Annotated in this window: 47 protein-coding genes and 1 pseudogene (1 of these 48 running past the window's edge); 24 read left to right on the top strand and 24 right to left on the bottom strand. The window is 66.9% G+C overall.

The features are described from left to right. Positions 1–865, top strand: partial view of a bifunctional diguanylate cyclase/phosphodiesterase gene (locus tag RTQ83_RS18580; RefSeq protein WP_312517693.1) — the 3' portion only. The gene continues 827 nt to the left of window position 1, outside the view; 865 of the gene's 1692 nt are visible here — the last part of the coding sequence; its start codon lies beyond the left edge, outside the window; its stop codon occupies positions 863–865. A 51-nt stretch (positions 866–916) separates the two neighbouring features. Then, positions 917–3571 carry an EAL domain-containing protein gene (locus RTQ83_RS18575; protein ID WP_312517690.1) on the top strand — a complete coding sequence of 885 codons (2655 nt, stop codon included), beginning with the start codon at positions 917–919 and terminating at the stop codon, positions 3569–3571. A 35-nt stretch (positions 3572–3606) separates the two neighbouring features. Here the strand turns inward: RTQ83_RS18575 and RTQ83_RS18570 are convergent, their stop codons facing one another. Next, on the bottom strand, positions 3607–4518 hold the full coding sequence (locus RTQ83_RS18570) for a LysR family transcriptional regulator (RefSeq protein ID WP_312517687.1): 912 nt from the start codon (positions 4516–4518) through the stop codon (positions 3607–3609). A 107-nt stretch (positions 4519–4625) separates the two neighbouring features. Between RTQ83_RS18570 and RTQ83_RS18565 the strand changes: the two genes are divergently transcribed. From RTQ83_RS18565 to RTQ83_RS18555, 3 genes are all read left to right on the top strand, one after another. Beyond that, the gene (locus RTQ83_RS18565; protein WP_312517684.1) at positions 4626–5834 is read left to right on the top strand and encodes an MFS transporter; all 1209 of its coding nucleotides are present in this window, start codon (positions 4626–4628) and stop codon (positions 5832–5834) included. Between the two features lie 213 nt (positions 5835–6047). After that, positions 6048–6587 (top strand): ankyrin repeat domain-containing protein, encoded by a 540-nt coding sequence (locus RTQ83_RS18560; protein ID WP_312517681.1) that lies wholly within the window; start codon positions 6048–6050, stop codon positions 6585–6587. A 191-nt stretch (positions 6588–6778) separates the two neighbouring features. Continuing rightward, positions 6779–8671, top strand: a complete 1893-nt coding sequence (locus RTQ83_RS18555) for a sensor domain-containing phosphodiesterase (protein WP_312517679.1) — start codon at positions 6779–6781, stop codon at positions 8669–8671. Positions 8672–8685: 14 nt separating this feature from the next. Here RTQ83_RS18555 and RTQ83_RS18550 read toward each other — a convergent pair whose 3' ends face one another. The 4 genes from RTQ83_RS18550 to RTQ83_RS18535 all read right to left on the bottom strand — a co-directional run bounded on the left by RTQ83_RS18550 (position 8686) and on the right by RTQ83_RS18535 (position 10865). Next, entirely contained in the window at positions 8686–9249 is a 564-nt protein-coding gene (locus tag RTQ83_RS18550) for a PEP-CTERM sorting domain-containing protein (RefSeq protein WP_312517676.1), read from the bottom strand. A gap of 195 nt (positions 9250–9444) precedes the next feature. Further along, complete coding sequence (locus tag RTQ83_RS18545) at positions 9445–9738, bottom strand: putative quinol monooxygenase (RefSeq protein ID WP_312517672.1); 294 nt, start codon at positions 9736–9738, stop codon at positions 9445–9447. A gap of 15 nt (positions 9739–9753) precedes the next feature. Beyond that, positions 9754–10236 (bottom strand): GNAT family N-acetyltransferase, encoded by a 483-nt coding sequence (locus RTQ83_RS18540; protein WP_312517669.1) that lies wholly within the window; start codon positions 10234–10236, stop codon positions 9754–9756. A 128-nt stretch (positions 10237–10364) separates the two neighbouring features. Next, a complete protein-coding gene (locus RTQ83_RS18535) occupies positions 10365–10865 on the bottom strand; it encodes a hypothetical protein (protein ID WP_312517666.1) in 501 nt (166 codons plus the stop codon). Positions 10866–11223: 358 nt separating this feature from the next. Between RTQ83_RS18535 and purU the strand changes: the two genes are divergently transcribed. Further along, positions 11224–12114, top strand: coding sequence for a formyltetrahydrofolate deformylase (gene purU, locus RTQ83_RS18530; protein WP_312517663.1), 891 nt, complete (start codon positions 11224–11226; stop codon positions 12112–12114). A gap of 75 nt (positions 12115–12189) precedes the next feature. Here the strand turns inward: purU and RTQ83_RS18525 are convergent. Then, a pseudogene (locus RTQ83_RS18525) lies at positions 12190–13593 on the bottom strand (ABCB family ABC transporter ATP-binding protein/permease). 624 nt (positions 13594–14217) lie between these two features. Here RTQ83_RS18525 and RTQ83_RS18520 point away from each other — a divergent pair. The 7 genes from RTQ83_RS18520 (at position 14218) to RTQ83_RS18490 (ending at position 23749) form a co-directional block, all read left to right on the top strand. Further along, positions 14218–14745 (top strand): 2Fe-2S iron-sulfur cluster-binding protein, encoded by a 528-nt coding sequence (locus tag RTQ83_RS18520; RefSeq protein ID WP_312517660.1) that lies wholly within the window; start codon positions 14218–14220, stop codon positions 14743–14745. Further along, a complete protein-coding gene (locus tag RTQ83_RS18515; protein WP_312517657.1) occupies positions 14742–15785 on the top strand; it encodes a xanthine dehydrogenase family protein subunit M in 1044 nt (347 codons plus the stop codon). Before RTQ83_RS18520 ends, RTQ83_RS18515 begins: the two co-directional genes overlap by 4 nt. Further along, on the top strand, positions 15782–18109 hold the full coding sequence (locus RTQ83_RS18510) for a xanthine dehydrogenase family protein molybdopterin-binding subunit (protein WP_312517655.1): 2328 nt from the start codon (positions 15782–15784) through the stop codon (positions 18107–18109). Before RTQ83_RS18515 ends, RTQ83_RS18510 begins: the two co-directional genes overlap by 4 nt. A gap of 276 nt (positions 18110–18385) precedes the next feature. Next, positions 18386–20248 carry a dihydroxy-acid dehydratase gene (ilvD, locus tag RTQ83_RS18505; RefSeq protein WP_312517653.1) on the top strand — a complete coding sequence of 621 codons (1863 nt, stop codon included), beginning with the start codon at positions 18386–18388 and terminating at the stop codon, positions 20246–20248. Between the two features lie 371 nt (positions 20249–20619). After that, positions 20620–21594, top strand: coding sequence for a tripartite tricarboxylate transporter substrate-binding protein (locus RTQ83_RS18500; RefSeq protein WP_312517650.1), 975 nt, complete (start codon positions 20620–20622; stop codon positions 21592–21594). A gap of 181 nt (positions 21595–21775) precedes the next feature. Then, positions 21776–22240, top strand: a complete 465-nt coding sequence (locus tag RTQ83_RS18495) for a tripartite tricarboxylate transporter TctB family protein (RefSeq protein ID WP_312517648.1) — start codon at positions 21776–21778, stop codon at positions 22238–22240. 6 nt (positions 22241–22246) lie between these two features. After that, the gene (locus tag RTQ83_RS18490) at positions 22247–23749 is read left to right on the top strand and encodes a tripartite tricarboxylate transporter permease (protein WP_312517646.1); all 1503 of its coding nucleotides are present in this window, start codon (positions 22247–22249) and stop codon (positions 23747–23749) included. Positions 23750–23818: 69 nt separating this feature from the next. Here the strand turns inward: RTQ83_RS18490 and RTQ83_RS18485 are convergent, their stop codons facing one another. After that, entirely contained in the window at positions 23819–24988 is a 1170-nt protein-coding gene (locus RTQ83_RS18485) for an MFS transporter (RefSeq protein WP_312517643.1), read from the bottom strand. After that, positions 24985–25524, bottom strand: a complete 540-nt coding sequence (locus tag RTQ83_RS18480) for a helix-turn-helix domain-containing protein (RefSeq protein WP_312517640.1) — start codon at positions 25522–25524, stop codon at positions 24985–24987. Before RTQ83_RS18480 ends, RTQ83_RS18485 begins: the two co-directional genes overlap by 4 nt. Before the next feature lie 152 nt (positions 25525–25676). Here RTQ83_RS18480 and RTQ83_RS18475 point away from each other — a divergent pair, with 152 nt between their 5' ends. After that, a complete protein-coding gene (locus tag RTQ83_RS18475; protein WP_312517637.1) occupies positions 25677–26327 on the top strand; it encodes a PEP-CTERM sorting domain-containing protein in 651 nt (216 codons plus the stop codon). Between the two features lie 63 nt (positions 26328–26390). Beyond that, positions 26391–26732, top strand: a complete 342-nt coding sequence (locus tag RTQ83_RS18470; protein ID WP_312517635.1) for a hypothetical protein — start codon at positions 26391–26393, stop codon at positions 26730–26732. A 33-nt stretch (positions 26733–26765) separates the two neighbouring features. On the opposite strand, the gene RTQ83_RS18465 is transcribed toward RTQ83_RS18470, so the two are convergent. From RTQ83_RS18465 to RTQ83_RS18430, 8 genes are all read right to left on the bottom strand, one after another. After that, positions 26766–27458, bottom strand: coding sequence for an NnrU family protein (locus RTQ83_RS18465; RefSeq protein WP_312517632.1), 693 nt, complete (start codon positions 27456–27458; stop codon positions 26766–26768). A 145-nt stretch (positions 27459–27603) separates the two neighbouring features. After that, on the bottom strand, positions 27604–29049 hold the full coding sequence (locus RTQ83_RS18460) for an MFS transporter (protein ID WP_312517629.1): 1446 nt from the start codon (positions 29047–29049) through the stop codon (positions 27604–27606). Between the two features lie 11 nt (positions 29050–29060). Further along, on the bottom strand, positions 29061–30230 hold the full coding sequence (locus RTQ83_RS18455) for an efflux RND transporter periplasmic adaptor subunit (protein WP_312517626.1): 1170 nt from the start codon (positions 30228–30230) through the stop codon (positions 29061–29063). A 14-nt stretch (positions 30231–30244) separates the two neighbouring features. Next, a complete protein-coding gene (locus RTQ83_RS18450; protein ID WP_312517623.1) occupies positions 30245–31723 on the bottom strand; it encodes an efflux transporter outer membrane subunit in 1479 nt (492 codons plus the stop codon). Between the two features lie 82 nt (positions 31724–31805). Further along, positions 31806–32756, bottom strand: coding sequence for a LysR family transcriptional regulator (locus tag RTQ83_RS18445; protein WP_312517621.1), 951 nt, complete (start codon positions 32754–32756; stop codon positions 31806–31808). 60 nt (positions 32757–32816) lie between these two features. Next, on the bottom strand, positions 32817–33776 hold the full coding sequence (locus RTQ83_RS18440) for a chemotaxis protein (protein ID WP_312517619.1): 960 nt from the start codon (positions 33774–33776) through the stop codon (positions 32817–32819). Between the two features lie 203 nt (positions 33777–33979). Further along, positions 33980–35380 (bottom strand): GntP family permease, encoded by a 1401-nt coding sequence (locus RTQ83_RS18435; RefSeq protein ID WP_312517614.1) that lies wholly within the window; start codon positions 35378–35380, stop codon positions 33980–33982. A 137-nt stretch (positions 35381–35517) separates the two neighbouring features. After that, positions 35518–37296 carry an alkaline phosphatase D family protein gene (locus RTQ83_RS18430; RefSeq protein WP_312517612.1) on the bottom strand — a complete coding sequence of 593 codons (1779 nt, stop codon included), beginning with the start codon at positions 37294–37296 and terminating at the stop codon, positions 35518–35520. Between the two features lie 143 nt (positions 37297–37439). Here RTQ83_RS18430 and RTQ83_RS18425 point away from each other — a divergent pair, with 143 nt between their 5' ends. Then, positions 37440–38642, top strand: coding sequence for an NAD(P)/FAD-dependent oxidoreductase (locus tag RTQ83_RS18425; RefSeq protein ID WP_312517610.1), 1203 nt, complete (start codon positions 37440–37442; stop codon positions 38640–38642). On the opposite strand, the gene RTQ83_RS18420 is transcribed toward RTQ83_RS18425, so the two are convergent. The 4 genes from RTQ83_RS18420 to RTQ83_RS18405 all read right to left on the bottom strand — a co-directional run bounded on the left by RTQ83_RS18420 (position 38639) and on the right by RTQ83_RS18405 (position 45038). Beyond that, on the bottom strand, positions 38639–39100 hold the full coding sequence (locus tag RTQ83_RS18420) for a hypothetical protein (RefSeq protein ID WP_312517608.1): 462 nt from the start codon (positions 39098–39100) through the stop codon (positions 38639–38641). The two genes, RTQ83_RS18425 and RTQ83_RS18420, sit on opposite strands and share 4 nt — an antisense overlap. Positions 39101–39166: 66 nt before the next feature. Then, positions 39167–41776, bottom strand: coding sequence for a hypothetical protein (locus tag RTQ83_RS18415; RefSeq protein WP_312517606.1), 2610 nt, complete (start codon positions 41774–41776; stop codon positions 39167–39169). Between the two features lie 83 nt (positions 41777–41859). Continuing rightward, positions 41860–44250, bottom strand: coding sequence for a DNA polymerase II (locus RTQ83_RS18410; protein WP_312517603.1), 2391 nt, complete (start codon positions 44248–44250; stop codon positions 41860–41862). Further along, positions 44250–45038 (bottom strand): ferritin-like domain-containing protein, encoded by a 789-nt coding sequence (locus RTQ83_RS18405; protein ID WP_312517601.1) that lies wholly within the window; start codon positions 45036–45038, stop codon positions 44250–44252. The genes RTQ83_RS18410 and RTQ83_RS18405 overlap by 1 nt, the downstream gene beginning before the upstream one ends. Before the next feature lie 297 nt (positions 45039–45335). Here RTQ83_RS18405 and RTQ83_RS18400 point away from each other — a divergent pair, with 297 nt between their 5' ends. Together RTQ83_RS18400 and RTQ83_RS18395 are read left to right on the top strand one after the other, a co-directional pair. Beyond that, on the top strand, positions 45336–46802 hold the full coding sequence (locus tag RTQ83_RS18400; protein WP_312517598.1) for a hypothetical protein: 1467 nt from the start codon (positions 45336–45338) through the stop codon (positions 46800–46802). 45 nt (positions 46803–46847) lie between these two features. Then, on the top strand, positions 46848–48623 hold the full coding sequence (locus RTQ83_RS18395) for a GMC oxidoreductase (protein WP_312517595.1): 1776 nt from the start codon (positions 46848–46850) through the stop codon (positions 48621–48623). Here RTQ83_RS18395 and RTQ83_RS18390 read toward each other — a convergent pair. After that, positions 48586–49383: a LytTR family DNA-binding domain-containing protein gene (locus RTQ83_RS18390; RefSeq protein ID WP_312517593.1), complete on the bottom strand. Its 798-nt coding sequence runs from the start codon at positions 49381–49383 to the stop codon at positions 48586–48588. The two genes, RTQ83_RS18395 and RTQ83_RS18390, sit on opposite strands and share 38 nt — an antisense overlap. Further along, positions 49380–50477, bottom strand: coding sequence for a histidine kinase (locus RTQ83_RS18385; RefSeq protein WP_312517590.1), 1098 nt, complete (start codon positions 50475–50477; stop codon positions 49380–49382). The genes RTQ83_RS18390 and RTQ83_RS18385 overlap by 4 nt, the downstream gene beginning before the upstream one ends. A gap of 180 nt (positions 50478–50657) precedes the next feature. On the opposite strand from RTQ83_RS18385, the gene RTQ83_RS18380 reads away from it, so the two are divergent. The 4 genes from RTQ83_RS18380 to RTQ83_RS18365 all read left to right on the top strand — a co-directional run bounded on the left by RTQ83_RS18380 (position 50658) and on the right by RTQ83_RS18365 (position 53763). Next, the gene (locus RTQ83_RS18380) at positions 50658–52124 is read left to right on the top strand and encodes a M28 family peptidase (protein ID WP_312517588.1); all 1467 of its coding nucleotides are present in this window, start codon (positions 50658–50660) and stop codon (positions 52122–52124) included. A gap of 90 nt (positions 52125–52214) precedes the next feature. Next, the gene (locus RTQ83_RS18375) at positions 52215–52844 is read left to right on the top strand and encodes an MOSC domain-containing protein (protein WP_312517585.1); all 630 of its coding nucleotides are present in this window, start codon (positions 52215–52217) and stop codon (positions 52842–52844) included. Between the two features lie 47 nt (positions 52845–52891). Then, a complete protein-coding gene (locus tag RTQ83_RS18370; RefSeq protein WP_312517582.1) occupies positions 52892–53104 on the top strand; it encodes a hypothetical protein in 213 nt (70 codons plus the stop codon). Positions 53105–53151: 47 nt separating this feature from the next. Beyond that, positions 53152–53763, top strand: coding sequence for an L-2-amino-thiazoline-4-carboxylic acid hydrolase (locus tag RTQ83_RS18365; protein ID WP_312517580.1), 612 nt, complete (start codon positions 53152–53154; stop codon positions 53761–53763). A gap of 15 nt (positions 53764–53778) precedes the next feature. Here the strand turns inward: RTQ83_RS18365 and RTQ83_RS18360 are convergent, their stop codons facing one another. Both RTQ83_RS18360 and RTQ83_RS18355 read right to left on the bottom strand, forming a co-directional pair. Next, positions 53779–54903: a S41 family peptidase gene (locus RTQ83_RS18360; RefSeq protein ID WP_312517578.1), complete on the bottom strand. Its 1125-nt coding sequence runs from the start codon at positions 54901–54903 to the stop codon at positions 53779–53781. Positions 54904–55054: 151 nt separating this feature from the next. Next, a complete protein-coding gene (locus RTQ83_RS18355) occupies positions 55055–56014 on the bottom strand; it encodes a DMT family transporter (protein ID WP_312517575.1) in 960 nt (319 codons plus the stop codon). A 95-nt stretch (positions 56015–56109) separates the two neighbouring features. Between RTQ83_RS18355 and RTQ83_RS18350 the strand changes: the two genes are divergently transcribed. Both RTQ83_RS18350 and RTQ83_RS18345 read left to right on the top strand, forming a co-directional pair. Further along, the gene (locus RTQ83_RS18350; RefSeq protein ID WP_312517572.1) at positions 56110–56997 is read left to right on the top strand and encodes a LysR substrate-binding domain-containing protein; all 888 of its coding nucleotides are present in this window, start codon (positions 56110–56112) and stop codon (positions 56995–56997) included. A gap of 113 nt (positions 56998–57110) precedes the next feature. Beyond that, positions 57111–57530 (top strand): hypothetical protein, encoded by a 420-nt coding sequence (locus RTQ83_RS18345; RefSeq protein WP_312517570.1) that lies wholly within the window; start codon positions 57111–57113, stop codon positions 57528–57530. Positions 57531–57671 lie beyond the last annotated feature (141 nt).

The following is a 57671-nucleotide window of genomic DNA, read 5'->3' as shown; positions in this document are numbered from 1 at the left end:
CCAGCGCCTGGAACTGGAAACGGCGCTCAGGCGCGCGATCGAGCGCGGCCAGCTCGAGCTCCATTACCAGCCGCAGCAGCGTCTGGCCGATGGCGCGCTGGTCGGCTTCGAAGCCCTGCTGCGCTGGCGCCACGATGAACGCCAGGTGTCGCCGGCCGACTTCATCCCGCTGGCCGAGGCGAGCGGCCTGATCGTGCAGATCGGCGAATGGGTGCTGCAGCAGGCCTGCCGCCAGGCGGTGCTGTGGCGCGCGGCCGGCGCGCCGCCGCTGGTGGTGGCGGTCAACGTGTCGCCGCGCCAGTTCGCCCAGCCGGGCTTTGCCGACATGGTCAGGCGCACGCTGCGCACCAGCGGCGCGCCGCCGGCGGCGATCGAACTCGAGATCACCGAGGGCGTGATGGTGGAAGGCGGGGAGCGTGCCGAAGCGCTGCTGCGCTCGCTACGCGCGCTCGGCCTCAAGCTGTCGATCGACGACTTCGGCACCGGCCATTCGAGCCTGGCCTACCTCAAGCGCTTCGCCATCCACAAGCTGAAGATCGACCAGTCCTTCGTGCGTGCGCTCGACATCCGGGCCGGCGGCGAAGCCGGCTGCGCCGGCGCCGACGCCGCCATCGTGCAGGCGGTCATCGGCCTCGGCCACAACCTGGGGCTGCAGGTGATCGCGGAGGGCGTCGAGACGTCCGCCCAGCGTTGCCTGCTGTGCGACTGGGGCTGCGACCAGATCCAGGGCTACCACTACGGCCGGCCGATGGATGCTGCCGCCGCGACCGCCTTCATCGCCGACGCGGCAGGCGGCGCGGATGCGGTCGCGGATGCGGTCGCGGATGCGAAACCGCAACTCATACCCGATCATACTCAGGTGTGATAGCGGGCGGGCGCGGTCCCGCCCAGAATGTGCAGCATGGAGGAACCTGACATGCCCGCACAACTTCAACCGCAACTGCCGCCATCGCGCCGCCACCTGACCGAATGGATCCTGTTCGCCGCCGGCCTGCTGTCGAGCGGCGCGATCCTGCTGTACATGATCCTGACCGAACGCGCCGGCGCCATCGAAGGCGACGCCGCGCGCATGCGCGCCCAGTCGCTGGTGATCGACCAGGCGCTGTACCGCCAGCTGGCCGGCGTGCGCTCGGCCCTCGACAGCGCGCGCCATGCGCTGCAGCCCGACAGCAGCTGCGACAGCGCCTGCCGCCGCACGCTGCTGCAGTCGCTGCGGCGTTCGATGCCGGGGGTACGCGCCCTGCTGTCGATCGGCGCCGACGGACGCATCGCGCTGTCGGACGACGACATCGGCGACCGCCGCCTGGATGACCGGCGCTACCTGGACGGCCTGCACCACCTGTGCAATGCGAGCGCGATGACGGTGTCCGATCCGTTCGAGAACGCGCCGGGCGAATTCAACATCAAGGTCTCGATGTCGCTCGGGCTCGACAACGGCTGCGGGCGCGGGGCGGTCAGCGCGATCCTGAATCCCGACTACTTCGACGCCGTGATGCGCTCGGCGCTGTACGCACCGGACATGTACATCGCGATCGCCGACGCCGGCGGCCGACGCCTGCTGTACGTGCCGCCCGACCCGGCCATGATGCGGCGCGGCCTGCCCGAGCGGGCTGACGACGGCGTCGAACGGCTGGTGGTCCGGCGCGGCATGACGCTCGACGGTCTGCAGATGAACCGCGAGCTGGTGATCGCACTCGGGCGCGAGGCGGCCGAGGTGACCCGTCCGTGGCGCCGCCTGGCGCTGACCTGCATCGTCGGCTGGAGCCTGTTCTGGCTGACCTGCTGCGCCGGCCTGGTGATGGCCCAGTCCCGGCGCCGCGCGCTGCGCGTGCTCGAGCATGCGGCTGAACTGGACCGCAGCGACGCCGCCGAGCGTGTCGAGCTGGCCCTGAACGGAGCCAGTCTCGGCCTGTGGGACTGGGATCTGGAACGGCAGCGCCTGCGCGTCGATGCGCGCGGCTGCGCCATGCTCGGGTACACCTTGCTGGAACAGGAACAAGGCCAGGTCGACTGGAACGCGCTGGTGCATCCGGAGGACGCCGACGCCTTCGCGAGCGAACTGGAACGTCACAAGGCGGGCCTGAGCCAGAGCTTCGAGGCCGAGTTCCGCCTGCGCCACCGCGCCGGCCACTGGGTCTGGATCCAGTCGCGCGGCAAGGCCGTCGCGCGCGGGCCGGACGGGCGCGCACTGCGCATGCTGGGCACGCGTTCCGACATCAGCGCGCGCCGCCACGCCGAGGCCGAGATCGCCCACCTGGCGTTCTACGACGGCCTGACCAACCTGCCCAACCGGCGCCTGCTGATGGACCGGCTCGGCCACGCGCTGGCCAAGGCCGGACGCGCCGGCGGCTACGGCGCGGTGCTGTTCGTCGACCTGGACAACTTCAAGACCCTGAACGACACCCTGGGGCACGACATGGGCGACCGCCTGCTCGAGATGGTGGCGTTCAGGCTGCAGCTGGTCACGCGCGAAGCCGACACCGTGGCGCGCCTGGGCGGCGACGAGTTCGTGGTGCTGCTGGAAGACCTGGGCGCGGCGCCCGGCGCGGCCGCGGGCACCGCCGAGATCGTGGCCCAGAAGGTGCTCGACACCCTGAGCATGCCCTACCAGCTCGAGGGCCACGAGCTGCGCAGCACGCCGAGCATCGGCGTAGTGCTGTTCGGGGATGCCCACCACACCATCGGCGACCTGCTGCGCCAGGCCGACATGGCGATGTACGAAGCCAAGGCGGCCGGCCGCGCCACCTTCCGCTTCTTCGATCCCGGCATGCAGGCGGCGGTCGATGCCGCCACCCGGCTCGAAGCCGACCTGCGCCAGGCCCTGGTCGACCATGAATTCGTGCTGTACTACCAGCCGGTGGTCGACGCCGGCGGCGCAATGACCGGGGTCGAAGCCCTGATCCGCTGGCACCATCCGCAGCACGGCCTGGTCTCGCCGTCGGCCTTCATCGGCCAGGCCGAAAAGGCCGGACTGATCGTCGCCATCGGCGACTGGGTGCTGGAGGCGGCCTGCGCCCAGCTGGCGGCCTGGTCGCACCATCCGGCCAGCGCCTGCCTGTCGATCGCCGTCAATGTCAGCGCCGGCCAGTTCCAGGGCAGCGGTTTCGTGGAGCGGGTCCGCGCCATCCTCGAGCGCAGCGGCGCCGACCCGCGCCGGCTCAAGTTCGAACTCACCGAAAGCATGCTGGTACAGGATGCGGAAGACATGGCCGAGCGCATCGGCACCCTGCGCGCGCTCGGCATTGGCTTCGCGCTGGACGACTTCGGCACCGGCTACTCGTCGCTCAACTACCTGCGCCGCCTGCCGCTCGACCAGCTCAAGGTCGACCAGTCGTTCGTGCGCGACATGCTGACCAACCCGAGCGCGGCCGGCATCGTGCAGGCGATCGTGCACCTCGCCGACAGCCTGGGGCTGGACCTGGTGGCCGAAGGCGTCGAGACGGCCGAGCAGTGGCAGCACCTGCGCCTGCTCGGTTGCGAACGCTTTCAGGGCTACCTGTTCGCGGCGCCGATGCCGGCCGACGACCTGGGACGCCGCTACCACCTGGGGACCGTGGCATGTGCGGCATGACCGCCACCGGCGTGCAGTGCGGCACGCGCGCGGCCTCAATCTTCCAGGCGCAGGTCCGGATCGTCGGCGAACAGCGCGGCCAGCCAATCGGCGAAGGCACGCAGGCGGGCATTGGCGCTGCGCGCCTGCGGGTACAGCAGCGACACCGGCATCGGGGTCGGCGGCGCCTCCGGCACGACCTCGACCAGCTGGCCGGCATGGGCGCGCATCTGGTAGCGCGCCAGCTGCGCCAGGCCGAGTCCCTGCAAGGCCAGGATCAGGTTGCCCTCGGCGTCGTTGACGGCGATGGCGCCGTGCGGCGCGGCCTCGCGCACCAGCGCGCCCTGCTGCAGTTGCCAGGGGAATGCGCGCCCGGTGCGGCCCGAGAAATGCACGATGCCGGCATGGCCGGCGATGTCGTCGACCGACACCGGGACACCGCGCCGCGCCAGATAGGCCGGCGCAGCAGCGATCGCGAAGCGCATCAGGCCGATGCGGCGCGCCACCAGTGCCGAATCCTGCAGGGCGCCGACGCGCAGTGCGCAGTCGACGCCTTCGGCGGTGAGGTCGACCAGGCGGTCGCTCAGGCTGATGGTCAGGTCCAGCCCGGGATGGCGCTCACGGAATTGAGCGATGCGCGGCAGGATGATGGCGCGCCCGAGCGCGCCCGGCAGGTCGATACGCAGGCTGCCCTGCAGGTGCTGGCCCGCTTCGCCCAGGAACGCCGCTTCGGCAGCCTCGATTGCAGCCAGTATCTCGCCGCATTGCCGGTAGTAGCGCTCGCCCTCGGGGGTGAGCGACAGCCGGCGCGTGGTGCGCTGCAGGAGCTGTGCGCCCAGATGGCGCTCCAGCTTTTGCATGGTCGCCGTCAGCGCAGCGCGCGGCAGGTTGAGCGATTCGGCGGCCTTCGAGAAGCTGTTGGCCTCGACGATCCGCACGAAGGTTTGCATGGCCTTGACCTTGTCCATGATTGTTCATTTTAAATGAATTATGTAGGTGCATTATGCACTAATTATCTTTCAGCATCCTCGTCCTAGAATGTTTCCCTATACCCGCTCCTGAAAGGAACAGCACCATGAAACCCTCCAAGTACCAGTCCATCTCACCCGGCATGACGGCCTTGCTGGCCGCCGCTGCCGGCATCATCGTCGCCAACCTGTACTACGCCCAGCCGCTGGTCGGCTCGATCAGCGCCGCCCTCGGCATGCCGCCGGCCGCCGCCGGCCTGGTGGTGACCCTGACCCAGATCGGCTACACGCTCGGCCTGCTGTTCATCGTGCCGCTGGGCGACCTGCTGGAAAACCGGCGCCTGATCGTCGGCGGCCTGGTGGCCACTGGAGCCGCCCTGCTGCTGGCGGCGAGCGCGAACCAGGCCTGGCAATTCCTGCTCGCCGCGCTGGCCATCGGCCTGGGTGCGGTGGTGGCCCAGGTGCTGGTGCCGTTCGCCGCCCACCTGGCGCCCGAAGCGACCCGCGGCCGCACCGTCGGCAAGGTGGTCAGCGGCCTGCTGCTGGGGATCATGCTGGCGCGTCCGGTGGCGAGCCTCCTGGCCGGTGCCGGCGGCTATCACGCCGTGTTCGGCATCGCGGCGGCGCTGGTGCTGGGCCTGGCTGTGCTGCTGCACTTCAAGTTGCCGCAGCGCCGTCCAACCTCGCCGCTGCGCTACACCGCGCTGATCGGTTCGCTGTGGTCGCTGTTCACCAGCACCGTCGTGCTGCGCCGCCGTGCGCTGTACCACGCCGGCCTGTTCGGCGCCTTCAGCCTGTTCTGGACCGTGGTGCCGCAGGCGCTCGGCAGCGCGCGGTTCGGCCTGAGCCAGAACGGCATCGCGGTGTTCGCGCTGGTCGGCATGGCCGGCGCCGTGGCCTCGCCGATCGCCGGCCGCCTGGCCGACGCCGGCCGCACCCTGGGCGCCACCGCGCTGGCCCTGGTGCTGGGCAGCCTGAGCTTCGCCCTGCCGCTGTTCGCGCCACAGGCCAAGGCACCGGCGCTGGCCCTGCTGGCCCTGTCTGCGATCGTGCTCGACGCCGCCGTCGCCGCCAACCTGGTGCTCGGCCAGCGCGCCCTGTTCACGCTCGGCGCCGAAGTGCGCAGCCGCCTGAACGGCCTGTACTTCGCCCTGTTCTTCGCCGGCGGCGCGTTCGGTTCGGCACTGGGCGGCTGGCTGTACGCGGAATATGGATTCGGCGCCGCGCTGGTGGCGGGTATGCTGCTCCCGGCCGTGGCGCTGCCGGTGTGGCTGATGGAAGCGGCCGAGCATACGGCGGCGCGCCGCACGGCTTGATCCGTCGGAAGCGATGCGTGAAGCGCGCAGTGCCACCGCTGTTCCTGGTGGCTCTGTGCGTTTCGTTGTTTGTATCGTAGTCAGTGCCGGGTATGTGCTAGCATGACATTCGCCTGCTGTTGGTTAGTTACTTTTATAGCAGAGCGCCGTCTCCCTTTCGCAGCGCGACACCCGATATGTTTTAATCGGACATCGACATCACTCGGAGTCACCATGCAGCCCGACCAGCCAGCCAATTCCCCAAGCGGCGCCGCGCCTGAACTCGACGAAGCCACCCTCGCCTGGGTGCGCCAGGTATTCCAGCATGCGCGCGCCGGCGAGGCCGAACCGCTCGGCGCCCTGCTCTCCCAGGGCTTGCCGCCCAATCTGCGTAACGAGCGCGGCGACAGCCTGCTGATGCTGGCCGCCTACCACGGTCACCTGGACGCGTCGCGCGTACTGCTCGAACACGGCGCCGATCCCGAACTGATGAACGATGCCGGCCAGACCCCGCTGCACGGCGCCGCCTTCAAGGGCGACCTCGGCGTCGCCACCCTGCTGCTCGACCGGGGCGCGCGGCCCGACCACGCCGGACCGTCGGGCAAGACCGCACTGATGTTCGCCGCCATGTTCAACCGCAGCGACATCCTGCGCCTGCTGATCGAACGCGGCGCGAACCCGGCCGCGCGCGACGCCGACGGCGTGAGCGCACTGGACGCGGCGCAGCGCATGGGAGCCCACGACACCGCCGCCCTGCTGTCCGCGCTGGCCTAGCGCGCCGGCAGGCCGGGCCCCCGCACGGTTCGGCCCGGCATTTGCAAACAGCGGCCACATCTGGCGTAATGCATCTGACGTAATACATATGACGTAATACCGCCGTAATGCTTATGACCGCCGGCGCTCACGGGCTGCCGGCGCGGCCGGGTTTTCCCGGACCATCCGCCCGTGGACTTGGACCATCAGGCATGCAAGCACCGCGCATCCCGCTCGACGAGGTGCGGCGCCTCGCCGCCCTGCACGCCACCCACCTGCTCGGCAGCGCGCCCGAGGAAGCTTTCGACCGCATCACCCGCATCGCCAGCCGCGTCACCAGGACACCGATCGCCCTGGTGTCGCTGGTCGGCAAGGACGTCCAGTGGTTCAAGTCGCGCTGCGGCTTCGAGCTGCAATCGACGGCGCGCGACATCTCGTTCTGCGGCCACGCCATCCTTGGCGACGAGCCGATGGTGGTGCCGGATGCCACCCTCGACCGGCGCTTCGCCGGCAACCCGATCGTCACCGGCGAGCCGCACGTGCGCTTCTATGCCGGGGTGCAGCTGTACTCGGTCGACCGGATGAAGATCGGCACCCTGTGCGTACTCGACCACGAAGCGCGCACCCTGGCCGACGCCGACCTGGAATGCCTGCGCGACCTGGCGCGCATGGTCGAGCAGATGATCTATCACCGCCAGCTGGCGGCGGCGGCGCAGTCGCTGCACGCCCAGCTGGCAGGCCAGCCCGGTGGCGCCGGACGCGCAACCGCTCCCGGTCTGCCGGCCGCCGCTGCCGAGGTCGAGTTCTTCCTGACGCACGACGTGCTGACCGGACTGGCCAACCGCCAGGCGCTGGTGCGCGCGATCCAGAACGGCATCGTGCGCTGGCGCGACCGCGCGGCCAGTGCGGTGGTGGCCTGCGTCAACCTGGACCGTTTCAAACGCCTCAATGAACTGCTGGGCCACCGGGCCGGCGACGAAGCGCTGGTGGCGGTCACGCGCAGCCTGCAGCAGCACCTGGGCGACGGCGACATGCTGGCGCGCGCCGGCAACGACGAGTTCGTCCTGCTGCTCAACGACGCCGGCGACGAGACCCGCTCCCGCGAACTGCTGGGGCGACTGATGGCGGCGGTGAACCGCCAGATCATCGCCGGCGGCAACGAGATCGCTCTCACCTGCAGCATCGGCTACGCGCGCTATCCCGACGATGGCGACGATGCCGACGCGCTGCTGAACAATGCCGCCAGCGCCATGCGCCATGCCAAGGCGCTGGGCGGCGGCGCCATCGCGCAATTCGCCGCCGGGCAGCGCCGCGAACTGGGCCGGCGGCTGACGCTGGAGAGCCACCTGCGGCGCGCCGCCGACAGCGGCGAACTGTTCCTGCAATACCAGCCCAAGATCGACCTGCGCAGCGGCCAGGCCGCCGGCTTCGAGGCGCTGCTGCGCTGGCAGCATCCGGAATTCGGCGTGATCTCGCCCGAAGAATTCGTGCCGATCGCCGAAGAAACCGGCCTGATCGTGCCGATCGGCGAGTGGGCGCTGCGCACCGCCGTGGCCCAGCTGGCGACGTGGCAGGCCGAGGGCCTGCCGCCGCTGCCGGTGGCGGTGAACCTGTCGGCGCGCCAGTTCCTGCAGACCGATGTGGTGGCATTGGTGTCGGGCCTGCTGAGTGAAGCCGGCATCGCGCCCGAGGTGCTGGAGATCGAGCTGACCGAAAGCCTGTCGATGGCCGACCCGGCGCGCAGCGTGGTGGTGATGCGGCAGTTGCGCGCGCTCGGCGTGACGCTCAGCATCGACGATTTCGGCACGGGTTATTCGAGCTTCGCCTACCTGAACCGGCTGCCGATCGACAAGCTCAAGATCGACAAATCCTTTATCCAGGACATGGCGCACAGCGCCGAATCGCTGGCCATCGTGGGAGCGATGATCGCCATGGCGCACCGGCTGCATCTGGCGGTGGTGGCGGAAGGCGTGGAAACGTCGGACCAGGTGGCGGCATTACGGCGCGCCGAGTGCGACCAGATCCAGGGATTTTTCTACTCGAAGCCGCTGCGCGCGGCCGATTGCGCGGCCTGGATCCGGGACCGGATCGAACAGGCCGCGTAGGGACAGGGAATCGATCAGCGCCGGCGGCGGCGGCCGAACCAGGCGGCCAGCAGGCCGAGGCCGGCGATGGCGGCGCTCGACGGTTCCGGGATCTGCGCCCGCAGTTCGCCCAGTTCGCCGTAGCAGGACACATCCATTTCACCGCACGGGCCGACATCGCTGCGCGTATCGAGCATCTCGAACGAGGTGCCGGTGCTTTGCATGATGAAGTGGCTGTTGGTGTCATTGGCGAGGATGAAGCCGCTCAACATCCCGTTCGGCAGGAAGTTCAGGTCGAGCTTGATCGAATCCGAACCGTATTGCGGATAGGTACGGTAATGGAAGTCGATGTAGTTCAGCCGGGTATAGGTGCCATCGCCATTCTCGCCATCGAGCCAGAACTTCAGCGACAGCAGACTGTTCTGCGGATAGATGCACTGGTCGAGATAGCAGGCCGCCTCGAAATCCAGTTTCAGCTTGCCGGCCTTGACGGCTGCATCGGAAAACACCATTTCCAGCTTCATCGGTCCGGCCATATTCTCGGATGCGGCGGTCTGGTGCCAGGTGTACAGGACGCCCGCTTGGGCGGTTTGGGCCAACGATTGGGCCAGCAAGGCGGCTGCGACCAACACGGAAGAAGTAATACGTAACATCATTTCGCTCCTCAGGTAACTCTGAATAACAAGAAGCAAGAAATAAGCCAGTAACATTTCCACGAGCTACTTCTTTGATTTAAATCAAGAAATTATTTTCTGGATGAGTTACGTATTTACTAGTGTTAAATTTTCCGACAGTCAGACCACCGGCGCCAGCTTGCGGATCTCGACCGGACGGTCGATCAGCGCCGGCAGATCGGCCACCAGCGCCGCCATGTGGGCGCTGTCGTCGTGCGACTGCAGCGCCTCGGCGCTGACCCAGTACTCGACCATCACCAGGCTGGCTGCGTCGTCGGCGGCGCGGTGCATGTCGTAGCGGATGCAGCCGGCCTCCCTGCGCGTGGCTTCGATCATGGTACGCATGCGCGCTTCGAGCGCCGCTTCCTGGCCGGGGCGTGCATGCAGGGTGGCGATGACGGTGACTTGGGTCATGGTATTCCTTCGATATCAGGGTTGGTGAAGCGGGCGTGTCATGTAGATCGCGCCGCCGGGATAGGTGGCCAGGCCGGTCTGTGCGTCTGGCGCCGGGCTGACCTGGAAACCGAAGCCGGCCCAGAAGCGCGCGCTGTCCTGCACCGACACCAGGGCCGCATGGCGCAGGCCCCGGGCACGGCCGGTGTCGAGCAGGCGCCCGACCAGCGCGCGCGCCAGCCCGGCGCCGTGCGCGCGCGGCGCCACCGACAGGTCATGCAGGTAGAGGGTATCGGGGTCGGCGGCAGGGTCGAACACGGCCCCGAGATCGGTAACCGCGCCCAGGCGCGACGGATAGGCGAACAGATAGCCGCACACGCCGCCGGCGTCGCTGGCAACCGCGCAGGTGGCGGCGGACGACTGCAGGCGCGCCGCGACGATGGCGCGCGCTTCCTGCATCGCGGGAGGGTAACAGGCGGCCTGGACCTCCATGACGGCGTCCAGGTCGCCTCGAAGCATCGGGCGGATCCGGTGAGGCATGCGAAACGATTGCCGCCATTGGCGACGAGCAAAAGTTCGATGGTAGCACGCGCCCTGCAGGCGCGCCGGAGGCCGCCCCCGCCTCGCGCACCGGCCGGTCGAGGCGCTTACTTCTTCAGCAGGATGCGGCCCTTGAGCTGGATCGTGCCCTGGCCGGTCTTCATGTCTTCGCCGCCGTTCAGGTCGCCGCCTCCGGTGGCCTTGAAGTAGCGGCCGGTGCCGCCGGTGATGGTGAAGGTGGCGCCGTTGAACACGAACTTGGTACCCTCGCCGGTCGGCACGAACTGGCCGCCGTACTTGGCGAACAGCTGCTCGCCGGTCAGCATGGTGACAACGAAGATGCCGTCGCTGAAGGTGAACGAGGTGCCGTTCGGGGTGATGCAGTCATTGGCGACGAAGCCGACCTTGCCCAGCGACGGGCTGGAGCCGAAGCCCAGGATGGTACCGCCGAACTTCGACGCGCAGCGCAGCGACGGGCCGACCAGTTCCTGCAGCACGCCGTTGATCTCGAGATCCTGATAGGTCTGCTTGGCCGCGCTGGCCGGTGCGCAGAGCGCGCTCGATACCAGTGCCGAGGCGAAGGCGATACGCAGGGTGGACTTGAACATGTGGACTCCGTCAGATTGTGAAAACATCGGTTGTAAGAATTTAAAAGCTTAACTTTTTGAAATGTTTTCTGGCGCACAGATGATGAACAAATGTGTACAAAATGACACAGCGCAGACGGTCTGTTTCGGCTAGAAATCGTGACGATGTCGCGCCAATGCGCCTGCGTGGCGCAGTCCCGAATACCCTTGACGGACGGGCGCCGATCATCCATTCTAAATATTCTGACAATATTGCCTTGCCAGCGTCGCCGAACGGGCGGCGCCCGCATGCCGGACGCGGCGCCACTCATCCGTGGCCTGCCAGCGCCCGCCGGGCAGCCCCCTTTCCAGCAAGACCGCAGACAAGACAGGACAACGCATGAGTACCCCAGAGCCGGCTTCGACCGGACGCATCGAATACATCCTCCACGCCAGCTGCCCGGCCGGCACCGGCATCGTGGCCGCCGTCGCCGGCTTCCTCGCCGGGCGCGATTGCTATATCTGCGCGCTCGAGCAGTTCGACGACGACTCCACCGCGTGGTTTTACATGCGCGCCGTGTTCCGCCGCCAGGACGGTTCGCCGCCGATCGAAGCCATCCGCGACGAGTTCGGCGCATCGGTGGCGACGCGCCTCGACATGCAGTGGAAGATCCACGATCCGCGCGAGCCGGTGCGCACCGTGATCATGGTCTCGAAGACCGACCACTGCCTGGACGACCTGCTGTACCGCCGCCGCAATGGCGAACTGAACATGACGATCACGGCGGTGGTGTCGAACCACCTCGACCTGCGTCCGATGGTCGAGCGTGAAGGGATCCGTTTCATCTTCCTGCCGGTGACCAAGGACAACAAGGCGCAGCAGGAAGCGCGCCTGCTGGAGGTGTTCGAGGAAACCGACTCCGAGCTGGTGATCCTGGCACGCTACATGCAGATCCTGTCGGACGAACTGGCGCGCAAGCTGGCCGGCAAATGCATCAACATCCACCACTCCTTCCTGCCCGGCTTCAAGGGTGCCAAGCCGTATCAGCAGGCGTTCGACCGCGGCGTCAAGCTGATCGGCGCCACTGCGCACTACGCCACGCCGGACCTGGACGAAGGGCCGATCATCGAGCAGGTGCTCACCCGCGTCGACCACAATTACCGGCCCGAGCAGCTGACACGGGTGGGGCGCGACAACGAATGCATGGCGCTGGCGGCGGCGGTCAAGTTCCATATTGAACGACGCGTGTTCGTCCACGGCAACAAGACGATCGTGTTCCGCGGGCCGTAAGGTCCGCGCCGCATCCCCGCCGCGCGGCGCCGGCAAGTTGCCTGCTCACTGCCGGACCAGGCGCCGGCGCCGGGCTCACCCGCGCCCGTGATCGCTGTCGATCCGCTGCTGCAGCAGCCACAGCCGCGCGTATGCCCCTTGGCGCGCGAGCAGTTCGGCATGCCTGCCCTGCTCCACGATCCGCCCCCGGTCCATCACCACGATCCGGTCGGCATGCATGACCGTCGACAGCCGGTGCGCCACCACCAGCGTGGTGCGCTCGCGCGCCAGCCGGTTCAGTTCCTCGGTGATGGCGTGCTCGGACACGGCATCCAATGCCGAGGTCGCCTCGTCGAACACCAGGATGCAGGGATTCTTGAGGATGGTGCGCGCGATGGCGATGCGCTGGCGTTCGCCGCCGGACAGCATGGCGCCGCGCTCGCCGACCCGGGTGTCGTAGCCGTCCGGCAGCGCCGCGATCATGTCGTGCACGTGGGCCGCGCGGCAGGCGGCAATGACGTCGTCGCGCGTGCAGCCCGGACGGCCTTAGGCGATGTTGTTGCCGATGCTGTCGTTGAACAGCGGCGTCTCCTGCGGCACCACGCCGATCGCGCGCCGCACGCTGAACGACTGCAGGCGGCCGATGTCCTGGCCGTCGACCAGGATGCGTCCGCTCGCCGGCACGTAATAACGCAGCAGCAGCCGCGCCAGCGTCGACTTGCCCGACCCGCTGCGCCCCACCACCGCCAGCGTGCTGCCGGGTGCGATACGCAGGTCGACATCGACCAGCGTCGGCCGCCCTTCCTCATAGGCGAAGCCGACCCGTTCGAATACGACTTCGCCGGGCCCGGCCCGCAGCGGCGGCGCGTCGGGCGGATCGACCGTCTCGGGCCGCTCGCGCAGCAGCGCAAACAGGCGCTCGGCATTGACCCAGGCGTCGCGCGCCTCGCGGTAGACGAAGCCGAGTGCATTCAGTGGCAGGCACACCTGCAGCGCATAAGCGTTGATCAGGACCAGGTCGCCCACGCTCATGCGCCCTTGCAGCACCGCCTGCCCGGCCAGCAGCATGATCGCCGCCACCCCGGCCGCGATCAGCGCGCTCTGCCCCACGTGCAGCGTGAACAGCGCGCGCTGGTTGCCGGCGCCGGCCGCGCGCCACTCGTCCATGATGGCCGCGAAGCGCTTCGCTTCCAGCGCTTCGTTGGTGAAGTACTTGACCGTGTCGTAGTTGATCAGGCTGTCGGCCAGCCGCCCCTTGGCATTGGAGTCAAGCTTGTTGACGCGGCGCTGGTACACCACCCGGCGCGCCGTGAATACGAGGGTGAAGCCGGCGTACACCAGAAAGGTGAGCAGGATGACGATGGCGAACCCGATTTCATAGGCGTCGAGCATGATGGCCAGCACCAGGCCGATCTCGACCAGGGTCGGCACGATGGTGAACAGCGCCACCCCGAGCAGAAAGGCGATGCCGCTCGTGCCGCGGTCGATGTCGGGCAGCAGGCTGCCCGGGCTGCGCCGCGCGTGGAAACGCGGCCCCAGCGCGTGCAGGTGGGCGAAGGTGGGCGAAGGTGCGCTGGGCGTAGCCGGAGACGGCGCCCAGCGTCACGGTCGAGAACAGCAGGTCGCGCAGTTCGTTGAACAGGGTGCTGGAAAAGCGCAGCACCGCATAGCCGGCCAGCAGCCCGACCGGCAGCACCAGCGGCGGGTGGCCGCCGGCGCCGCCCTGGAAAGTGTCGATTTTGCGCTTGAGCAGCAGCGGCACCGCCACCGTCGCCAGCTTGGCCACCAGCAGCAGCACCAGGGCCGCGCCGATGCGCCAGCGATGGCGGCCCAGCACCTGCCACAGCTCGCTGGCGATGCCGCTTTGCGTGTCGGATCGGTTCTGCTCGGCCATCGCTCTTCCCGTCGAGGTACTGACGGTTGGACCGGCTACGCCGATGGCTATTGCGTGCGGCCGGCTGAGACGGCGCAAAGCGGATGTCCGGAATGTGTCTTTACTCCCGGACGGCGCGCCAAATTGCCCGTAGAAAATGTTAAATCAATCTCAAGAATAGGTGCGTCATCTAACCGAAGCGCCCGCGCGCGCGCGGTTATGGTCGAAGCTTGACTTAGAGAGGATGAACCATGGAACTTCACCAGCAGTATCCGGTCCGCCTGCGCATCAACGGCCAGGACCGCGAATTCAATGTCGAGTCGTGGGTGACCCTGCTCGACCTTTTGCGCGAACGCGCCGACCTGACCGGTACCAAGAAGGGTTGCGACCACGGCCAGTGCGGCGCCTGCACGGTGCTGGTGGACGGCAAGCGCATCAATTCCTGCATGACGCTGGCCGTGATGCAGAACGGCCGCGAGCTGACCACGGTCGAAGGCCTGGCCGACGGCGAGAACCTGGCGCCGATCCAGCAGGCCTTCATCGATTGCGACGCCTTCCAGTGCGGCTACTGTACCCCCGGGCAGCTGTGTTCGGCCGTGGGCCTGATGAACGAAGGCCAGGCCAAGACCCTGCACGACGTTCGCGAACTCATGAGCGGCAACCTGTGCCGCTGCGGCGCCTATCCCCAGATCACCGAGGCGGTGGCGGGCGTGATGGGCATCACTGAACCGGGCGCCGACGGCAAGTCGGCGTTCACCACCGGTCCGGTGCTCGCATGAATCCGTTCATCTTCAACCAACCCAAGGACCTCGACGGCGTCCTGTCCGCGCTTCAAGCGCACGACACCCGCCCGATCGCAGGCGGCACCAACCTGATCGACCTGATGAAGGAAGGCGTGATGAAACCGCCGAATCTGGTCGACATCAACCTGATCCAGGGCCTGGACGGCATCGAGGCCGGCGCCGACGGCCTGCGCCTGGGCGCGCTCGGGCGCAACGCCGACACGGCCTACCACCCGGTGGTGCGCGAGCGCTATCCGCTGCTGAGCGCCGCGATCCTGGCCGGCGCCTCGCCCCAGCTGCGCAATATGGCGACCAACGGCGGCAACCTGATGCAACGCACGCGCTGCGTCTATTTCTACGACGTCGGCACCCCGTGCAACAAGCGCGAACCGGGCACTGGCTGCCCGGCCAAGGATGGCTTCAACCGCCAGCTGGCGATCCTGGGCACCAGCGAAGCTTGCATCGCCACCCACCCGTCCGACATGTGCGTCGCCCTGCGCGCGCTGGACGCGACCGTGCACGTCAAGTCGAGCCAGGGCGGCGAGCGCGCCATCCCGTTCGCCGAGTTCCACCGCCTGCCGGAAGACCGGCCGGAGATCGACAACACCCTGCAGCCGGGCGAACTGATCGTCGGCATCAGCCTGCCGGAGCTTGATCGCTTCAAGGCCCACTCGGCCTACATCAAGGTGCGCGACCGCCTGTCGTATTCGTTCGCGCTGGTGTCGGTCGCCGCCGCGCTCGACCTCCAGGCCGACGGCACCATCAAGGAAGCGCGTATCGCCCTCGGCGGCGTGGCGCACAAGCCATGGCGCGTGGAAGCGGCTGAACAGACACTGGTCGGCCAGGCGCCGACGGAAGCGGCCTTCCTGGCCGTGGCCGACGCCATCCTGCATGGCGCCCGGGGCTACGGCGACAACGACTTCAAGCTGCCGCTGGCGCGCAACGCCATCGTCCAGGCACTGACCAGCGCCACCCGCGGCACCGACTATGCGCGCGGCGAGCGTACCAGCACAGCAGAACAAGGAGAACAAGCATGACCGACCTGATTCCAGAACTGCGCACCCCGACCGCGCCCGCCGGCACCGGCCGCGTGCACAGCGGGATGGCCGTGTCGCGCGTGGACGGCCGCGCCAAGGTCACCGGCCAGGCCCAGTACGCCGCCGAATACACGGCGCCCGACCTGTGCTACGGCGTGGTGGTGAGCGGCACCATCCCCAAGGGCCGCATCAGCAAGATCGATACCGTCGACGCCCTCACCGCGCATGGCGTGATCGCCGTGATGACCCACGAGAACCGCCCCAAGATGCGCGGCTTCGACATCGCTTGGAAAGACATGACGGCGCCGGCCGGCTCGCCGTTCCGCCCGCTGTTCAGCGACGAGATCTTCTACAGCGGCCAGCCGGTCGCACTGGTGATCGCCGACACCTTCGAGGCCGCGCGCTACGCAGCGTCCCTGGTGCGCGTGCACTACGAGCAGGAAGAGCACCAGACCGACATGATGAAGATGCTGGACCAGTCGTACAAGCCGCGCCCGCTCAAGGCCGGCTTCACGCCGCCCAGCTCGACCGGCGACGCCGAAAAGGCCTACAAGGCCGCGCCGGTGAAGATCGACGCCCAGTTCTACAACGGCGTCGAGCACCATAACCCGATGGAGATGTTCGCTTCGACCGTGATCTACGGCGAAGACGGCCACCTGACCGTCTACGACAAGACCCAGAGTTCGCAGAACAGCCGCTGGTTCCTGTCGCACGGCCTCGGCATCTCGAAGGACAAGCTGACGGTGCGTAACCCGTACGTGGGCGGCGCCTTCGGTTCCGGCCTGCGTCCGCAGTATCAGCTGCCGCTGGCGGCGATGGCGGCCCTGCAGCTGAAGCGCTCGGTGCGCGTGGTGCTGACCCGCCAGCAGATGTTCAGCTTCGGCCACCGTCCGGAATGCTGGCAGCGGGTACGCCTGGCGGCCGACCATGACGGCACCCTGAAGGCGATCTGGCACGAAGCCAAGCAGGAGACTTCGCGCCTGGAGGACTATGTCGAGGTGATCGTCAACTGGTCCGGCCAGCTGTACGCCTGCAACGACGTCACCCTCAAGTACGAGCTGGTCGGCCACGACCGCTTCTCGCCGCTCGACATGCGCGCCCCGGGCGCGGCCCACGGCGTGCACGCGCTCGAAGTGGCGATGGACGAGCTTGCCTACGAGCTCAAAATGGACCCGCTGGCGCTGCGCCTGAAGAACTACACCAACGTCGCCCCGATCGAGGACAAGCCGTTCTCGACCAAGGAACTGATGGAATGCTACCGCCAGGGCGCCGAGCGCTTCGGCTGGGAGCGGCGTCCGATGGAACCGCGTTCGATGCAGGATGGCGAGGAAATGGTCGGCTGGGGCATGGCCACCGGCATCTGGGATTCGCTGGTGATGGTGGCCCGCGTCAGCGCCGTCCTGCACAGCAACGGCCGCCTGGTGGTGAGCAGCGCCGCATCCGACATCGGCACCGGCACTTACACCGTGATGTCGATGATCGCCGCCGAGCAGCTAGGCCTTCCGCTGGAACAGGTCACCTTCCAGCTGGGCGACTCGACGCTGCCGATGGCGCCGATCGAAGGCGGTTCGTCGCACGTGGCCACGGTCGGTTCGGGCGTGCACGGCGCCTGCGACAAGCTGAAAAAACAGCTGCTGAAGATGGCGCTGGCGATGAAGGACACGCCGCTAGGCAAGGCGAAGATGCGCGATGTCGAATTCGGCGACGGCTTCGTGTTCCTGAAAAAGGATCCGGCCGTGCGCGTGGCCTTGACCGAGGTGCTGGCCGATGCCGGCGTGGATCGGGTGGAAGAGAAGTTCTTCATGACCCCGCAGATGCTCAAGCAGCGCAAGTACACCCGCGCGGTGCACTCGGCGGTGTTCTGCGAAGTGCGCGTGAATGAAAAGCTGGGCATGATCCGCGTCACGCGCGTGGTCAGCGCGATCGCGGCCGGGCGCATCATCAGCGCCAAGACCGCGGCCAGCCAGATCAGCGGCGCGGTGGTGTGGGGCATCAGCCAGGCGCTGCACGAGGAAAGCCATACCGACCACCGCTTCGGGCGTTTCATGAACCACAACTACGCCGAGTATCACGTGGCGGTGAATGCCGACATCCATGATATCGACGTCATCTTCGTGGAAGAGGACGACCGCATCGTCAGCAAGCAGCTCGGCGCCAAGGGCGTGGGCGAGATCGGCATCGTCGGCGTGGCCGCCGCGATCTCGAACGCCGTGTTCCATGCCACCGGCAAGCGACTGCACACGACGCCGATGACGCCGGACAAGCTGATGGTGGGCGAGCGCCAGCTGCCAGCCAGCGAAGAGATGGCGAAGATGAAGACCTGATCGGGTCCCATTGCTCGCTCCAGGCCGCCGGCAACCCCGGCGGCTTTTTATTACCGTAGGGTTGGGGGCTTTGCCGCCGACGCGGTGATCGTTATGGCCTCCGATGTCGTGCCGGATGATCTTGTGGCCAACAATCACCGCGTCGGCGGCAGAGCCGCCAACCCCACAGTGATATGCAGGACATATCACAGCCTCGCACAACACATATTTGACAACTCAACGCCTGGCAGGCACCCTGTTGCTCCCGCATTCGCAACATCACCCAAGGAGTCAGCCATGCCCGTCTACCGTTCCCGCACCACGACCCAGGGCCGCAACATGGCCGGCGCGCGCGCCCTGTGGCGCGCCACCGGCATGAAGGACGGCGACTTCGAGAAGCCGATCGTCGCCGTGGTCAACTCCTTCACCCAGTTCGTCCCCGGCCACGTGCACCTGAAGGACCTGGGCCAGCTGGTCGCGCGCGAAATCGAGGCGCACGGCGGCGTGGCCAAGGAATTCAACACCATCGCGGTCGACGACGGCATCGCCATGGGCCACGGCGGCATGCTGTATTCGCTGCCCTCGCGCGACCTGATCGCCGACTCGGTCGAGTACATGGTCAACGCCCACTGCGCCGACGCCATGGTCTGTATCTCCAACTGCGACAAGATCACCCCCGGCATGCTGATGGCCGCGATGCGCCTGAACATCCCGACCGTGTTCGTCTCGGGCGGTCCGATGGAAGCCGGCAAGGTGGTCAAGGTCGTCAACAACGACAAAAAGATCATTAAGCTCGACCTGATCGACGCCATGATCAAGGCCGGCGACGACAAGGTGTCCGACGCCGAGGTGGCGGAAGTGGAACGTTCTGCCTGTCCCACCTGCGGTTCGTGCTCGGGCATGTTCACGGCGAACTCGATGAACTGCCTGACCGAGGCGCTCGGCCTGTCCCTGCCCGGCAACGGCACCATCGTCGCCACCCACGCCGACCGCAAGGAACTGTTCCTGCGCGCCGGCCGCCTGATCGTCGACCTGGCCAAGCGCCACTACGAAGGCGACGACTATTCGGTGCTGCCGCGCTCGATCGCCACCAAGGCCGCGTTCGAGAACGCGATGGCGCTCGACGTCTCGATGGGCGGCTCGACCAACACCGTGCTGCACCTGCTGGCCGCGGCGCACGAAGCGGGTGTCGCCTTCACCATGGCCGACATCGACCGCATCTCGCGCCAGGTGCCCTGCCTGTGTAAAGTCGCGCCGATGACCGACAAGTTCCACATCGAGGACGTGCACCGTGCCGGCGGCATCGTCGCCATCCTGGGCGAACTGGCGCGCGCCGGCCTGCTCGACACCTCGCTGCCGACCGTGCACAGCCCGTCGATCGGCGCCGCCATCGAGAAGTACGACATCAAGCGCAGCGACGATCCTGATGTGCACCGGCTGTTCCGCGCTGCCCCGGGCGGCGTGCCGACCCAGGTCGCGTTCTCGCAGTCGGAGCGCTTCGAACAGAACGATGTCGATCGCAGTGCGGGCTGCATCCGCGACCGCGAACACGCTTATTCGCAGGACGGTGGCCTGGCGGTCCTGTACGGGAACATCGCCGAAAAGGGCTGCATCGTCAAAACCGCCGGCGTCGACGAAAGCATCCTGAAGTTCTCGGGCAAGGCGCGCGTGTTCGAAAGCCAGGACGCGGCGGTGGAAGCGATCCTGGGCGATACCGTGCATGCGGGCGACGTGGTCGTCATCCGCTACGAAGGTCCGAAAGGCGGCCCCGGCATGCAGGAGATGCTGTACCCGACCTCGTACATCAAGTCCAAGGGCCTGGGCAAGGCCTGCGCCCTGTTCACCGACGGCCGCTTCTCGGGCGGTTCGTCGGGCCTGGTGATCGGCCACGCCTCGCCCGAAGCGGCCGAAGGCGGCGCCATCGGCCTGGTGCAGGAAGGCGACGCGATCGACATCGACATCCCGGCGCGCACCATCAACCTGCGTGTGAGCACCGAAGAGCTGGCCCACCGGCGCGCGGCGATGGAAGCGCTGGGGCCGGACGCCTGGCAGCCGGTCGGACGCGAGCGCGTGGTGTCGCAGGCACTCCAGGCTTACGCGGCCCTGACGACCTCGGCCGACCGTGGCGCGGTGCGCGATCTGTCGCAACTGAAGCGATAATTAAGACACACACAGCAACGATAAGCAACGGCGCGCGTCCATCGGGATGCGCGTCGTTTTTTGCGATTTATGCACCATAAATCGCTTATTCCCCTCTGGAAATGGCTGAGCAGCACCGTTTCTCTTGCCGCTTTTTCCGGCTTGTACCGACAGCCTCGTTTTCTGTCCGCAAACGCGCTACCGATCAGTAGTTATACGTAGTTGCGTATCCAAATATTTACTGGTAAAACCTCTTCTGCGTTTGACAACGTTCTGCGCACTGGAGCAACGTGACACCATGCAAAAAGGTGCGCGCATCAATAAGCAGCAAACAAGCAGCAAAACAAAACCAAGCTGTACAAGACCAATAAACAGAGTAAGAGGACGACACCATGAAGCTCAAGATGCTGTGCGCTGCCGCGTGCCTGACCGCCTTCGGCACCGGCCTGGCCCACGCCCAGGCCTACCCCACCAAGACCATCACCATGATCGTGCCGTTCGCGGCCGGCGGCCCGACCGACACCGTGGCGCGCCTGATCGCTCAGTCGATGGGCAACACGCTCAAGCAGCAGATCATCATCGAGAACGTGGGCGGCGCCGGCGGCACCATCGGCGCGGCACGCGCAGCCAAGGCGGCGCCGGACGGCTACACGCTGTTCCTGCACCACATCGGCCAGTCCACCGCGCCGGCCCTGTACCGCAAGCTGCCGTACGACGCGATCACCAGCTTCGAGCCGATCGGCCTGATCACCGACGTGCCGATGACCGTGGTCGCGCGCGCCAATTTTCCGGCCAAGGACATGAAGGAGCTGATCACCTACGTCAAGGCCAACAAGGACAAGGTGACCTACGCCCACGCCGGCCTGGGTTCGGCCTCGCACCTGTGCGGCATGCTGCTGCAGACCGCGATGGGCGTCGAGCTGACCACCGTGCCGTATAAAGGCACCGGTCCGGCGATGAACGACCTGCTGGGCGGCCAGGTGGACTTCATGTGCGACCAGACCACCAACACCACCAGCCAGATCAAGAGCGGCAAGATCAAGGCCTACGGCGTGACCAGCAAGACCCCGGTGCCGTCGCTGCCACAGCTGCCGGTGCTGGCCAATGCCGGCCTGCCGAACTTCGAAGTCGGCGTCTGGCACGGCCTGTACGCGCCGAAAGGCACGCCGAAAGCCACCGTCGACACCCTGGCGGGCGCCCTGCGCGCCGCGCTGCGCGATCCGAACGTGGCCAAGCGCTTCGCCGACCTCGGCACCGAACCGTCGCCGACCAGCCAGGCCACGCCGGAAGCCCTGCGCACCCACCTGAAACAGCAGATCGACCTGTGGGGTCCGATCATCAAGAAAGCCGGCGCCTTCGCCGACTGACCTGACCTGAAAGAACACGCCGGCACGCTGCAATCGCGGCGCGCCGGTGTCGTCGTCTGCGCGGCGCATGCGCGCCGCAGCAGGCAGCAAGGCAGTACCGCAGCAGTCGCAGTCGCAGTACATTGCATCCGCACCACGCATCTGAATCACGCTTTCGAAACAAAAACAAAGGGGACCGCACGTGCCAGCTTTCATTCGCCATCCAAAGGATTTTTGGAGTGGCATCATCTTCATCTTATTTGGCCTGGCGGCCGTGGTCATCGGCCGGGACTATGAAATGGGCACCGCCGGCCGCATGGGTCCGGCCTACTTCCCGACCGCCCTCGGCATCCTGCTGGCGCTGGTCGGCGCCGGTTCGACGCTGCGCTCGTTCTTCCGCAAGGGCGAGCCGATCGGCCGCCTGTACTGGAAAGAACTGGTCATCGTGCTGGTCGCGGTACTGCTGTTCGGCTTCCTGATGCGCCAGGCCGGCCTGCTGGTCTCCACCTTCCTGCTGATCATGATCAGTGCCTACGCCAGCCGCCAGTTCAACCTGGCCAAGTCGCTGGCGCTGGCGGTCGGCATGGCGTTGTTCGCGGCAGGCGTGTTCGTCAAGCTGCTCGGTTTGCCGATGCCTCTCATCGGTCCTTGGCTTGGCGGGAATTAAGACATCATGGAACTCTTCAGCAACCTCGCACTCGGCCTGGAAACGGCCTTCACCCTCCAGAACCTGTTCTACTGCCTGGTCGGCGTGTTCGTCGGCACCGCGGTCGGCGTGCTGCCGGGCCTGGGCCCGATCGCCACCATCGCCATGCTGCTGCCGGTCACCTTCGGCCTGCCGCCGGAATCGGCCCTGATCATGCTGGCCGGTATCTACTACGGCGCCCAGTACGGCGGCTCGACCACCGCGATCCTGGTCAACCTGCCGGGCGAATCGTCCTCGGTGGTCACGGCGCTGGACGGCTACCAGATGGCCCGCAACGGCAACGCCGGCAAGGCGCTGGCCACCGCCGCCATCGCCTCGTTCTTCGCCGGCTGCGTCTCGACCGTGCTGCTGGCCGTGGCGGCGCCGCCGCTGGCCGACATGGCGCTCGAATTCGGCCCGGCCGAATACTTCTCGCTGATGGTCCTGGGCCTGGTGGCCTCGGTGGTGCTGGCCAGCGGCTCGCTGCTCAAGGCCATCGGCATGGTGCTGCTCGGCCTGCTGCTGGGTGTGGTCGGCACCGACGTCAACTCGGGCAGCGAACGCTACACCTTCGAGCTGCCGCAGCTGGCCGACGGCATCAACTTCGTGATCGTGGCGATGGGCATGTTCGGCATCGGCGAGATCGTGCGCAACCTCGAGCACGATGAAACCCGCGACCTGGTGATGAAAAAGGTGAAGGGCCTGATGCTGTCGAAAGACGACTTCAAGCGCATCGTCGCCCCGGTGCTGCGCGCTACCGGCCTCGGTTCGATCCTCGGCATCCTGCCGGGCGGCGGCGCCATGCTGGCCTCGTTCGCGGCGTACTCGCTGGAAAAGAAGATCTCCAAGAACTCGGCCCAGTTCGGCAAGGGTGCGATCGAGGGCGTGGCGGCGCCGGAAGCGGCCAACAACGCCGGCGCCCAGACCTCGTTCATCCCGATGCTGACCCTCGGCATCCCGTCGAACCCGGTGATGGCGCTGATGATCGGCGCGATGATCATCCAGGGCATCCAGCCGGGTCCGGCCGTGATGACCGAGCAGCCTGGCCTGTTCTGGGGCCTGATCGTCTCGATGTGGATCGGCAACCTGTTCCTGGTGGTGCTGAACCTGCCGATGATCGGCATCTGGGTGCGCATGATCATGGTGCCGTACCAGCTGCTGTATCCGGCCATCCTGCTGTTCTGCGCGATCGGTGTGTTCAGCCTGAACAACAGCGAATTCGACGTCTACCTGATGGCCCTGTTCGGCCTGCTCGGCTACCTGTGCGCCAAGCTGGAACTGGAACCGGCGCCAATGCTGCTCGGCTTCATCATCGGCCCGATGATGGAAGAGTACCTGCGCCGCGCCCTGCTGCTCTCGCGCGCCGATCCGATGGTGTTCGTCGAGCGTCCGATCAGCGCCGTGATGCTGGGCCTGGCGGTGGCTGCGATGGCCGTGGTGCTGTTGCCGGCGCTGCGCAAGAAGCGTGAAGAGGCGTTCCAGGAAGACTGATCCACCGCGCTTCCAAACCCTGGCGCCGCCCGGCGCCGGTCCTTGTGGCCGGCGCCGGGCGGTGTCGTTTCAGGCCGTGTATTCGCTCGCACGCCGATCTGGAGAACGACGGCGCACCAGCCCTGCCGCCAGCGCCAGCAGCGCGAAACCGAGCACTGCGATATTGGGCGACGTATGCTCCATGATCACCCCGAACGCCGATGCACCGAGCGCCTGGCCCACGGCCAGCGCCAGGAACGCCACCATCACCCCGGCCGCCGGCCTGCCCGGTAGCGCGGCAATGCCCCACACCAGGTAGACACCGGTAAGCATCAGGTACGACGCGCCGAACGCGGCGCCGCCGGCCAGCGCCGGCAGCGGCCCGCCATGGCTGTGGCCCACTGCCGCCAGCGACACGGCCAGCAAGACGTGGAAACCCAGGTGCACGGCGTTCAGGCCGGCGCGCGCGATCAGCCAGCCGCTGGCGGCGCCCACCAGTCCTGCGCATCCCATCACGATCCACAGCACGCCAATCTCCGACGCGTCCCACTCCAGGTTGGCCGTCGTCAGCTCGGCGCCGAAGGTCCAGACCACGGCGCTCGCGGCGCCGGTGAGGCAGGCGGCGGCGGCCAGCCGGACCAGATCGGGCGACAGTATCAGCCGCGTGGCCGCCTGCGCCTCTTTCCCCGGTCCATTGCCGACACGCTTGCCGTTGCCGGCCAGCGTCGCCAGCGTGGCCAGCGCCATGGCGGCCGCCGCACCGGCGAAACAGGCGAAGGCGACGCGCCAGCCTGCACCCATCGCGATCGCGACCGGGCCCGACAGGGCGACGCCGGCGCTGGTGCCGGCGTTGATCGCGGTATTGGTCGTGTCCTGACGCGCGCGATCGATTTGGGCCGCCACTGCCGCGGCCAGCGGTGGCGAAGCCAGTCCGGCGCTGGAACCGGCCACGATCACCGCAACCGCCAGCCACACCGGCGACGCAGCGGCGGCGATGCCGGCCATGCCGGCCGCGGCGATGATGCCGGCAGCCATCGCCACCGCACGCGGTCCGAACCGTTCGGTGAGCCAGGCGGCCGCCACGATGGCCAGGCAGAATCCAATGAAGGAACCGGCCGAAATCGCGCCGCTCAGTGTCGATGACAGCGCGAGGTCGGCCGAGATCTGCGGCAAAAACAAGCCGAAGGCGAAACGTGCGAAGCCGTAGCAGACCGCGATCAAACCGAACCCCGAGGCACCGACGAGCATTGCCGCTCTCATGATCGGCCCTCCTTCCGGCGTGCCTGCCCGATCATGTGGCCGGCGATGTCGAGCGCCATCCGCACTGCGTCCTGGCCCTGGTAGGCGCTGGCGGCGACTGCACCCTCGAACAGCAGCACGATACGTCCTGCAAGGACTGCGTCGTCGCGTCCGGTCTCGGCTCGCACCATGTCCATCACCCATTGCCGCAGCTTGTTCTTGTGGCGCAGCACCGCCGCGGCGATGTCGGGCTGCGCGCCGCCGGTCTCCCCGAGCGCGCGCAGGAACAGGCAGCCGCGCGCGCCTTCGCTGTCGATCCAGCGCGCCAGCGCATCGAACAGCGCGCTGACGTCGAGCCGGTCGATCTGCTCGAAAAAGCGCCGGTCGCGTTCGTCCAGCACGGCGACGATCAGTTCGCTCTTGCTGCCGGCGTGCTTGTACAGGGTGCGGCTCGACATACCGGCCGCCCGGGCCAGCGTATCCATGCCGGTGGCCATGAAGCCGTGTTCGTAGAATTGCCGCTCAGAGGCGGCGATGAGCTGGGTTTTGGTGTCCATGGGCGGAATGTAAAACGATCGTTTTACAGTTGCAAGCGGTGATTCGCTTGCGTGCCCACCCGCGGAATTTATGGCTCAGGAATAAACGTAAATATGTCGATGACTAAAAGTTAACCCAACACCTATAGTGTTGTCTTTTTTAAACTACAAAGATGAAAATCATCCTCGTCCTGTTCCTGAGCCTTTCCACAGCCATCGCGCACGCCTCCGTCGTCACGTACTCTTTCGGCGGAGTATTCAATGCGCCGACGCGCACGGCCATTCCTGGCCAGACAAGCGACGAGCCGGTCTTCTGGAACCTGGTTGCCGAGGGAGAGCGATTCGCGGGAAGTTTCACCTTTGACACGAACGCGACGGCGTTGGAGCCCGAATACGAAGGGCAGAACAATATCTTCCCCTTGCTGGACTTTCAATTGAACGCGTCAGACCGCTTCAATAGCGCTCTGACGTCCTGGCAACTCGGCGGTATCGGCGTCGTCGACGAACCCGATTACAGCGAACTGATCGTGTCGATGTTAATGCGCCTGGACGATGCCCATTTCATGACCGCGATTTTGCGCATGACCCCGTCGCGCAATGACGCCTTTCAAGGCGGCCGCGTGCCCGATAGTTTCGACGACGTCAACGATGCCAATCTGTTCCTGACCATCTTCCACGAGCGCGAATTCGTTCGTGACGAAGCAAACGGCCCGGCGCGGGTCGCGCTCGGCGACACGCTGCCGGCCGAGGTGCCGGAACCGGCGACCGGCTTGCTGTTCCTCGCCGGCCTGGCAGGGCTCGCCTCCCGCCGCCGCCGCGCCTGACCAGCCCGGAACACAAACACTTGGCGGACGCGGGATTTTGGCGCACGACGGTATAGTGGATGCATGCCCGATTCCTCGAAATACCCTACTACCCCTGACGGCCGCTACTTCGTCGTCAGGGAGCGCCTCTGGCGGACCAGCAATCCCGGCCTGGCGCCGGAATTACGTCAGCAGTTGGTCGACGAGTTGATGGGAGCGCGACGCCAGGTGGGACTGGCATTGAAGGCGCGCGACCCGAAGGCTGAACGCAAGGCGCGCAAGGCCGTCGATGAAGCCAAGCGCGCCCTGGGTGAGCGCGGGCCGGTATGGTGGACCGACGGCGCGCCTGACTTCAACCGGCGCATGGTCGGCAATACGCCTTACGCCGGCTGGTACGCTTCGCTGTCGGACAACGCCCGAACCTGACACTGGACGGCATCGTTCCATTTGAGCGGCAACTCACGCCAGCCAGCGCCAGATCCCGGCCGGCCACCCCGCCAGCGGAATGTGCGCCCACGACGCCACCAGCCACACCACCACGCCGCCGGCCAGCGCATGCATGCCGAAATTGCCGAAGCGCGCGCGTCCCTGGACGATGGCCGCGAACGGCAGATAACTGGTGCGGCTTTGCCAGGCGCTCCACCCGGCCGGGTCGAGGGCCGCCTTCTTGCGGTCCTGGAATACGGCGCCCACCAGCGCCAGCACGACGATCGCACCGGCCAGGATGATGTTCCTGGCGACCGGATACACCAGGATGTGCGTCAGCCCCCACAGCGCGAACGCCCACATCATCGGATGGCGGGTGACGCCATACACCCCGTGCGCCGGCGCGGTGGCTGCGCTGGCAGCCGCACCCGGCGCGGCCGGATTGCGGATCAGCGAACCGAGCAGCAGGATCGAGGCGACCAGCATGAGCACCGTGGCGATCGCCCACAGGCCGGCGCCGACCTGCCACCACGGCGCGGTGACCGGCGCCTGGCGGTAGGCATGGACCAGATAGCCGAGCGTGGCGAAGGCGACCACCGTGTACAGCAACAGGAAGCCCTTTTCGCCGAGCAGCGACACCAGCGGCCAGCGCAAGGGGTGAGACAGGATGAAATGGCTGCCGACGAACGCGAACGCGCCCGCCAGCACCAGGCCCAGTGGATCCATCGGACGTCTCCCGTGCCGGTCCGGCCCGCCGGCGGGTGCCGGCGCCGCGCCATGATGACCGGTGGTGCGAAACGGACTCTAACAGATTCGTTATTGGCCGGACAACGTCAGATGAAGATTATTCAGGATGGCTGGATCGACACGATCAGTCGAACCGGCGCTGCATCGTCAGCAGCACCGCCCCCAGCACGCCGATCCACATCACGATCCAGAACAGATCCTGCCCCGCCAGCAGCGCCGCCTGGCGCGCCAGCTCGGCGCCGGCGTCCAGGGCCTTTTCGCCAAGGCGCGACAGGTGCAGCGCGGTTCGCTCCTGCAACCCGATATTGGTCATGCCCACGCCCAGTGCCAGGCAGGCCTGGCCCAGCATGTTCTTCAACTGCTGCGCGTGCGAAAACACCACGTTGTCCATCTGCAGATCCTTGAACGAGTGGATCGCCGTGGTCGCCATGCCCAGCGTCAGGAAGCCGCCGAACAGGCCGATCCAGGCAAGCAGCGTGTCCCGGGCATAGGCACGCGGATCGAGCGTGGCGAAGCGCCAGCCCAGCAGCGCCAGCATCAGGAAACCGGTCACGTAGAAGCGGGTCGGATGCGGGTTCTTTTTCACCAGCTCCAGCATCACCACGAACACGATCACCGTCGCCAGCAGACTGATGCCCTGCAGCTCACCGGCCTGCTGCAGCCCCACGCCGAGGCCCTTCTGCACCAGCTGCGGCAGCAGCGTGTTGACCATCCCCAGCACGCCATAGCAAACCGCGTAGATCAGCAGGCCCAGACGATAGCGCGGACTGCGCAGGATGCGCAGGTGCAGGAACGGCTCGTCGCGCCGCGCATGCAGCACACCGAAGCCCGCCAGCAGCGCGATGCCGAGCGCCAGATGCCCGATCAGCGGCGCGCGTTCGCCGTGCCAGTTGTAGGTCAGGTGCTGCAGCGCGTACAGCGTCAGCGCCGCACCGAGACCGAGCAGGATCCCGTCGCCCAGGTGCATGCGGGTCGGCGTGCCGTCCAGCGTCACCGCGTCCTGAGGCATCCAGCGCGCGGCCAGCCCCGCACCCGTCGCCGCCAGCAGGGCCAGCACCAGGAACATGCCGCCCCAGGCTTCGTGGCCGACCATCTTGGCCGCCAGCCACGGACCGACCGCGATCCCGCCCGACAGTGCCGCACCAAACGCGGCGATGCCCTGCAGGCGCTGCGGCGATGGCGGGATCAGGTTGACCATCATGCGCGACACCGTCATGAAGACGCCGCCACCCATCGCCATCAGCAGCCGCCCGCCGGCGAACTGCGCCACCGCGCCGCTGGTGGCGCATAGCCAGGCGCCGCACAGGTAGACCAGCACCGACGCCAGCAGGTAGTTGCGCCAGCCGAGGCGCTGCAGCAGCACCGTCATCTGCGAGATCGACAGCACCGCCACCGCCGCGTACATGGCCGAGACAGTAGCGTATTCCTCGGGCGAGGCCTTGACGTGTCCCATGATCGCGGACGCGGCCAGCACCGTCATGCCGGTGGTGAGGAACTCGATGAAGTTGAAGACGAAGATCGTGCCCAGCAAGGCCGGACGCGGGATCGCCAGATTGCTCGAAGCAGTCATCCAGGTCCCGATCAGCGCGCCGCCACCGCGCCCGGCTGGCCGAGCGCGCGCCGGATCGCTTCGTCGGCGCCGTGCGCCTCGGTCTCGAACACCACGGTGTGGTATTGCTGACGCACGGCGCCGGCCTGCATCAGGGTAGGACCTTCACGCTTGCTGGTGTCGATCGCCACCTTCATCGACAATCCCAAACGCAACGGATGCCGGGCCAGTTCGGCCGGATCGAGCGCGATACGCACCGGCACGCGCTGCACCACCTTGATCCAGTTGCCGGTCGCGTTCTGCGCCGGCACCGCGGCGAAGGCGCTGCCGGTGCCGGCTTCCTGGCCCACCACGCGGCCGTGGAACACGACCTCGTCGCCATACACGTCGGCGTTGACGCGAACCGGCTGGCCGACGCGCACGTCCTTCAACTGCGTTTCCTTGAGGTTGGCCGTGACCCACATCTGGTCCAGCGGCACGATCGCCATTAGCGGCGAACCGGTTGCCACGCGCTGCCCGATCTGGACGTTGCGGCGCGCCACGATGCCGCCCACCGGGGCCGCCAGCGTGGTGCGCGCCAACTGCAGCGCGGCGTCGCGCACCTGGGCGATGGCGGCGGCGACGTCGGGGTGGTTCTCGACCGTGGTGCCGTCGACCATGGCGTTGGCCGAACCCACCTGCTGGCGCGCAGCGGTGAGCGCGGCGCGCGCGGCCGCGACCGCGTCCTCGGCGTGGCGGATGTCCTCGCCCGAGACGGCGCCGGTGTCGGCCAGCTTGCGGCGGCGATCCAGGTCGCTGGTCGCCTTGCCCAGGTCGGCCTCGCGCTGGGCCACGGTGGCGCGCAGCCCGTCGACGCCGGCGAACTGGGCGCGTACCTGGCGCGCCGATTTGGCCAGCGCCGCTTCGGCGCGGTCGAGCGCCAGGCGCGCATCGACCTCGTTCAGCTGCACCAGGGTTTCACCGGGACGCACGAAGTCGGTGTTATCGGCGGCGATGCGGGTCACGGTGCCGGCCAGCTGCGGCGTCACCTGCACCAGGTTGCCCTCGACGTAGGCGTCCTCGGTGTGCTGGCTGTTCCAGCCGATGCCCAGCACTTCGGGAGAGGACCAGGCGATGCCGCCCACGGCGGCGGCGATGGCGGCCACCAGGCCGATCGCCAGCTTGCGGCGGCTTTGCGCCGCCGGTGCGTTCTTGTTTTCCATGTCGTTCCTTGAATTTATTCTTTGGCCAGGGCCGGGGCACCCACGTCATAGCCGCCGCCCAGCGCGCGCACCAGGTTCAGGTCCAGCTCATTGGCGCGTGCCGCGAGTTCGGCCTGGCCGCGGCGCTGGGCCACCACCTGGGTTTCGGCGATCAGCACCTGCACGAAGTTGCCCAGGCCGGCGCGATAGCGCTGCTCGGCCAGGTCGTAGGCCTGCTCGGCCGCCGCAAGGGCCTGGTCCTGCTCGCTCACGCGCTGGCCGAGCCAGCGCAGCGACGTCAGTTGCGCGGTCACGTCGCGCAGCGCTTCCAGCACCGCGCCGTTGTACTGCTCCACCGCCAGGTCGTAGTCGGCATTGCGCACTGCCAGGTTGCTGCGCAGGCGGCCGCCGTCGAGCAGCGGCAGCGTGATCAATGGGCCGGCGCCGAAGGTGCGGCTGCCGCTGTGCACCAGGCTGTCGAAGCCGAGCGTGGACAGGCCGGCCGACAGGCTCAGGTTCACGGTCGGATAGAACTGCGCCCTGGCGACATCGATCTCGCCACTGGCCGCTTCGACCTGCCAGCGCAGCGCGACCAGCTCCGGACGGCGTCCGAGCAGCGCCGCCGGCAGATTGGCCGGGACGCCCGCTGCGCGCTGCAGACGCAACGCAGGACGGGCGACGGCGTCGGCCGAATCCTGGCCCTGGCCGGTGAGCGCGGCGATCTGGCCACGCGTCAGTGCGATCGATTCGTCGAGCGCCGCGATCTGCCCGCGCGCCGCCGGCACGCCGATTTCGGCCTGGCGCAGTTCGGCGCGGCTGTCGAGCTGGGCGGATACGCGCTGCTGCACCAGCTCCAGGATACGGCTGCGCTGGCGCAGCTCCTGCTCGGCCAGGTCACGCAGCGCGTACAGGTGGTCCAGGTGCAGATACGCCTGGGTGACGGCGACCGACACCGCCAGCGTCGCCGCCTGTGCCTCGGCCTGGCGGGCATTGACGCGGCCGGCGGCGGCACTGACCAGCGCCGCGTTCTTGCCCCAGAAATCGGCCTCGTAGCCGATGCTGACGCCGGCGTCGTTGGCCCATTGCCAGCTGCCGGCCAGCGGCTTTGGCACATTGCTGTTTTCGCTGTAGCGCTGACGCGAGGTGCGCAGCGAGGCATTCGCCTGCGGCCCGAGCGCGGCGGCGGCCATGCCCTCCAGGGCGCTGGCCTGGCGCACGCGCGCCTGGGCCGCGGCCACGGTCGGGCTGCCGGCGCGGGCCTGTTCGACCAACCGGTCGAGCTGCGGATCGCCATAGGCGCGCCACCAGTCCTGGGCCGGCCAGGCGGCGACTTCGGTCGCCAGCGAACCAATAGCGCGCGAGGAATTCGCGGCGGCGGTGGCATCGTGCACGCTGGCGCGCTCGCCCTGCGGCCCCATCGACACGCAGCCGGCCAGCGTCAGGATCGCAGAACCGAGAGCCAGACGCAAGGTGACGCCGAATGCACGCCGGCCCGGGCAGGAAAGTTGAAGCATGATTCGCCTCGGCAGAAAAATCGGAATGGCCGAAGCATAGTTGCTCTAAGACATTAAGGCCATGCCGCCCGAGGCATGGAGATCATGCAGATTCTGCATAATGAGGTAGCGGCGGCGGCGCGGCTTCGTCCTCCTGCAGCGTCGAGCGCACGAATTCGCGCAGCCAGACATTGGCCGGATCGCGGTGGCTGCGCTCGTGCCAGTACAGCGCCAGCTGCAGCGGCGGAAGCTCGATCGGCAAATCGGCCAGCACCAGTCCCAGGTCGCGCGCCAGCGGCCGCGCCAGGCGGCGCGGGATGGTGGCGATGGCGTCGGTGTGAAGCGCGATGTGCGCGGCCGAAGTAAAACTCGGCACGTGGCACAGGATGCGCGACGGCTCGAGCAGACTTTCCAGCTTGCGCGTGACCGCGGCGTTATGGTGGCTGGTGTGCTCCATCTCGATCAGCACGTGGCGGTGGGTGAGGTAGGCGTCGCGATCGAGCCGTCCGGCGCAGGCGTGGCCGGGCCGCATCACGCAGGCATATTCGTCCTGCCACAGCTTGCGCTGGCGGATATTGTTGACCAGGTGCGGGAAGCGGCCGATGGCCAGGTCGATGTGGCCGCGCTCCATCTGCTGCTCGATGGTGCCGGGATCGATATGCACGCTGCGCAACTGCACGCCGGGCGCCCCGCCCTCGGCCTGCGCCAGCCCGTCGAGCAGGCGCGGCAGGATGTTGACCACGGCGCCGTCGACCATGTACAGGCCGAACGAGCGGCTGGCGCTCGAGGGGTTGAAAGCGGCCGGACCGCCTTCGAGCAGGCGCGCGGCATCGAGCACGGCGGCAATCGGGCCGGCGAGTTCGAGCGCGCGTGCGGTCGGCTGCATGCGCTGGCCGGCGCGCACCAGCAGCGGGTCGCCGAAATGGCGCCGCAGCCGCGCCAGCGAGCGGCTGACGGTGGGCTGGGTCATGCCGAGCAGTTCGGCGGTGCGGGTCAGGCTGCCCTCGCGCAGCAGGCTGTCGAGGATGCGGAGTTGGGACAGGTCGGGAATCACGCGCGCATCATAGCATTTTGCTACCCGTGCGGTGCTTCCCTCCCCTGGGAACGGCAGCGATCAGCCGTTCAGGACCTTGCGCAGGGTGCGCGACAGGTCTTCGGCCGAGAACTTGGCGACGTAGGCATCGGCGCGCACGTTCTTGACGTGTTCCTCGTTGGTGGTGCCCGACAGCGACGAGTGGATCACCACCGGCAGGTTGCTGAAGCGGTTGTTCGACTTGATGGTGCGGGTCAGCGTGAAGCCGTCCATCTCCGGCATCTCGAGGTCGGTCAGCACCATCGCCACGCGGTCGTACACGGTGCGGCCTTCGGCTTCGGCGGCGCTGGCGATGGTGTTGAGCTGGTCCCAGCACTCCTTGCCGCTCTTGGTCATGATGAACGGCAGGCCCATCGCTTCCAGGCCCTGTTCGATCAGGGCGCGCGCCACCACCGAGTCGTCGGCGGCCAGCACCACGGTGCCCGGCTTGATCGCGATCTTCGAGCCTACCGCCTGGTCGAAGTTTTCGCGTTCCTGCTCCGGGTTCAGCGTGCGCAGGATGGTTTCCACGTCCAGCACCTGGGCCAGGCGGCCCGGCACGCCGTCCTGCTCGGGCAGGCGCGCGATCGAGGTGACCATGCCGCTGCCGGCGCTGTTCTCGGCCGACATCACCTGGTTCCAGTCCAGGCGCACGATCTCTTCCACGCTCTCGACCGCGAAGGCCTGGGTGGTGCGCGCGAATTCGGTCACCAGCATGATGTTCAGGCCGGTCTTGGGCTTGACGCCGGCGATGCCCGGCAGGTCCAGCACCTGGATGATCTGGCCGCGCAGGTTGACCACGCCCAGCACGTGCTTGGGCGCGCCGGCCACGGTCGTGATCTCGGGCATGGCCACGATCTCACGGATCTTGAACACGTTGATGCCGAACAGCTCGCTATGGTTGCCCTGCTCGTCGCCGCCCAGGCGGAACAGCAGCAGCTCGAATTTGTTGGTGCCGGTCAGATTGCTGCGCTCGTCGACGTCTTGTTGAACCGATTTCATGTTCTGTCCTGAATATTGATACCGCGGAAATAATGCTGTCGGGAAACCATTGTAGACGCGAAGCCCGATACTTGGTTATCGCGCAGCGCAAGCGGCGACAAATTCTCCTTCATCCGTGCAAAAAAACCACGGATTGTCACAGCTGGTCAGGCGGCCTGTCATGAAGTCAAGCCGGTCCGACGGTTTATCTTGTCACGGCGTCATTAGACTACACCGAATGCGTAATACACGGCGATCACCACGAACACCGCCGCCGTCTTGATCAGGGTGACGGCGAAGATGTCGCGGTACGACTCGCGGTGGGTCAGCCCGGTGACCGCCAGCAGCGTGATCACGGCGCCGTTGTGTGGCAGTGTGTCCATGCCGCCGCTGGCCATCGCCACCACCCGGTGCAGCACGTCGAGCGGGATCTGCGCCGCCTGCGCGCCCTGGATGAACAGGTCCGACATCGCCGCCAGCGCGATGCTCATGCCGCCCGAGGCCGAGCCGGTGATGCCGGCCAGCGAACTGACCGACACCGCCGCGTTGACCAGCGGATCGGGGATGCTCTTCAACGCGTTGCTGACCACGATGAAGCCGGGCAGCGCCGCGATCACGCCGCCGAAGCCGTATTCGGACGCGGTATTCATGGCCGCCAGCAGCGCCCCGCCCACCGCCGCCTTGCTGCCCTCGGCGAAACGCTGCGCCACGCGCTTGAAAGCGCTCAAGACCACGAACAGAATCCCCAGCAGCAGCGCCGCCTCGACCGCCCAGATCGCGGTCACGGTTTTGACGGTGGTGGTGACGGGCGTGGCGATGCCGGGCAGGATCTCGGGCGGCACCGTGTAGCTGTCGCCGTACCACTGCGGAATCGCGCGCGTCAAGGCGAAGTTGGCGATACCGACCACCAGCAGCGGCAGGATCGCCAGCAGCGGATGCGGCAGGTCGCCCGACTCGACCCGTTCCGGCTCGTTGCGCAGATTGCTGCCGTAGCCCTCCCCTTTGGCCAGCGCCGAGCGCCGCCGCCACTCCAGGTAAGACAGGCCGACCGCGATGATGAACAGCGCGCCGGTCACGCCCAGCACCGGCGCGGCCCACGAGGTGGTCTGGAAGAAGGTGGTCGGGATGATGTTCTGGATCTGCGGCGTGCCGGGCAAGGCGTCCATCGTGAACGAGAACGCGCCCAGCGCGATCGCGCCCGGCAGCAGGCGCTTGGGGATATCGCTCTGGCGATACAGCTCGGCCGCGAACGGATACACGGCAAACACCACCACGAACAGCGACACCCCGCCATAGGTCAGCAGCGCGCACACCGCCACGATCACGGCGTTGGCGCGCGAGCGGCCGATGTAGCGAATGGCGGTGGCGACGATCGCTTCCGAATAGCCCGACAGCTCGATCACCTTGCCGAACACGGCGCCGAGCATGAACACCGGGAAGTAGAGCTTGACGAAGCCCACCATCTTTTCCATGAAGATGCCGGAAAAGACCGGGGCCACCTGGGCCGGATCGGTGAACAGCACCGCGCCGAGGGCGGCAACCGGCGCGAACAGGATGACGCTGTAGCCGCGGTAGGCGGCGAACATCAGCAAGGCCAGCGCGGCGAGCACGATCAGGAATGACAAAGGACCTCCAGTGCATGGACAGGACGGGAAGCCATCATTATAGGAAGCGCGGCGCCCGCTGCCGAGCGCGCGCGCCGTGCACGGTCCATTTCATGCCGGCTGCATCGGCGTCGTTGCTTCGCCAATGCGCCGCGCCCTCAGGCGACGTTGTCTTCGACCCGCGGCACGGTCGATCCGGCCGCCAGCGTGATGCGGGTGCGCTTGGCCAACGGTGCGCTTGGCGCCGCGCCACTCGCGTCGAGCGCCTTGACCTTGTTGAACACCACGCTGAACGACGCCGGCGTGACCGTGGCCACTGCGTAGCCCTGCGCATCGTGGTCGGCGTAGGCGAAGCCCGGATTGTTCATGCGCAGCACCTGGTCAAAGCCCTGCGGCGTGGCCACCAGCGGCGCCAGCGGCGTGGCGCCGGCGCCGGCGCGCAGGTACTGGTAGAACGACGAGCTGCTGATGCCGGCGCTGACAAAGTCCACCGCCACTGCCTTGCCGGTGGCCGGGTCGTTGTTGTCGTAAATGACGCCGCACTGGAAGGCGTGCAGGTCGCCCGTGATCGCGACCACGTTCTTCACGTTGTTGGCGGCCAGGTGGCCCAGCATTTCGGCGCGGTAGGACGGGAAACCATCCCAGCCATCGGCGTTGACGACGTACAGGTTGTTGTATGGCGCCGGCGCCAGCGTGCGCATGTCGAGCCACATGCGGTTGAGCGTCACTTCGTTGCCCCACACCTTCCAGGTGGCGGTGGAGGCTTTCATGGTGTTCTTCCACCAGTCGGTCTGGGTGGTGCCGAGCAGGCCCGGGTTGCGCCCGAGCGTGCCCTTGGCGCGCGCCTCGAACTGGGCCAGCAGCGGCTGCGGCACGAAGTAGCGCGAGCCGATCGAATCGTCCCCGTTTTCCGGGTCGCCCTGCAGCATGCGTGCGTAATCGGCTTCGCTCACCACGTGGTCGTCGCGGTACAGGCGCTGGTCGGTCATCACCAGGTGCATCAGGGTGCCGAAGCGGAAGTCGCGGTAGATGCGGATGTTGTCGTAGCCGGCCTTGTTCAGGTCGAACGAGACGTCGCCCCAGTCGACCGGCATGTATTCGGCCCAGGCCTGGGTCGCGTTGCGGCGGCGCGAGGTCTGCTGGCGGTTGGCGTTGTCGTAGGTCTGGTGGTCTTGCCAGCAGTCGTCCGAGAATTCGTGGTCGTCCCAGATCACCACCATCGGGCACTTGGCGTGCAGCGCCTGCAGGCGCGGGTCGCTGCGGTAGGTCTTGTACAGGGTGCGGTAGTCGTTCAGGCTGTTGGCGTAGCGTGCGCCGCCTTCAATGGCAACGCCGTCCGGCAACTCGATGCGGGTGTGGCCCGGTTCGGCGCGGCCGGCCTGGAACGCGGCGCCGACGGTCTCGTACACGTAGTCGCCCAGGTGCACGATGAAGTCGAGTTCTTCGTTAGCCATCAGGCTCATGGCGGCCCAGTGGTTGATGCTCCAGTCCTGGCAGGTCATCCACGCAAAGCGCATCTGGCTCGGCGTGCTGGCGGCGGCCGGCGCGGTGCGGGCCTGGCCAACGGGGCTCAGGTCACCGCCGGCGCGGAAGCGGTAGTAGTAGCGCGTGGCCGGGGTGAGACCGGTCAGCTTGGCGCGCACGGTGTGATCGTACTGCGAGCGCGCGGACAGGTCGATGATGCCGGCCGGCGAATTGAAATTGGCATCAAGCGCGACTTCGAGGCGCAGGTCGACGTCAGCAGTGCCGCTCTTCGGCGCGCAGCGGGTCCAGAACACGATGCTGGCTTCCTTCGGGTCGCCGCTGGCCACGCCCAGCGGGAAGGTGTAGGTGCCCTGCGGCGGATTGTCGTCTCCGCTGCCGCACGCCGACAGCAGCGTGCCGGCGCCGGCCACGGTGAAATATGCGCTGCTGCGTAAAAAGCCACGTCGATCCATGTTTCGTCTCCTGTTGAGCTGATGGCCGGAAGTGTAGCCACGCGATATGTCGCGGGCGTGACAAGCCGACAAGCTGCCGGGCTGTCGATGGGGACGCGTTATACTTGGTCGATAATTCGAATCGAATCAGACAGGGGAAGCAGATGGCGCAGCACCACATCGGCATCGTCGGCGCCGGCACCGCCGGCCTGGCCAGCGCGATCGCCTTCGCGCGCGACGGGCACGCGGTCGAGGTCTTCGAAAAACATCCATCGCTGGCGACGCTCGGCGCCGGGGTACTGATCCAGCCACAGGGCGTGGCCGCGCTCGACGAACTGGGCGTCGGGCCGGCGTTCGAGGCGATCAGCGTGCCGATCGCGCGCCTGACAGGACTATGCGAACGTGGCTGGACCCTGGTCGACATCCCCTACCGCGACCTGCAGGCGCGCGCCGTCAGCCGCTCGGCGCTGGGATCGGTGCTGGAACGCGAGTGCCGGCGCCTGGGCGTACGCCTGCATTTCGGTTGCGACGTGCGCGCCGTCGAGGCTGACGGCAACAGCGGCATCATCTCTGTGGGCAAAACGCGCCATGCCTTCGACGTCGCAGTGGTGGCCAACGGCGCCTCATCGCAGCTGCCGGCGGACAGCGGCCTGGCGGTGCGCTCGACCATGTACGAGTGGGGCGCGCTGTGGGCGCTGATCGATCTGGACGACTGGCCCGAGCCGCACTTGTTGGCGCAGCGCTACGGCGGCACCGGGCGCATGTTCGGCATCATGCCCACCGAGCGCGTGGGCGACGCGCTGCGCGTGTCGCTGTTCTGGAGCCTGCGGCGCGACCGCTACGCCGCCTGGCGCGCGGCGCCGCTGGGTGCCTGGAAAGACGAACTGCTGGCGCTGTGGCCGGAGTCGCGTCCGGTGGTCGAGCGCATCGTCTCGCACGAGCAGATCGCGTTCGCCAGCTACCACCATGCCCGTCCAAGCCGGCTGGCATCGGGCCCGGTGTGCATCGTGGGCGATGCCGCCCACGCCATGAGCCCGCAGCTGGGACTCGGCACCACGCTGGCGGTGCAGGACGCATTGGCGCTGGCGCGCCACGTCGATGCCGCCGGTCCGCTGGCGGGCTTGCAGGCGTACTCGCACGGCCGCCTGCGCACGGTACGCGCCTACCAGGCCATGAGCCGGGCTCTGACGCCCTGCTTCCAGCGCGACGGCAGCGGACTCTGGCGCGACCTGCTGTTCGCCGGCGCGCTTGCGATGCCGGGCAGCCGCTACATCATGCACCGCAGTATCGCGGCGCCGCGGCGTTGCGTGCGCCAGGCGTGGGCGATCGGGACACACGGTTCCGAAGGCGATGCGCCGCCGGTCTAACCCTGCGACTTCCGTGTCTTGAACCCGGTCTGGCGCGCCAGGACGTTACGCACAGTCCTCACCCCGAGCGGTTTTGCGCCGGACACACGCAATTCGCCGATGCGCTTCGCCGTCCCGGTCAGGTCCGCCAGCTGTCGCAGCGTTTCCTGTTCGGTGGCAGCGCGCTGCGCGCTCACCAGCATGTCTGCCGCGCGACGCTCCAGATAATGCGTCGCCCGGGTTGTCAATCCGGCGCCCCCGCTGGCCATCGCAACCAGTGCGCGCGGATTGAAATCGTCGTGCAGCGCAAGCACGTATTGGGCCCAGTCTCTCCGGTTCGGAAAGCGCCAGAACCGCACTTGCTGTCCATTAACGACCGCAAAATTCTTTGGCCAGAATTTCACTTCCTCATGACTGCCCGTCGGCACGATCCATCCAGCCTCGTTCTCGATGATCGCGGTTCCGCGTTCTTCCAGCATGGCACCTCCTACGGATATGAATTGAACAGCCGGCGTATCCCTGGCCTGCGAGCGGCGCATGTATCTTCATGGAACAGCCGCAGCCGCGGGCTTGCCCTGCTCGCCATCATCCGGCACCTTGGCCGGCGGCGCTTTCGGCGCATCGCTTGCGGCAACCTTCGCTAGTGCCGGACAAATGCCTGGCTGCGGCTCCGCGACGTAGGCGACCGACCCTGTCGCTTCGCCGTCGCGGGTATAGATCGACAGCGGCAGCACGCCATCCACCGGCGTCAAGCCGGCCAGCGCCGGCACGGTCAGCAGAATGCCCGACATATCGGGCGCGACGTCGAGTTGATTGTTGGCCAGACGGTGGCCGCCGATCACCGCAGCCGACGCCCGCCACAAGTGCGCGCCGCGCACGTACAGCGTGGTGACCCGGCACGCCGAGACATGCTGGCCCTTGAGCGTCGGATCGTCGATCTGGATCTGAAGCTGGGCGCCGCGCTGCATCCTGACCGTCATCTGCTCGAAGTCCGCATAGTTGGCCTTCATCGGCACCCGCATCGACCCGCCCGGGTCGAGGCGCGGCGCGCCGCCGTCGATCGCTGCCGCATCCGGCCCCCATCCGGTCGCGGTGACCAGGTCGAAGTAAGGCCACCAGGCCGGAATCGACAGGTCGACCGCCAGGTCCATTGTGCGCGGCTCCTGCTCGAGCAAGATATCGCCTTTGGGATCGAACACCGCCCTGGGCATGATGACCCACCCGAACCGGTTGTCCTGGGCTGCATAGCCTATCAGCGACGGTATGCGCTCGAAGGTGGCCGACTTGCCGATCGCCTGGCGCGAGTAATTGGCAGCCGCCGAAGCGCTGGCCCCGGTGCGGGGCGCGGCGGCGGCGAGCGACAGCGCAAGCGAGAGATTGTTGGCGACGCGGGATACGCTCGAGATCTGCTGCACCAGCTCACGCGGCCCGATCTCGTACACGGCGATCCGCGACTGCTCGCTGACGATCTCCTCGAACGGGCGCGGCCGGTAAAGTCTGGGCAAGTGGTTGCGAAATGCGATGCGCTGCTGGCGCGAGCAGGCGCGATAGGCAGTGTCCTCGAACGTGCGCAGCAGGAACCGGGCTTCCGATGCCTGGGCGGCGATCAGGCGCGCCTGGCCGGTGCCGTAGCCCGCCGCTACCCCGGCCTGGCCGAGGATATGCTGTGCCGCCCGCTCTACCCGCGCGATCTCGTCGGCCGCCACCACGCGCTGCTGGGCGCGCCGGATCGCATGCAGGACGTCATCGGCGTCGTCAGGTTCGCTGGGCGCCGCAGGCGTCTTCGGTGGCAGTACCGGCAGATGGCAGTCTTTTACCAGACGCGGCGCAGCCCCCGGGATCTTGGCATGGATGCCGACGGTCGCATCGTATTGCGCCTGCGCGCTGGCATAAGGCTGGAAACTCCTGAGGTAGTTGTCCAGCGAGCTGTACGCACCCTCCTGGGTGGTGCCGCCGACGAACCTGGGTACGGCAAATACCAGCTTGGCGCATGCCTGCTCGCGCTGCGCGGTACGGACGGCATAACCGTCGCAGGCTGAATTTGCAATCGCGTCCGGTCTTGCATTGCTATCGCCTGCGGTCGGTCTGTTCTTCAGCGCGGGGCCGGGTTGCGGATTCGGGCGGGGAAAATAATAATCGATCAGGGTGAACAAATCCGAATCGCTCAAGGCGACCAGTTCCGGATCCTGGCCCCAGCCGTCGCCAGTAGCCCGATTCAGTCTCTGGTTGATGTGATCCAGCCAGCGCCGGTAGAGAATATCCCAGTCCGGCGCATCTGGCGGTGGCGGCTTGATCGTCATCTGTACTACGCCGGGACGCCGCGACCGATCCCGTTCCGGCAGCACGACAGCCTGGAAATTCAGGCGGATCAGCGCGCTGCCGCCAAAGTCGTGCAAATCGTCCAGACTGGCGGTATTCAAGGCGGACTTCAACAGGTCGCGATATGCCAGCTTGTCGCGAAACTGGTCATTCGGATTGACTGCCGACGTCGCCCTTTTGACGTCGCTGGCGCTGGCGTCGAGCCGGGTCGCCAAGCCATCGGTGAACTTGACGATCGCGGCCTTGAGCTGGTCGATTGCCAAATTCAGCTGCGGCGGGAGTGCCGCGTCCGCGGCGCCGGCCTCCTGTGGCTTGGCGCCGTCGGGCGCTTTCGCGCCATCGCCCGGTTTGCGGTCCGAGGGCTCGGTCTGAGCGGCGAAGCGCGCGCGCATCAATTCGGCGTCGCGGATTAATTGATCGAGCTGCAGCTGCAGTTCCAGTACATCGATCTTGTGCTGGATGGCGTCTGTTTCGGACTCGCGCCGGTATTCGGCGCCGCGCGCCGGATCGAAACTCAAGCCGATCGCAGCGGCGAATGCCGTGATCTGCTCGATCTCGCGCTGCATCTCGGGATCGAATTTAACCTTGGCGAATTCCGCTGGATCGAGCATGCCTTCGATCCAGCCGACATCGCGCCGCCGCTCGTTGATCAGCGATTCGCGGCGGTACATTTTGGGCTGCGATACCGCGATCGTGCCTGCGATCCGGGAACCGGCCCAATCTATCTGGCTCAAACGATTTGAAAACGGGGTTTTACAGGAGGCGAGCAACAGTGCAAGGCCCACCAGCGCCAATATCCGCCACCGCGTGCTGCCGGCCTTGCTGAGCTGATCCATATAATCCTCCGATTATTAGCCTTGCACGCTTTGGCTGATTTGACGGATGAATTATCGAAAAGTTTGGACGCAGCGTTCAATATTCAAAAAAGCGCCTGTTGCTTGCTGCAATAACGCGCAAAACTGTCGCCCAAAAACGGCAGGATCGCATCGGCCACCGGTTCCAGCTGGCGCGTCAGATAATGTTCGTAGTCGAGCGCGGCGTGGCGTGCTTCCATCGGTTCCGGACCGTTCAGGGTCATCACGTAGCGGATCCAGCCGCCCTTACGGTATAGCGCGGTGCGCCCGTTGCGGATGAAATGCTCGTCCGCCATGCGCGCCGCGCGCACGTGCGGCGGCACGTTGCGCTGGTATTCCTCGAGCGGGCGGCGCAGGCGCTTGCGGTACACCAGCAGGTCGTCGGATTCGCCGGCCAGCAGGCGCGCCACCGTGTCGCGCACGTAGTCCTCGTACGGCTCGCCCTTGAAGATCCGCTCGTAGAGCCCCTGCTGGAACTGCTGCGCCAGCGGGGTCCAGTCGGTGCGCACCGTCTCCAGGCCCTTGTAGACCATCTCTTCGCCGCCGTCGCCCGTCGCCGCCAGGCCCGCATAGCGCTTCTTGCTGCCCTCGTCCGAACCGCGCACGGTCGGCATCAGGAAGCGCCGGAAGTGCACGTCGTATTCCAGCTCCAGCGCGCTGTCCAGGCCCAGCTCGTCCTTCAAGTGCCCGCGCCACCAGCCGTTGACGTGGTCGACCAGCTCGCGTCCGATGCGGCGCGCCTCGTCCTCAACATGCGGCTTTCCGAGCCAGACGAAGGTCGAATCGGTGTCGCCATAGATCACCTGGTAGCCACGCGCCTCGATCAGTTCGCGCGTGCGGTGCATGATCTCGTGCCCGCGCATCGTGATCGACGAGGCCAGGCGCGGATCGAAGAAGCGGCAGCCGGTGGTGCCCAGCACCCCATAAAACGCGTTCATGATGATCTTCAGCGCCTGCGACAGCGGCGCATTGCCTTCGCGCTTGGCCGCCTCGCGCCCGGCCCACACGCCGGTGACGATGCCCGGCAGGCAGTGCCTGGTGCGCGAGAAGCGCCCGCCGCGAAAGCCCGGCACGGTCGCCTCCTCCGGTTCGCGCAAGCCCTCCACCAGCCCGAGCGGATCGATCAGGAAGGTGCGGATGATCGACGGATACAGGCTTTTGTAGTCCAGCACCAGCACCGAGTCGTACAGGCCGGAGAGCGAATCCATCACGAAGCCGCCCGGGCTGTCGGCGCCGGGGACGTCGCCGATGTTCGGCGCCACCCGTCCCTTGCGGTGCAGCAGCGGCAGGTACAGGTGTTCGAACGCGGCCACCGAGCCGCCGCTGCGGTCGGCCGCCAGGCCGGTCACGCTGGCGCGCTCCAGCAGGAAGTCCATCAGCTTGGCCTTGGCGAAGATGCGCGTCACCAGCTCGCAATCCTTCAGGTTGTACCAGGCCAGCGCCGGCTTGTCCTCGGCGAACATGCGGTCGATCTCGGCCATCCGGTCATGTGGATTGTCGATCGCCTTGCCTTCGCCTAGCAGCGTCTGCGACACGTTCTCGAGGCTGAACGAGGGAAAGCTCCAGGTGGCCGAGCGCAGCGCCTCGATACCGTCGATGACCAGGCGACCGGCGATGCAGACGAAGTAGTGTTCGCCCTGCCCGCCGTGTTCCCGCCACTCCATCGCGCTGCCGTCGCGGCCCAGCCGCAGCGGGTGCTGGAACTTGTCGGCCTGCTTCTGCAGCACGCGCAGGTCGAACTGGATCACGTTCCAGCCGATGATCGCATCCGGGTCGTGACGCAAGAACCAGTCTTCCATGCGCGCCAGCAGATCGCGCCGGGTGGCGCAGTATTCCAAATCGAAGTCAACCTGCACCTCGTCGCGATTCGGCGGCCCGAGCATGTACACCTGGCGCTGGCCGCAGCCTTCCAGTGCGATCGAATACAGCTCACCGTGGAAGGTGGTCTCGATGTCGAGCGACACCGTGCGCAGGTTCGGCCGGTATCCCGGCGCCGGTTTCAGGTGACCGTCGTGCAGCAGGCGCGGATCACCTTCGACCACTGTGCCGGTGAAGCCGGCCGGTGCCGTGATGAAGCGCTCCATCAGATAGCGCTCGGTCGGGCGCACGTCGGCCTCGAACACGTCCAGGTCGTGCTCGCGCAGGCGCTTTTCGATGCGCAGCAGGTGGCGGTACTTGCGGCAATACAGACCGAGCACGGGACGATGGCGGAAGTCGAGCAGCGCCAGAGGTCGCAGCTCCCAGCCGCGCTCGGATTGCAGCAAGGTCTCGACCGTACCGCGCTGCTCCTCAGGGATGAAGGCCACGGGAATTTGCGCCGGCAGCCGCACGCAGCGCGGACCGTCGTCGGTAGCGAGCCAGAATTCGACCTCGCAGCCGGCGAACGTATCGCGCCAGTGGCGGGTCAGCAGGAAGCCGGTGCCGCCCGCCGCCGGCGTGAAGGAATCGGTATCCATCAGCGGTAGCGCTGCAGCTCGGCCTCGCTGAAGCCGGCCTGGCGCCGTCCCTCGATGTTGAACGGGCCCTTAAGCACCGGCGCCTTGTACTGCACCGTCAGCTCGTCATAGGTGGCGATCGGCTCCAGCCCGCGCTGCAGGCACAGGTGCAGGTACCAGCGGTTGCCGATTTCGACGTGGCCGACTTCATCCACCAGTAGTCGGTCCAGGATCAACGCCGCCGCCAGGTCGCCGGCCTGGGCGATCTTGGCGCGCAGCGGCGGGATCGCGTCGAGCCCGCGCGCTTCCAGCGTACGCGGAACCAGCGCCATCCGGGCCAGCACGTCGCCGCTGGTCTTGGCCACCATCTCCCACAGGCTGTCATGGCCGGGGAAGTCGCCGTAGGCGTAGCCGAGCGTGCCGAGGTGCCCGCTCAGCATCGTGAAGTGCAGCGCCTCCTCGTCGGCCACGCGCAGCCAGTCGAGGTAGTACTGCTGCGGCATGCCGGGAAAACGCCACAGGGCGTCGAGCGCCAGGTTGACCGCGTTGAACTCGATATGGGCCAGCGCGTGGACCAGCATGGCGCGCCCTTCCGGCGTACCCATCGAACGGCGGCCGACCTGCAGCGGCGGCACCAGTTCGGGCTTCGCCGGACGGCCGGGAATCGACGGCGGCTCGTCGATCACGGCGTCGATATCGACCCGTGCGCCGCCGTCGCGGCACGTCTGCGCCAGCGCGAATACAGCGGCGGCCTTGGTGGCGGGATTGGTTTCTAGCAGCGCTCGCAGCGCGCCGGCGCGCAATTCCATGGCGTTACCTGTTCGTGCAAAAGCCAGCATTCTACCGAATGCGCCACGGCCTGCGCCAGACGCGGTCCACTTGCGCCGCCGGCAGGAATCGTGGGTGGCTGGCTACGCGTATGCAAGTGGCGTATTACAACAGCTGCGCGCGGCGGCGTATTTACCGATGGCCCGCACGAACCACTCCGTGGGATCATTAAGTCGAGAGATAACTGTTCTGGCGGCACTTTATCTGGCGGCAAGCCCGGTGCCGGACATGATCGATCAATCGCATGCCGGCCTCCCATCGACGATCTGGAGATATCAATGCGTATCCTGACCATTGCAATGATGGCGTTGTGTTCCTTACTCCTCCCGAAACAGGCGACAAGCGCAGCGCAGCCTTTCGACAACGCGCAGCGGCCGCCTCCAAAGAACTACAGTGGCCCGATCTTCAGGCTCAGCCACAACTACCCGCGATCGGCGCCGACCCCGGCCATGCCCTGGCGCGCGGCGATCGGCAACGGGCGCATCACCACCGCCAATGCGCCCGCCTATGCCGAGGCACTGAAAGCGGCGATCGCCGACGACATGCGCGTGCTGCTGCAGGATTACGCCAACTGGGATGCCGGCAAGCGCGGCTGGTACAACGAACCGTGGATGGGCAGGACCAGCCAGGCCCACAGGGAGGCGCGCTTTCGCGAACCCTTGCGCGGCATGTATGTCGGCACTGAAAAGCTGACGACCGACCTGTTCAAGGATAGCGGCCTCAAGAAGGACTTCACCACGTATGTGCTGGTTTATTACGACAAGACCGCCGCGGTCACCCTGAACAATATCTGGGGCAAGACGGCCATGACGCCGAGGGTGACGGCAGCGTCGACCCAGTTTGCCGAGGGCTCGATCATCATCAAGGCCGCTTTCATCACCGCCGATCCGGCGGCGTGGCCGGTGATGCGAGGGACGCAGGCCTGGCCCGCGTATATCGTCACCAATGTCAGCAAGACGCCCGCCCCGACCACGCCGGCGCTGACGCAGACTTACCTGATGCAGTTCGATATCATCGTCAAGGACAGCGTGGCCGCGCCCGATACCGGCTGGGTGTTTACCACCCTGGTGTATGACGCCCGGGTGGCGGCGCCCGGTAACGACATCTGGAAGAAAATGGTCGTGCTCGGCGCCCAGTGGGGCAACGACCCACAGGCGGACGACCCCGGGGTGCTCAAGCCCAGGCTGGTGGAGAACTGGAACAACATGGCGGCGCCCGCCTACGGCCGCGCCACCCTGGGCTGGGGCGAGCGCCTCTCTGGCCCGAACGATGGCGCCATCAACCCGATCTGGTACCAGCGTCCCGGCGAACGGCGGCCGACCATGGTCGCCTACGCAAAGAACTCGTCGTGCATGAGCTGCCATAGTTCAGCCCAATGGAATACCAAAGCCGGGCACGGCAGCATGCCATCTTTTCTTCTGCCTTCAATGGTGCCGCCACCGCCAGCGTATCAGCCGCCGCCGCCCGGATGCCATCTCAAAAAAGACGTCTATCCGGCCTGCACAGATTATGTTGATTCTCCCGTTCCGGGTGACGCGACGTGGATGAAGTGGTTCAAAAACCGCGAGGGAAATGTCGCCATGGACCCGGGCGAAGGCATCGTCGCAGCCGACTTTGACATGGTCCTGACCTTCAAGTCGCTGCCGGCCTGGTTCAGCGAAACCCAGAATGCGGGCGCCAGTCCCCTGCTCGACCTGGACAAGCGCGGCAGGCCGCTGGGCCGGCCGGCCACGGCGCAGAAATAGACGCGGCATCGATCCCATCCTGCACAGTCACAGCGAGGAACGACCATGACTTTTAATTACCAGGATTTCCTGCTCGGCGCCGACGACAAACCGAACGGCGTGCAGTTCGGCTACCCGGTTCCCGGACCGCAGCAATCGCGCCCCGACCAGATCGCCGGCGGCGCCTTTTCCCTGTCGGCCAGCGACTGGGACCGGCTGGTCAACCAGGGCCAGGACTTCATCGTCATCGGCACCGGCCCGACGGCAGTCGCCTTCGTCGACCAGGCCCTGAATAACGACCCGCACGCCAGCATCCTGATGCTCGAACGCGGCAATTTCTGCCTGCCGGTGCACTACCAGAACCTGCCGCTGCCGTTCCAGTTCAACAGCGGCAGCGCCCCCACCACGTATCCCTGGACCCGCAGCAGCGAGATGGCGACCTCCGGCCTGCGCCTGTTCCAGGCGGGCTATATCCCGGTGCTGGGCGGACGCTCCACCTACTGGAGCGCATGGTGCCCGGCCCCGGATGCGGGACTGCTGCGCGACTGGCCGCAGGAGCTGGTCGACGTCACCTTGCAGGACGGCTTCTGGGACCGCGCGCGCGCCTTCCTGCACGTGACCACGATGGACCAGGTCGACGACGGCGTGTACGGCCGCCTGCAGCAGCAACTCGGCGCCAACCTGCGCGAGCGTTACCGCAGCGCGGTGCCGGGCGCCGAACACGCTTATGCGGCGCCGATCGCCGTCGGCAACAGCGGCTGGAACGGCATCGGCTTCTATAAATACTCGACCGTCGGCGCCCTGCTCGATCTGCAGCAGCAACAGCAGGCGCGCGCCGCCGCCGGCAGCGGCGCCGCCCTGCACATCGCCGACAACTGCGTGGTCAGCCGCCTGCTGCACGACGAGCGCGGCACGGTGACCGCGATCGCCACCAGCCGCGGCGTGGTCGCGGTCGGCAATGCCAGGGTGATCCTGGCGATGGGCACGATTCCGCCGGCCACCCTGTTGATGAATTCCTTCGGCGAGCGCTTGCCGAACGCGGGCCGGCGCTACACCGGACACTTCATGTCGCACGTGACCGCGCGCGTCAGGCGTAGCGCGTTCAAGGACCTGGCGCCGCTCGAACTGGGCGCCGTCTACCTCGACGGCAAGGATGCCGCGGGCTACCAGTACCATGTCCAGGCCAGCGCCTTCGCGGTGGCCGATCCGGTCGCCGGCGCCGCCACCGTGGCGCGCGAGGCGCCGGACGCCGCCGCCGTGGCGTCGCCCCAGCAGCTGGCCGGCTCGGGCGACCATGTAGTGTTCGTTTGCGCCACGCTGGGTGAAGTCAACGAGAACAATCCCGGCAACGCCATCTGGCGCAACGGCGGCAGCGATCCGACCACCAATATCTCGCTCCAGCTGCAGCCGGGGCCGGAAGACATGACGCTGTGGTACGTGCTCGACGAAGCGACGTACCAGACCATCGACGCCATGACCGGCGGCGCCGCGGTCGAATACTGGACCGATGCGCCGGCCGGCTCGGCCTCGGCCGCCGATGCCGGCGGCAGCTGGGGACCGGCGCGCCCGCCGCAGTCGCAGATCCGGCTGCCGATCATCGTGCATGAAGCCTCGCCCTTGTGGATGGGGCCAGATCCGGCCACCTCGGTGGTGGGCCTGGACTACCGGCCGCACGGCGTGCGCAATGTGTACGTAACCGGCGGCGCACTGTTCCCGACCTCGGGCTCATGGAACCCGACCTTGATGATGTGCGGCCTGGCGCAGGATCTGGCGGACCGGCTGCAGCCGGCGTCGCAAGCGACCGCTACATCTGCCGGAAATGGTGTGCATACACCGGGCTGACGCGCGGCTTCTCGGGACGACCGCGCAGGTTCAGCATCACCTTGCCCAGGTCGTCGCGCGCGGCCGCCAGCACGCACTCGAGGTTGACCACGGTGCCGCGGCTGATCTGCAGGAAGCGCTTCTCGTCGAGCTGGGCCAGCAGTTCCTTGAGCGGCACCCGGATCAGCGCCTCGGCATCCTGGGTGACCACGTTGACGTATTTATCGACCGCCTGGAAATACACCACCTGCTCGACCGGGATCATGCGCACCACGCTGCCGACTGCTGCGCGGATGGTGGTCAGGCGCTGCGGTGCAGTCGCCGCCGGTGCCTGCGGCAGCAAGGCCTGGAGCTGGCCGAGCAGCTGCCCAAGACCGCCTGCGCCGGCCGCGTCCCGGGCCTCCATCAGGCCGCGCAGCCGCTCCACGGTCTTGCCCAGGCGCGCGGCGCTGACGGGTTTAAGCACATAATCGGCGGCAGCCTGCTCGAAGGCCTGCACCGCATAGTCGTCGAAAGCGGTGACGAACACGATGTGCGGGAACGGCTGCGGCCCGTCCCAGCGCTCGGTCAGTTCCTCGGCCGCTTCCAGGCCGGTCTGGCCCGGCATGCGGATGTCGAGGAACAGGATGTCGGGCCGCAGCGCCAGCGCCTGCTCCACCGCCACCAGGCCATTCGGTGCACTGGCGACAATCTCCAGTTCGGGCCATAGCTGGCCCAGGGTCTTGGCCAGCGTGGCGGCGAGGATCGGTTCGTCTTCTGCGATCAGGGCGCGGGGATTCATGCGGTCTCCAGGGGAAGGGTCAGACAGGCCAGCGTGCCATGCGGCTGCACTGGCGTCAGGGTCAGCGAAGCCGCGTCGCCGTACAGCGCCAGCAGCCGTTCGCGCGTGGTCGCCACGCCCACGCCACTGCCGCCGCGGCTGGGCGTGCGGCCCAGGCCAAGGCCGGTATCGCGCACGCGGATCTCGAGCGCGTCGCCATTGCGGCCGGCGCTGATGTCGATCTCGCCGCCATCGACCTTCGGTTCGAGGCCGTGCACGATCGCATTCTCGACCAGCGGTTGCAGCAGCATGGTCGGCAGGCGCGCGCCGCGCAGTTCCGGCGGCAGCTCGACGCGCCAGGACAGGCGCGCGCCCATGCGCACACCCATCAGGCCGAGGTAGGCCTGCATCGCCGTGAATTCGGCGTCCAGCGTGGTGTTCTCGGAACGCGACACGCTCAGGGTGGCGCGCAGGTAGACGATCAGCTGGTCCAGCATGTCGCCGGCGCGCGCCGGGTCGAGCGCGATCAGTCCCTGCAGGTTGGCCAGGGTATTGAACAGCATGTGCGGCTCGATCTGGGCCTGCATCAGGCGCAGCTGCGCCTGCAGTGCCTGGCGTTCCACGACCTCGGCGCGCAAGCGCGCGGCGGCGTGTTCTTCGCGCGTGCGGTACAGGCGTTCGCGGTTCATCATCAGGATTGTGGCCAGGGTGATGCCGATCAGAGCCAGCGCCACCATCCCGGCGCGCTGGAACGAGCCGTAGTCCTCCAGGCGCGGCGTGGGCAGCCCCAGGATCAGCGTGGCCAGGTACATGCCGGTGAGGTGCGCCAGCGGCGCCACCGCCAGCGCCAGCAGCACGAACGGCACCCACTGGCGCAGGCCCCAGTCGCTGCGATCCCAGAACAGCAGCCGGGCCGCATTCAGCGGAACGAAGGCCGCGGTACCGATCAGCACCGAGACCACCAGATTTTCGAAGAAGACTTCGGGCTTGCCGATCAGGACGGTGATGATGACGGCCAGCGCGGCGCTGATGGCGGCGGTCACCGGCAGCCCACCGAGGAATCGGCGCAGGCGCGAGCGCGGTGCGGGGCTGGACGACGACAGAACGCTGGACATGCTGGTTCACCGGTTAGTATTGGTGCCAGCATTCTGCCCAGCTTGGGGGGAGCGATCAAGCGCCGCTGCGACGTAGTCGCGAAACGATGGAGCGAACCGCCCGCAAAGGCCGACGAAGGTTGACCGTTCTTTCGTAGGCGTGTCATATTGCCATTCTTTCTACCACGTGGAACTCCGCACATGCGTCACATCGTCTCCGCCCTCACCCTTGCCCTGGTCTGTTCCGGCGCCCTGGCCGAAGCGCCGGTCAAAGCGCTGCCACTCGACGCGCTCACCGCCAGCATCTCGGCCGACTCGCTGCGCGGCCACCTGTCCTTCCTCGCGTCCGACCTGCTGGAAGGCCGCGGCACCCCGTCGCGCGGCGTCGACCTGGCCGCCGAATACATCGCCGCCCAGTTCCGCCGCGCGGGACTCGAAGCGGCCGGCGACGACGGCTACTTCCAGACCGCCAACTGGCAGTTCGCGCAGCGCAAGGACGGCGACGTGGCCGTGACCATCAACGCCGGCGGCAAGACGTTTACCGTGCCGGCGGGCGGCGCCAGCGGCAACTTCGTCGACCCGATCGCGCTGGCTGCCACGCCGGCCGTGTTCATGACCTGGGACGCGGCCCTGGCCGACACCAGCGCCGCCAACGGCAAGGTGCTGGTGGTGACGGCGCCCGCGATCTCGGGCGCGGCGGCGCAGCTGCAGGCCAAGCTGAAGTCAAAGCCGGCGTTGATCGTGATGATCGACCGCGAGCGCCGCCACAACCGCAGCCCGGGCGGCTGGCTGATCGATCCGGCCCAGCCGGTGAACAAGAGCGCGCCGCCGGTGGTGCTGCTGCACGCGGCCGACGCCGCGGGCGCACTGGAAGCCGCCGGCGCCGGCACCGTCGCCACCGTCGCCGCCAACGTGACGGCGCCGGAGATCAAGCCGGTCAAGCTGCGCAACGTGATCGGCGTGCTGCGCGGCTCCGACCCGGCGCTGAAGAATACCTATGTGATGCTCAGCGCCCACTACGACCACCTGGGCATCCGCGACGGCGAGATCTTCAACGGCGCCAACGACGATGGCAGCGGCACCGTGTCGGTGCTGGAAATCGCGGCGGCGATGGCTGCGCAGAAGGAACGTCCGCGCCGCAGCATCGTGTTCGTGGCGCTGTTCGGCGAAGAACTGGGGCTGCTCGGTTCGCGCTACTACGCGCGCAATCCGGTGTTCCCGCTGAAGGACACGGTGGCCAACCTGAATTTGGAACAGGTCGGCCGCACCGACGACAGCGAAGGCCCGCAAGTCAATTCGGCGACCATGACCGGCTACGATTATTCGACCGTCGGCGCCACCTTGCGCCGCGCCGGCGAGCGTACCGGGATCCGCTTCTACAAGCACCCGACCAACAGCGACCGCTATTTCGCGCGCAGCGACAACCAGGCGCTGGCCGACGCCGGCGTGCCGGCCCACACCCTGTGCGTGGCGTTCGGCTTCCCCGACTACCACGGCAAGGACGACACCTGGGACAAGGTCGACTACGACAACATGGCGCGCGTGAACCGGATGGTGGCCGTTGCCCTGCGCGATATCGCCAACGACCGCACAGCCCCGACCTGGACGAATGTGCCGAACGCCGCCAAGTATCTTGAAGCGGCACGCGCGCTGAAGTCGGCCCGGTAAGGAGCATCGGTGGGCATGGATGCGCCGGGCAAGGTCGTTGCCCTGTCGATCAGGCCCGTTGGCTCGGCGGCGCCGGTCGCTGTTGACCGCATGCGCCTCGTCGCAGGGGTCGGCGCCGAGGGCGACCGCTATGCGGACACACTGTCGCCGCGCCAGTTGCTGCTGGCCGGCGCCGATGCCTACGCGCGGTTCGCGCTGGCACCGCACGCACTGCGCGAGAATCTGCTGCTCGATATCGATGTAACCGGCCTCGCCTCGGGTACGGTGTTGCGCGTCGGCCCGCAGGCACTGGTGCGCGTGATGTTCGTGTGCGAAGCGTGCGGCCAGCTCGATCGCCACGCCGAACGCCTCGCGGCGCGCATTGGGCCGCAGCGCGGGATGCTGGCGCGCGTGCTGCACGGCGGCGACGTGCAAGTGGGCGACCCGGTGCGCGCGCTGGACGTCACGCTCGACGCCTGGCCGGAAGACTGGCGCGAACGCGTCGCCCGGGTGCTCGGTGCCGTGCCGGACGGCAGCGTCGTCACCTATGCACAGCTGGCGCATCTGGCCGGCATCCAGACCAGCTACTGCCGCGCGTTTCCCCGCCTGCTCCGGGGTCTCGGTCCGGATATTGCTGCGCGGGCGGTGACCGCACGCGATCGTGCAGCCACGCCACGCTGGGACGGCGCCGGCCTGTTCGATCCGACGTCCCTGCAGCAATCTGCGCTGGAAGGCGAATGAACAATCGAGGGCAAGATGGTCCGCACTCATATAGGAATTTACAAACCATGTATTCCGTCGAATCGACATCTACTATGCAGTCACTGAAAAAATTCTTGGGTACGGCGTCTGGCACGGCAGTGGGTACGCTGCTGTACACCGCATTTCTGAGCGCCGCGCAGACACCCGACTGGGGCCGCGCGGCCTTCGTGGGAATTGTCTGCGGCATCGTCGCCGTCGTCTGGCCGCGCAAAAGCAACAGCACCGGCAAGCGAGGATAGCCAGCCCCGTTCAGAAGATAGGCAGATACAGGAAATGGGCGTAAGATTTGCCCTGCAGCAAAAGCAATTACCAACGTATTCCCCCTCGAGGAGTTATTGGTTTTGATGCGGCCACTTATTTAATCCCAGTCGTCCGTTCTGGCTTCACCTATCTGCGCACCATGATCACGAATAAAGGTAAAAAACGAAATTTCATCATCGAAAACTTCCGTGCAACGATCGAGCAGCGTGCGTCGTGGTTATGGCTTTTGTGTGATGAAGCTGAAAAGAAAGGCCTGGCGTGGGAAGATTTTGCGCCGGCGGCAATCACGCGTTATGGCGAGAGGGAGGGCAAGGAACTCGTCAAGCGAGCGTGGGATTCGAAAAGTCTTCTGGGACTGCGATTTCTGCTTTTCACACTCCCAGCCCGTATGATTTTTGATATCAAGGTCAAAAAATTGGGCAGCCGCGAATTCAACATGGAATTCAACTATTGTCCCTTGGTGAACGCTTGGCAGAAAGAGGGTTGCAGCGACGGCCAGATCGCGCGTTTATGCGATATCGCGATGTGCGGCGATCACGGCATTGCCAAAGCCTATGATGCCGAACTGGTCATCACTGAGCGGATTTCTCGCGGCGACGGCGTATGCAAAATGCACTACGTCAGGAAAATAAAATAAGACAGACTCCGCGCTTCATTTCGCCGTCAAGGTCGTTGGCCTGTAGATCCGGCCCGCCCGATCGGCGGCGCCGGCGAAAGCGGCCGTGCTCGCGTGAAGCCGGCGCTTCATGAGTTTCTCGGCCGCCGCCAGCGCACTGTCCGGCGTCGCGGCGATATCCGGGATGACGCCTGTCCCTTCCCAGTTGCTGCCGGTGATCGGGCTGATGCTGCGCTGGCTGGGTATCTCCGCGTAAAAATGCTCGCCGATGCGATGCGCACTGACGGGATGGGCGCCACCCCAGGTCGGCTCGCCGATGACCGTAGCGCGTTTCATCGCCTGCATCGTGTACACGAAATCTTCGCCGGCCGAGCCGGTCTCGGGGCCGGCCAGGATCAGCACCGGCCGCTGGCCGCCATACCGCTTGCCGTCGAGCCGGTCGTGCGTCCAGTGCTGGACCGTCTCCCCGGTGTCGCGGTCCCAGATATCGTTCAGACGCGTGCGCCGGTCGACGAAATAGCTGACCAGCAGGACCACCGCTTGCGGGTCGCCGCCGCCATTGCGGCGCAGGTCCATGATGAGGCCATCGGTATCGGCAAGCTGGTTCATCGCGTCAGCGAATTTGTCGGTCATGAGGAAGGCATCCGGGAAGCCGGTTATCTTCAGATAGCCGATATTGGCGCCCAGCTGACCGACCCTTATCTTGCCGCGCGTCGCCATGTGGCGCCGAATCGGGCGCATGACGAAATTGTGTTGGCGCTCCCACTGCGCCAGCGATGCCGGCGCAGGCCCGTCTGTTTCCTCGGGCAGCGCCAGGCCGGGAGCGAACCGCACCCTCAGGTGCAGGTCGCCGGCCACGCTGCGCGCGTCGGCCGTGAGCCGTTTCGCCAGCTGGTATCCGTCTCCGATCCGATCATAAGCGCCCTGCTTCAGGCGCTGCTGCAGGGCCGCCTCGATGTCCCTGGCCTTGTCGGGGAAGACATAGTGATCGTTCAGTTTCGTCACCAGCGTGCCGATCATACTCACCCGCTTCGCATGATCGAGCACCACTGCCGGTTGCGGCCCGAGGTGTTGCCAGACGCGCTGCGGCGCGCTGGTAGCGAATGCCGCGATAGCCGCCGGCGTCAATAGACACGGTATGACAATCCACTTCATTTTCATGGTTTCCTCAGGGTGAGGCATACGCATTCGATGCGTGATGGAGAACGCTGAAAACCGTTACCTCATCAGCAATGATCAAGTGGATCGAGGGTAGCACAAAGAAATGCCAGGAAGTAGCAATTCGAAGAACCAGTGCAGCGCAAAACAGGTCTTAAGTAGCGGACCGGGTCTGCGCCGCCACCTGCACTGGCTTCACTGGCGCAGGCTTGAGCCGCGTTACCCCGACCAGCACCAGCGCCAGCCCTCCCATCTGCCACAACGACAAGGGCTCACCCAGCAGCAGCCAGGACGCGAACACCGTCAATACCGGCCCCAGATTACCGAACGCCGCGGTCTGCGCCGCGCCGAGACGCGCGATCGCCAGCGCCGTCCAGTAGATCGGCAGCACGGTCGAGATCAACGCCATCAGCGCGCCATACAGCCACACCGCCGGCGGCAGCGTGGGCAGTACCGCCGGCTGACCGGCCACCATGAAATGCACCAGTACCAGCACGCAGGAAGCACTGCCCGCCAGGCCGGCCAGGCGCATCGAACCGATGCGCTGCACCACGGCACCGGTGCCGATATAGTACAGCGCGTAGCTGACCGCACTGGCGAACACCCAGGCCGCGCCAACCAGCACGTCGCGGCTCCAGCCGGCCAGCTGCATGTCGTGCACGAAGCCGATGCCCAGGCCCAGGTAGCAGATCGCCATCGCCTGCAGCGTACGCGCGGTCGGCCGCTCACCGGTGAGGCAGACCTGGAAGATCAGCACCAGGCTCGGATACAGATACAGGATCAGCCGTTCCAGCCCGGCGGTGACGGTTTCCAGTCCGAAGAAATCGAACAGGCTGGCCAGGTAGTAGCCGGTGAAGCCGAGCAGCAGGATGCGTCCGATGTCCTTCGCTGGCAGCCGGTCGGCGCCGCGCTCGCGCGCCATCCACAGCAGCCATAAAAACAGCGGCAGCGCGCAGCCCATCCGGATCGCCAGCAGGGTCAGGGCCTCGACCGGCGCAGCCGCGTAGCCGAGCTTGACGAACACCGCCTTCATGCTGAAGCCGGCGGCGGCCAGCCCCGCGTAGAAGCGTCCGTCCTGCATCCAGCGTGTCAGAGGTGTCGTCGAAATGTTCATCGGTGTCATGTGGGTGTAAAGCCTTATTCTGCCGCGAAACATCCGGCGGTAGAATACGCGAATCGTTCAATCACCCTTCTCGCCAGGAGAAACCCTTGCACTTCGAACTCCTCGACCTGCGCCTGCTGCTGGCGATCGCCGATGCCGGCAGCCTGAGCAAGGCAGCGCAACGCTTTCCGATCGCACTGTCGGCCGCCAGCAACCGCCTGCGCAAGTTCGAGCAATCGTGCGGAATCGAGATCTTCGCGCGCTCGGCCGACGGCATGACGCCGACGCCGGCCGGACGCTTCATCCTGGAGCGGGCCGCGCGCGTGGCCAGTGAAGTCGAGCAGCTCAAGGACACCGTGCGCGACCTGCGCGGCGAGCGCCGCGTCACCGTGCGCCTGGCCGGCACCACGGTGGCGATCAGCACCTTCTTGCCGGAGGCGGTGGGCCGCTTTCTGGCCGAGCATCCCGAAGTGGACCTGCAGCTGCTCGAACACGGCAGCCCGGAAGTGCTGCAGGCGGTACGCAGCGGCGAGGTGGCACTGGGGATCATGGACGGCAACGCGGTGGGTGACGCGGTGATGTCGCTGCCGTTTCGCAGCGACCGGCTGGTGCTGGTGGTGGCCGACGGACATGCACTGGCGGGCCGTACCTCGATCCGCCTGCGCGATGCACTTGAATACGCCTTCATCTGCCTGCCGGCCAAGCGCGCCATGCAGCGCTTCATCGAGTCGATGGCTTCTGGCAGCGGCCGCCCGCTCAAGATCCGGGTACGCGCCTCGAGTTTCGACGCTATCGCCCAGCTGGTGGCGCGCGAGGCCGGGATCGCGATGCTGCCCGAAACGGCCGCCGCCCGCTTCGCCAAAGAGATGCCGGTGCGGATCGTGGCGCTGGACGAGCCGTGGGCGATCCGAGAATTGCGGGTCTGCTTCGCCGACCTGGCGACGCTGTCGCCGCACGCCGAACGGCTGCTCGGGTATCTGGGTCCGCACGGCTGAGCTACCGAATTTATTCCGCCGAAGTTGTTGCGCACGATACACAACCATATTGTGAGCCACTTTTTTCAGAAAAGGTGTAAGCTAAGTGACAACATTTACTAAAGGAGTACACCATGAAAACGACGACTATCTCGGGCATCATGCTGGCAGTGGCAGTGCTGGTCACCGGCTGCAACAAGAACGATGGCATGGGTCCTGCGCAAGAAGCAGGCAAGGCCGTGGATGATGCAGGCTCGGCTGTCGCGACCGAATCGCGCGAAGCCGTGCAGGCTGCCGACGCTGCCGCCGAGCGCGCCGGTGACAAGATGGAAGCCGCTGCTGACCGCGCCGGCGAGAAAATGGACGCTGCCGGCGACCGCGCCGCTGCCGCCGCTGACCGCGCAGGCGACCGTATCGACGCCGCCGGCCAGGAAATCAAGCAGGAATCGAAAGAAGCCGCCCGCGACGCAAAGGAAGCAACCAGCGACGCGACCGCAGCTGCCGGCCGTAGCGTCGAGCGCGCCGGCGAAAAAATGCAGGACGCTTCGAAGTAATCCTTCGTCCGCATCCCGCTGCACTGCAAGCACGTCGTGCCCGCCTCTGGCGGGCACGACGTGCTTGCTTTATTTCCTTGAATGGTCGATGGAGAATCGATGCCATTGCTTCGCGACGTCCTGAGTTCACTCAGCATTGCC

Origin of the sequence: Massilia sp., from assembly GCF_031995545.1 — a bacterium.
Lineage (GTDB): Bacteria > Pseudomonadota > Gammaproteobacteria > Burkholderiales > Burkholderiaceae_D > Telluria.
Note: the sequence above shows the minus strand (reverse complement) of the source record. Positions and strands in the feature narration are given on the sequence as shown.

What these genes read in the sequence shown, in the direction of transcription:
- RTQ83_RS18345 (WP_312517570.1), top strand. Translation starts at nt 57,111, where the DNA reads ATGAAAACGACGACTATCTCGGGCATCATGCTGGCAGTGGCAGTGCTG.
- RTQ83_RS18400 (WP_312517598.1), top strand. Translation starts at nt 45,336, where the DNA reads ATGCGTATCCTGACCATTGCAATGATGGCGTTGTGTTCCTTACTCCTC.
- RTQ83_RS18370 (WP_312517582.1), top strand. Translation starts at nt 52,892, where the DNA reads ATGTATTCCGTCGAATCGACATCTACTATGCAGTCACTGAAAAAATTC.
- RTQ83_RS18570 (WP_312517687.1), bottom strand. Translation starts at nt 4,518, where the DNA reads ATGGACAAGGTCAAGGCCATGCAAACCTTCGTGCGGATCGTCGAGGCC.
- purU (WP_312517663.1), top strand. Translation starts at nt 11,224, where the DNA reads ATGAGTACCCCAGAGCCGGCTTCGACCGGACGCATCGAATACATCCTC.
- RTQ83_RS18470 (WP_312517635.1), top strand. Translation starts at nt 26,391, where the DNA reads ATGCCCGATTCCTCGAAATACCCTACTACCCCTGACGGCCGCTACTTC.
- RTQ83_RS18560 (WP_312517681.1), top strand. Translation starts at nt 6,048, where the DNA reads ATGCAGCCCGACCAGCCAGCCAATTCCCCAAGCGGCGCCGCGCCTGAA.
- RTQ83_RS18440 (WP_312517619.1), bottom strand. Translation starts at nt 33,776, where the DNA reads ATGAAATCGGTTCAACAAGACGTCGACGAGCGCAGCAATCTGACCGGC.
- RTQ83_RS18375 (WP_312517585.1), top strand. Translation starts at nt 52,215, where the DNA reads ATGCGCCTCGTCGCAGGGGTCGGCGCCGAGGGCGACCGCTATGCGGAC.
- RTQ83_RS18535 (WP_312517666.1), bottom strand. Translation starts at nt 10,865, where the DNA reads ATGTTCAAGTCCACCCTGCGTATCGCCTTCGCCTCGGCACTGGTATCG.
- RTQ83_RS18460 (WP_312517629.1), bottom strand. Translation starts at nt 29,049, where the DNA reads ATGACTGCTTCGAGCAATCTGGCGATCCCGCGTCCGGCCTTGCTGGGC.
- RTQ83_RS18410 (WP_312517603.1), bottom strand. Translation starts at nt 44,250, where the DNA reads ATGGATACCGATTCCTTCACGCCGGCGGCGGGCGGCACCGGCTTCCTG.
- RTQ83_RS18420 (WP_312517608.1), bottom strand. Translation starts at nt 39,100, where the DNA reads ATGCTGGAAGAACGCGGAACCGCGATCATCGAGAACGAGGCTGGATGG.
- RTQ83_RS18450 (WP_312517623.1), bottom strand. Translation starts at nt 31,723, where the DNA reads ATGCTTCAACTTTCCTGCCCGGGCCGGCGTGCATTCGGCGTCACCTTG.
- RTQ83_RS18415 (WP_312517606.1), bottom strand. Translation starts at nt 41,776, where the DNA reads ATGGATCAGCTCAGCAAGGCCGGCAGCACGCGGTGGCGGATATTGGCG.
- RTQ83_RS18385 (WP_312517590.1), bottom strand. Translation starts at nt 50,477, where the DNA reads ATGTCCAGCGTTCTGTCGTCGTCCAGCCCCGCACCGCGCTCGCGCCTG.
- RTQ83_RS18425 (WP_312517610.1), top strand. Translation starts at nt 37,440, where the DNA reads ATGGCGCAGCACCACATCGGCATCGTCGGCGCCGGCACCGCCGGCCTG.
- RTQ83_RS18565 (WP_312517684.1), top strand. Translation starts at nt 4,626, where the DNA reads ATGAAACCCTCCAAGTACCAGTCCATCTCACCCGGCATGACGGCCTTG.
- RTQ83_RS18355 (WP_312517575.1), bottom strand. Translation starts at nt 56,014, where the DNA reads ATGAACATTTCGACGACACCTCTGACACGCTGGATGCAGGACGGACGC.
- RTQ83_RS18575 (WP_312517690.1), top strand. Translation starts at nt 917, where the DNA reads ATGCCCGCACAACTTCAACCGCAACTGCCGCCATCGCGCCGCCACCTG.
- RTQ83_RS18490 (WP_312517646.1), top strand. Translation starts at nt 22,247, where the DNA reads ATGGAACTCTTCAGCAACCTCGCACTCGGCCTGGAAACGGCCTTCACC.
- RTQ83_RS18485 (WP_312517643.1), bottom strand. Translation starts at nt 24,988, where the DNA reads ATGAGAGCGGCAATGCTCGTCGGTGCCTCGGGGTTCGGTTTGATCGCG.
- RTQ83_RS18430 (WP_312517612.1), bottom strand. Translation starts at nt 37,296, where the DNA reads ATGGATCGACGTGGCTTTTTACGCAGCAGCGCATATTTCACCGTGGCC.
- RTQ83_RS18545 (WP_312517672.1), bottom strand. Translation starts at nt 9,738, where the DNA reads ATGACCCAAGTCACCGTCATCGCCACCCTGCATGCACGCCCCGGCCAG.
- RTQ83_RS18500 (WP_312517650.1), top strand. Translation starts at nt 20,620, where the DNA reads ATGAAGCTCAAGATGCTGTGCGCTGCCGCGTGCCTGACCGCCTTCGGC.
- RTQ83_RS18555 (WP_312517679.1), top strand. Translation starts at nt 6,779, where the DNA reads ATGCAAGCACCGCGCATCCCGCTCGACGAGGTGCGGCGCCTCGCCGCC.
- RTQ83_RS18540 (WP_312517669.1), bottom strand. Translation starts at nt 10,236, where the DNA reads ATGCTTCGAGGCGACCTGGACGCCGTCATGGAGGTCCAGGCCGCCTGT.
- RTQ83_RS18515 (WP_312517657.1), top strand. Translation starts at nt 14,742, where the DNA reads ATGAATCCGTTCATCTTCAACCAACCCAAGGACCTCGACGGCGTCCTG.
- RTQ83_RS18475 (WP_312517637.1), top strand. Translation starts at nt 25,677, where the DNA reads ATGAAAATCATCCTCGTCCTGTTCCTGAGCCTTTCCACAGCCATCGCG.
- RTQ83_RS18510 (WP_312517655.1), top strand. Translation starts at nt 15,782, where the DNA reads ATGACCGACCTGATTCCAGAACTGCGCACCCCGACCGCGCCCGCCGGC.
- RTQ83_RS18360 (WP_312517578.1), bottom strand. Translation starts at nt 54,903, where the DNA reads ATGAAAATGAAGTGGATTGTCATACCGTGTCTATTGACGCCGGCGGCT.
- RTQ83_RS18455 (WP_312517626.1), bottom strand. Translation starts at nt 30,230, where the DNA reads ATGGAAAACAAGAACGCACCGGCGGCGCAAAGCCGCCGCAAGCTGGCG.
- ilvD (WP_312517653.1), top strand. Translation starts at nt 18,386, where the DNA reads ATGCCCGTCTACCGTTCCCGCACCACGACCCAGGGCCGCAACATGGCC.
- RTQ83_RS18405 (WP_312517601.1), bottom strand. Translation starts at nt 45,038, where the DNA reads ATGGAATTGCGCGCCGGCGCGCTGCGAGCGCTGCTAGAAACCAATCCC.
- RTQ83_RS18520 (WP_312517660.1), top strand. Translation starts at nt 14,218, where the DNA reads ATGGAACTTCACCAGCAGTATCCGGTCCGCCTGCGCATCAACGGCCAG.
- RTQ83_RS18480 (WP_312517640.1), bottom strand. Translation starts at nt 25,524, where the DNA reads ATGGACACCAAAACCCAGCTCATCGCCGCCTCTGAGCGGCAATTCTAC.
- RTQ83_RS18380 (WP_312517588.1), top strand. Translation starts at nt 50,658, where the DNA reads ATGCGTCACATCGTCTCCGCCCTCACCCTTGCCCTGGTCTGTTCCGGC.
- RTQ83_RS18390 (WP_312517593.1), bottom strand. Translation starts at nt 49,383, where the DNA reads ATGAATCCCCGCGCCCTGATCGCAGAAGACGAACCGATCCTCGCCGCC.
- RTQ83_RS18465 (WP_312517632.1), bottom strand. Translation starts at nt 27,458, where the DNA reads ATGGATCCACTGGGCCTGGTGCTGGCGGGCGCGTTCGCGTTCGTCGGC.
- RTQ83_RS18395 (WP_312517595.1), top strand. Translation starts at nt 46,848, where the DNA reads ATGACTTTTAATTACCAGGATTTCCTGCTCGGCGCCGACGACAAACCG.